Origin of the sequence: Faucicola mancuniensis, from assembly GCF_046523945.1 — a bacterium.
Lineage (GTDB): Bacteria > Pseudomonadota > Gammaproteobacteria > Pseudomonadales > Moraxellaceae > Faucicola > Faucicola mancuniensis.
The window spans coordinates 2,306,487-2,364,157 of sequence record NZ_CP171363.1; the positions used below are offsets into that span (position 1 = coordinate 2,306,487).

A 57,671-nucleotide genomic window follows, 5' to 3' on the forward strand; every position below is an offset into this window, starting at 1 on the left:
CCAAATTTGCCAATAAAGCAGGCAAGTTACGTTTGATGTACGAAGCCAATCCGATGAGTTTTATCATTGAGCAAGCAGGTGGGGAGAGTACCGATGCCGTTAATCGTATTTTGGATATTGAACCGACTAACATTCACCAACGTGTGCCTGTGGTGTTGGGTGCGAAAAATGAAGTGGAGTATGTAAAAAAGTTGCATGAAGAAATGCAGTGATTTCACGCCTTTTCAATGGGAACTTGCGATTACCGCTAGTCGTTTTGAGTTGGGTTTATTAAGTAAGGATGAAATAATCGCCTTTGCCCATAGGCTTATGGATAAAGGCTTTTATGATGATGTCATGATTGATATTATTGATGTTAAACCTTTTAATGAAATTAAAGATAACTTTAAAAACCTAATTAACAAATGAAATCTACCAAAAATCAATCATAATGACAGCCGTTATTTTAATACACTTTATTTGATTTATCCTTTTACAATCCACCCTTTAAATCTTAATTATTTTGATAAAGATAATTTATTTTATTGGGAATATTATTTATCAAAAGAATATGCTGATAATGCCGTTTTTGATTTTTTAATTGAATGCGAAAATTGGCTAAATCGTAACAAAAATAAAATCCTAGAAATTATGAACCAACTTTTTAACGGTAAAAAATGATAATTACTTCTAAAGACAACCCAACGATAAAAACCGCCCACGCCCTACTCACGCAATCACGCCAACGCAAAAAACTTGGGCAAACGGTACTAGAAGGCACACACTTAATTGATGCGTATCTTAACGCTAACCTTTTGCCAAAAAATATCATCGTTAGCGAAAGCGGTTTACAAAATGATGAAATTGTGGTGTTATTAAACCGTTTAGAAAAGTTAAACCGTTTAGAAAGCATAAAAACTTTAACCATTAGCGATAATTTGTACAAAGAAATCCGCACATTGGGCGAGAGTTTACCAATGATGGCGATTATTGACACGCCAAATTTACCGCTAAATCAAGTCATTAACACCGACTGCCTAATCATCAATGGCGTGCAGGACAACGGCAATCTTGGCACGCTACTGCGTACCGCATCGGCGATTGGCTTTAGCACAGTGATTTGCACCACAGGCACGGCACAGGCGTATAACCCAAAAACCCTGCGAGCAGGTATGGGGGCGAATTTTAGCTTAAATATTTATGAAAATGTATCGCTTGATGAGATTTTTGACTTTGTCAAAGTGCCAATGTTTGCCACCAGTAGTCACACCGACAAAATTATTTATGAACAAAATTTAACCAAACCTTTGGCACTTATTATGGGACACGAAGGGCAAGGCGTGCAGGCGGAACTGCTGGATAAATGCCAAAAAATCGCCCTACCACAGCCAAACGGACAAGAAAGCCTAAATGTTGGCGTGGCAGGGTCAGTGTGTTTATATGAAATTTTACGGCAACGAATGTATTTATAATTATCGTTAGCTTTATGAAAAACAATGAAATTTTTTAGGAGTGCATTGTATACGCCCTAATTATAACCTATTGAAATTTATTGAGTTAATTTTCATTCCAAAAACAACTTTCATATAAAGGCGTTAAACGTTCAATTTGCTCAATCGTCCAATTTTTTACATCCAAACTTGCCAAATCTTCATGCAAAATATGTTTACCAATACACACAAAATCCTTGTCTATTTTGGATTGATTAACAGCCAAAAAATCCGCCAAATCATCGCCCAACTCGCCAACGGTGCGATATTCCGCATATTCGCCTTCGCTGTCATACCAAATATCAAAATCGGCAAATTCGGCTGAATTGTCCATTAACACATCAAGCCATTGATGATAGTTTTTGAGTGAAGTGGTGGATTGATGAGCCTTGTAAGCGTGCCATTCTAAGCTAATGGTTAGGCGTTTTTGGTTTAAAATTAAAGATAAAATCGGTGCATCGGCTTGATACGTTTGATATTTAAAAAACGCAAAAAAATGCGCTCGCACTTGCCAACCGTTGCACCAACGTTCAATATGGGGCAAGTCGTATTTTAACGGCAATTCGCTAGAAATTTGCTCAACAAAATTTTTCCAATCTTGCCAAGCGGTACGATGATTTTGTTTAATTTGCGGTATTAACGCTGGGTATTCTCGTTTTAACACCGAAAATTGAAAGCTAGGAATATCAAAGATTTGACAATGGGTTTCGTTGAGCATTTTTTAGCCTTTTGTTAATCACCACCGACATTTAACACAGGCGACGCACTTTCTTCTGACAATAATACCGTCATCATGTTGGTGACGAGTTTGGCTTTTTCGGTTTCATTCATGGTGACGATTTGGCGTTTGGACAGTTCGTTTAGCGTACCTTCCACCATCAAAATCGCCCCTTTTACTAGGGTTTGCCGAGCCATGACGACCGATTGGGCTTGTTGCTTTCGTAGCATAACTTGGGCGATTTCTGGGGCATATGACATTCTGATGAAAAAAATTTATCCTAATGATAATTATTTTGGCAAAAACTGATAAATTTTTAACAAAATCAGGCTTTTAATACGGTAAAAACAGGCAAGCCCAAATCTTGGTGCAAATCCACCAAATCAATCAATACCAACGCACCCTCGACTTCATAACCTGCCGATTGACAAAGCTTTGCGGTGGCTTTTAGCGTACCACCTGTCGCCAAAATATCATCAACAATCAACACTTTTTTGATGATTGGGTCTTGGTTTTGGAGGATTTCTAGCGTGTCCGAACCGTATTCTAAGTCATACCTTTCACGCACCACAGGCGGTGGCAATTTTCCAGCCTTACGCACGACCGTCATGCCTTTGCCTGTGCGACCTGCCAACAAACTTGCAAACAAAAATCCACGAGATTCCACACCGACCAAACAGTCAATCTCATCAAACAAACCATCAGGCAAACAAGCCAATAATGCGTCCGTCACATTACTGACATGGTGTTGTAATAATGGTGTGATATCATAAAATTCAATGCCAGCTTTTGGAAAGTCGTTTACGGTGCGGATAATTTGCCAAAATGGGTGGTTTTTTTGTGTCATAACTGCCTACTTGTTTAAAAAATTAAGCCAATAGTATAAGCGATTCAAAAAAATTGGTCAAAATTTTGCCTAATTATTTGGCAAATTTTTGCAACAAATAATTCAAAGCAGACGTATAACCCATCGCCCCCAAACCACAAATCACCGCTTCCGCCTTATCGCTAAAATACGAATGATGGCGAAACGGCTCACGGCTATGCACATTGGACAAATGCACTTCCACAAAGGGCTTGTTGATAGCAAGCAGGGCATCACGCAGTACCACAGACGTATGGGTAAAACCTGCTGGATTGATGATCACCGCATCAATTTTTTCTTCGTCAATCCCTGTTAATAAGCCATGATGATGAATTTTGTCAATCAAGGCAGATTCACTATTTGATTGATAAAATGTGATATTGGTTGAATGTTTTTTGGCAATATTTGTCAAATCTTGTTCAATATCATACAAAGTTTGATAGCCATAAATCTCAGGTTCACGTTTGCCAAGCAAATTTAAATTTGCCCCATTTAAAACCAAAATATGTAAAGGTCGGGTTGCTGTCATGATTTCTCCAAATTTTTATGCTTATAAATTTAGTTTCATAGTATAGTGGATTTTTTGGCAAAAATATATTCACAAAAACAAACATTTTATCCAAAAAATTTGTTATAATCATCTGTTCAATTCAGTTATAAGGAAAATCACAATGCGATTTATTGATGAAGCAATTGTAACCGTAAAAGCAGGCGATGGCGGTAATGGCATTGTGAGCTTTCGCCGTGAAAAATATATCCCAAAAGGTGGACCCGATGGCGGTGATGGTGGCAAAGGCGGTAGCGTGTACGTGGTCGCTGACGACAATACCAACACGCTCGTGGACTACCGCTACACTCGCAGATATGAAGCCAAACGTGGCGAAAACGGACGTAGCAAAAACCGTTCAGGTCGCAAGTCTGACGATATCTTTTTGAGCGTCCCTGTTGGCACGACAATTATTGATGTGGATACCGACCAGGTGATTGGCGATTTGACCGAACGTGGACAAAAAATCATGGTCGCCAAAGGCGGTGATGGTGGGCTTGGCAATACCCATTTTAAAACATCAACCAACCAAGCCCCACGCAAGGCAACCAAAGGCTTTGAAGGCGAATTAAAACAACTCAAACTGGAGCTAAAAGTAGTTGCTGATGTGGGCTTAATCGGCTTGCCAAATGCAGGTAAATCCACCTTTATTCGCCAAGTGTCATCAGCTCGTCCTAAGGTCGCTAACTACCCATTTACCACACTTGTGCCAAATTTGGGCGTGGTGGACGTGGGGCTTGGGCGTTCGTTCGTGATGGCGGATATTCCAGGGTTGATTGAAGGTGCATCAGAAGGAGCAGGCTTGGGCATTCGCTTTTTAAAGCACGTGGCTCGTACTCGCAGACTGTTGCACATTTTGGACGTTCAGCCGATTGACGGCAGCGACCCTGTGAAAAATGCCGAAATTATTTTGAACGAATTACAAAAATTTTCGCCAGAATTGGCAAAACTACCGCAAGTGTTGATTTTAAACAAAATTGACCAAGTGCCAGAAGAAGAGCAAAACGCCCTGTGTACGCACATTGTCGCAGAGCTTGGCTGGACTGGGATTGTGTTTCGCACATCAACATTGACAGGCGATGGCGTGGGCGATGTGGTGTTTCATTTGATGAATGAAATTGACCTTGAAAAAGAGTTGGAAGAACAAAATCCAGACTTTGCCGAAGAGCAACGCCAACGTTTTGCACGATTAGAAGCCGAAGTGCGTGTCAATACCGAAGAGCAAAAAGAAGCCTATCGTGCCATGCGTAAAGCCCAACGTGAGGGCGTGTTACATGATGACGAAGACGATTTTGACGATGACGATGATTTTGATGTAGAAGTGGCTTATGCCCCTTAATCAAAATTAACAAACAATCATTGATAAATAATGCTTATCATAACCAATATCAACTAAGCCATTATCGCCACGAAAGCCTCTGAGTAAATAACCACTATATTTCTTGACGAAAGATATTATACCATCGGTTGATGGTATGGTGTTGCGATTTATCTCAAGTAAAATCGCTATTTTTGTAACATCTACATCAACACAAAAGAATTTTATGATTTTTTTGATTTTGTAGGTGCTTAACTTACTGTTATATTTCATGTTTCTAGTCTAGCATGGGTTGTGTTGTTAGTCTAGAGACTTACCTATTAGGATTTATAACCATGAATACAGACATTCAAACCGAATTAACCCAAGCCCTACTATCACACGAAAAAGTATGGGCAAACGAAGAAAAAACCATTTTAGCCAAAAACATTTTGTTGGATTTGGTAGAAAAAACCGACCCGACGATTATCGGTTTGTTATTGGGAAATGATGAGTTAAAACGCCATTTTTTTGTAGAAATGAATGGCGTTTTGGTATTTAAATTGCAGGATTTTCGTTTTTTCTTGGATAAACACAGCGTCAATAATTCCTACACAAAATATGCCAATCGCATTGGTTTGACCGATGGCAATCGCTTTTTGAAAGACAATTCGGATATTGTGTTGGATTTTCCGTTTAAAGATTGTGTATTGAATGGCGGACAAAGCACCGAAGAAGGCGAAGAGATTTATTTTAAACGCAATAATGACCAATCAGATAGTCAATTATACACTAAATTAACCCGAAAAAGACAAGAAATCTTTTTTAATCAAACGCTTGCTTTTGATGAAATTGATCGACTTTTTGACGCAAAAGCATTTTCAAAATTCTCTCGCTATACCGCAGATGGCAAACAAGCGGTTGGTGAAATCAAACGCCATGTTGACGGAACTCCGGCTGAAAATCTGATTATCAAAGGCAATAATCTGATTGCCCTGCATTCGCTTGCCAAACAGTTTAAAGACAAAGTAAAGCTGATTTACATTGACCCCCCTTATAATACTGGTAATGATGGTTTTAAATACAACGACAAATTTAATCATTCGTCATGGCTTGTGTTTATGAAAAATCGTTTAGAAGTCGCCAAAGAATTGTTAAGCGATGATGGGGTGATTTTTGTTCAAATTGATGATAATGAACAGGCTTATTTAAAAGTGCTGATGGACGAGATTTTTGGGCGTGAGAATTTTATTGGAACAATTCCTCGCTTAACCTCTGCACAACGCCCTTCACAAGAAAAATATTTCTCCATTAGTCATGATTATCTTATTTGTTATGCCTTTAATAAAAACTACACCTTTAATGCAATTATTGAAAGAGACTTTTCGCAAGAAATTTTTCAAGATGAAATTGGCAAATTTTTTAAAAATGATACAAGCCCCATTCTAGCATCGGCAACACAAGGTTATTCAAAAGGTGGGGATTATGATATTGAAGTAAATGGCAAAATCTATCAACCAGTTGATTCAAAAGGCAATAGACGTCGTTGGCTTTGGACAAAAGAACGAATGGAAAAAGCTATTGAATTAGGAATTGTAGTAGAAACAAAAACAACTTTAAGAGTAAGAAATTATATAGATAAAGAATTTGCAGTCAAAACAAACACAATGATTGATAAAAATCCAAATTTATCAATGACTACTTATGATTTAATGAATTCAAATTATGTCAATAATATTGGCACAAGCGAACTTACAAAATTAGAAATTAATGGTTTTAGTTTTCCAAAACCTGAAAAACTTATTAAACGAATTATTGAATTAACAACCAAACCAAACGACATAGTCCTAGACTTTCATCTAGGCTCTGGCACAACCGCCACCGTCGCCCACAAAATGAACCGCCAATATATCGGTATTGAACAAATGGATTATATTGAAACGCTTGCCGTTGAACGCCTGAAAAAAGTGATTGATGGCGAGCAAGGCGGTATTTCCAAAGCCGTAAATTGGCAAGGTGGTGGCGAGTTTGTCTATGCCGAGCTTGCTCCATTTAACGAAACCGCAAAACAACAAATTTTGGCGTGTGAAAGTGCAGGCTGTCTGAAAGCGTTGTTTGAAGATTTATGCGAACGCTATTTCCTAAAATATAACGTCAGCGTCAATGAATTTAGTCAAATTATTAACGAGCCTGAATTTCAATCCTTGCCATTAGACGAACAAAAACAAATGGTGCTTGAAATGTTGGATTTAAATCAAATGTATGTTTCATTATCCGAAATGGACGATGAACAATTTGCAGGTTGCTTGAATGATAATGATAAAGCGTTAAGCCGTGCGTTCTATCAAGCGGAGAAAAAAGATGGCGAATAATAAAACGTTGTTTGATTGGGTGGAAGACCGCAAATCAATGCTGGAAGAAATGGAACAGACGGATTTTTTTGCACTGCCTGAATTTGTTTCAAATAATTTGAAATATCCGTTTTTTGAATGGCAAAAATCCGCCCTTGAAAACTTTCTGATTTTTGACCGCACTTCAAAATTAAAGGATTTCCCCGACATTAAAAATCGCCCTACCCATTTGCTGTTTAATATGGCAACAGGTGCCGGCAAAACGATGATGATGGCGGCTTTGATTCTGTATTATTTTGAGAAAGGGTATCGGCATTTTTTGTTTTTTGTGAATCAAAACAATATCGTGGATAAAACAGAAAATAATTTTATTGACCCAACGCACGCAAAATTTTTATTTACCGAGAAGATTTTGCAGGGCGATACGCTAATTCCTATTCGCAAAGTGGAGACATTTAGCCAATATTCAGACGGCATTGAAATTAAATTTACCAGCATTCAAAAACTGTATAACGATATTCACACCGAGCGAGAAAATCAAACCACATTGGCGGATTTGCACAAATTGAATATTGTGATGCTGGGCGATGAAGCACACCATTTAAACGCTCAAACCAAAGGCAAAAAACAAGGCGAATTAGAGTTAGAAAAGGAAATTAACGACCGCACTAGCGATGCCGAAATTGAACGCAAAGGCTGGGAGCATATGGTTTTGGAATTGTTACTCAATAAAAAAGGCAATCCTAGCCAAAATGTGCTGTTGGAATTTACCGCCACGCTGCCTGAAAATGCTGAAGTGCAACAAAAATACGCTGATAAAATCATCACAAAATTTGGTTTAAAAGAATTTTTGCAAAAAGGTTATACCAAAGAAATCAATTTGGTATCCAGTACGCTGGGTAAGAAAGAGCGAGTGTTGCACGCTTTATTGTTTGCTTGGTATCGCCATCAAATTGCGTTGAACTACGGCATTGCCAATTTCAAGCCTGTGATGTTATTTAGAAGTAAGACGATTGATGAATCAAAAACGGATTATTTGGTATTTTTAAATTGGGTAGAAAATGTGCAAGCAGTTGATTTTTCGTTTTTAACGACATTTTCAACAAGCTTAAGCGATAGCGATAACGCCAACGAACAAGGTAAAACCCGCACTGAACAAGCCCTAAAATTCATGCAGGAAAATGGCTTTGAGTTTGTGCATTTAGCAAATTGGGTAAAACAAAATTATCAAAAACACAATGTCATTATTACCAACTCCGAAACCAACAAAACCAAAACTGAAAAAACCGACAGCGAAACCGAAAAATTGCTAAACAATCTGGAAGCAGCTGATAATCCAATCCGTGCCATTTTTACAGTGGATAGATTAACTGAGGGTTGGGATGTTCTGAATTTGTTTGATATTGTGCGTTTGTATGAAGGGCAAAATGGCGGCGGTTCAAATAAAAAATCAGGCAAAACGGCTGCCGCTACCGTATCGGAAAAGCAGTTGATTGGTCGTGGTGTGCGTTATTTCCCATTTGCGTTTGAAGATAAACAGCCGAATAGACGCAAATTTGACAACGATATGCAACACGAATTACGTATTTTGGAAGAATTGTTTTATTACACGCATGATGAGCAATCTCGCTATATTTCAGAGCTGAAAAACGAGTTGCGAAAAGACGGTTATTTACCTGAAAAAGACGATGATAAGGTATTGGCAACATTTAAACTCAAATCTGAATTTGCAGATAATAAGGATTTTAGAGAGTTGTTAATTTGGGCGAATAAAAGAATCCCTAATCCAAACGCAAAAAGCAATAATGCAGACAGCCTGAAAGCCAATCCGCAAATGCTTTCATTCCAAGTTCACGGCAATCAACTGTTGCAAGAAACGCAATTTACAGCCGATGCAAATGATGAAATAGCCAAGCAACTTGGCACACAAAATAATTTTACTCAAACCATAAAAATAAGTGAAATGGAGCGACACATTTTCAATAAAGCATTACATATCAAAGGAAAAAATAGTCAATCTTTATTCCATTTTGACCGCTTACAAAGCAAACTCAACATTCAAAATCGCAATGAATTACAAAATAACTTGTTGAAAGATTGGCAAATTGAATTTTTGGGATTAGAGCAAGATAAACAGATTAACCCAGATGATAAACTTGCAGGCTGCCTGAAAATTTTGGAAATGGTTGAAAAACATCTGAATGAAAGTGATATACCATTTATTGGTACAAAAGAATTTACGCCTAAAAAATTGTGGGAAATTTTTGGCACACCAAAACAAAAATGGGTCAAAAAAGATGATGTAAAAACAACTATTGCCACGCAAAATGATTGGTATGTGATGGATAATTTTGCTGGAACGAGTTTGGAAGAAGAGTTAATTCAATTTATTTCAGAGCGTTTGGGGGATTTAAAATCTAAATATGACGTTCATTTAATCCGCAATGAAGAAGTGTTTAAATTGAATAACTTTGCCGATGGTGAAGGGTTTATGCCAGACTTTATTTTATTGTTAAAAGATAAACAAACATCTTCTTCCAATGGCGTGAATGGCTTTTTGCATTACCAAATTTTCATTGAACCAAAAGGCGAGCATTTAGTGAAAAATGATTTGTGGAAAGAAGCTTTTTTAGAAGCAATTACAGTGGAATATGGGAAGGATAAGATTCTGCAAAAAGATACACCCCATTATCGTTTGATTGGTTTGCCGTTTTTTACTGATAATAAGAAAAATAGACAATTTACAGAGTCATTTCCTTTAAGAACAGTTTCGCTTGAAAAAATAGAGTAGTGCATTGTGGGCAGCCTGCACAATTGATTTTTAAATTAGGATGGCTCTAGACTATCAAGAACTAAAAAACTCACTTAATCAAATCCCATAAATGGCGTTGTAATTCATTCAAATCTTTATTCCAACGCCACCTTGCGAAACGGTGTTTCTCATCTTTTAAGTGAAGTTCAAAATTGGCAGTTACACCATTAAATTTGGCAAGTCGTCTTTTAGTAAAACTCCAAAAGCTCTCAATGCCATTGATATGACAATTGCCGTGTGCAAACTCATTTTTACCATTGGTTTGTGGTTTTAGCAACTTCACTCTAGCAAGTTTCAATACCTTATAGATTGTTGGTCTTGACACTTTGTATTCTTCAGCAAGTGAAGTTACGCTTTGTTTGCCTTGATGATAGGCTATCCAAATAGCTTCTCTTTCAAACGGCATTTTCAGTTTTTCAGGCAGCCCAAAACCCACGTCAAGCCACGGTTATCATCACCAAATCACTTCAACGGCTTCAAATACCGCCAATAAATCACCTTCTTGCCAGACGGATCTGGCACTGCCATCACCAGCGTGCCTTTTTTGACTACTGTGCCATCGGGCGCGGCTTTGTCTTCGGTATAAAAATACGAGAACCAATCATAACGCTCATACCCTGCATCATCGCTAATACGAATGCTATTATTGCCAACATATTGATACGTAAATGGTGTAGGCATCGTGCCTAGCACGCTACGAAGCTCTTTGGCGGTGTGCTTTTCGTATTCAGACGACATCATAGACGAAAGTTTGCCGTTTGGCTCAAAGCAAAACCACTGATACGGGGCAATCCACGGCTCAACGGGGTTTAGCTGTTTCATCAATTCAGGGGAGAAATTAATGCGTTCGTAGCACCCTACGATTTGTTTGGCACTGGTTACGGGGCGATTTTCGCCAGCTTGCACCACCATGGGCAAAGTCGCCAACACCGCCGCCGATACCACAGCTTTTAGCGTCATGTTCATCGTTTTTCCTTTAAAATAAATTAACGGTATGTGAGTCAAAATTAACTCAATACAGGCAAATTTTAGCAGTTGTGTCGGGGGATGTCAATTTTTTCCTACATATAGTCAAACTTAATTATACCAAGCAACTTTCAACTGTCACACGTTTGCAACCACCTTCAAAGGTAACAGGAGCGATGATGTTAAAATCATTTAACGGCATTGCTCCAATAAGATTTAAACGTTTGCCCTTGTTTGCATCAATTTTAGCATAACAAGGCTTGCCAATAGGCGACCAACTGCGAGTGTAATACTGTCTTTGATAATGTGTTTTACGCCCACTGATGCAAATTGTTTTGGTTTGGTTTTGTTGCCTGCCTTTTGCCAGTTGCTGATGGCTTTGTCTCGTAGGTCTTGATCGTATATTTTTGGCATGGCGATAACTTGAGTAAAATGCTTATTATATTACATAACCTGAATTCGACATAAGAAAAAACTAAAAAAAAGAAGCCCAATATGTTAAAGTAAATTCACCACAAACAACCCTAACAAGGACTTCTTACATGGACAACCTCGAAGCACTATACTGCCACATAGACGACTATTGCAAAACATACACAAACGAACAACAGAAGAAAATGCTAACCCAAAAGAGCAAAAGCAGTAAAAAAACACGAAACAAACCATGCCGTATTAGTTTATCAGAAATCATCACCATATTGGTAGTATTTCACCAAATAAAATACAGAGAATTTAAAGCCTTCTACTACAACTACCTCACCCAATGGCTAAAACCTGCCTTTCCAAACCTACCAAGCTACACAAGAATGGTAGAACTCATGGAAAAAGCAATAGTTCCCATGTGTGACTACCTACAATCTCTCATGCAAAACAACTGCACAGGCATAAACTACATTGACTCAACCAGTTTAGCCGTATGTGATAATCACCGTATCAACCGCAACAAAGTATTTGCAGAAACAGCACAGCGAGGTAAAAGCAGTATGGGGTGGTTTTTTGGCTTTAAACTACACGTCATTATCAATGATAAAGGTGAATTGGTCAATCTAACCGTAACCAAAGGCAATGTTGACGATAGGCAACCTGTGAAAAGACTTTGTGAATCTCATGTTTTTGGTAAACTCTTTGCTGATAAAGGTTATATTGATAAATCATTGACAGATTGGCTTGATGAGCATTTAGATATTGAGTTAATCACGAATGTTAAAAAGAATATGAAATCTAAAGATATTTCATGGTTAAATAGACGATTGCTTAAACGCCGTTTTTTGATTGAAACTGTGTTTGATGAGTTAAAGAATATGTGTCAAATTGAGCATTCAAGGCATCGTAGTTATGTTGGGTTTATGAGTAATTTGTTGGCAGGGTTGATTGCTTATTGTCATCAAACAAAGAAGCCTACATTAAAAAATGTCCTGTTGGGGTATTCTTTATTGTAGGTTTCTTATTTGTTTATATTTTTTCAATAAGTTAAATGATTTTTTATATCGAATTGAGGTTACATATAATTTCTCTCGTTTATTTTGTAAACATTTATGTTTAAAATCCCAAAACCCTAGCGACTGTCATCGTTAGGGTTTTTTAATTTTGGCTATACTGTTCAGCACGTTGCCAAGCACGGTCGTCATAGTCGCAACAATCACGGTTTGATGGGGTGTTGTGCGGACATTCGTGACAGTTGGGGGTCATGGGGTTTCCTGTTTGAGTTGTTGATTATCTAATCTTGTTGGGTGTTTAGGTAAAAACAATTCTGGGTGCTGTAATTTGTATTTCGCAGGTATTCCCCTTGTTGTCCAATTATGTACGGTTGTGTATTTCATCTTTAAATAACGAGCCAAAACCGCAGAACCACCCAATTTTTTAATAATATCTTTATCGGTCATGATTATCCCTTGAGTACAATTCATACTATTTTTGAGTAAAAACTATTTTATTACACTCATATTGAGAACAAAAAGCAAATATTTTATAAATTACTCTTTTTGTGGATTTTTTATTAAAAAATGAATATAATTGAAGGTGTTATTTAAACTATTGTTAAAAAGTGAAGCTATGAGTGATGATTTTTTTCAAAGACTGGTAAAAATCACAGGTACGGACAATCAAGCTGAAATCGCAAGAACATTAGAAATACCAAAAACTACCTTGTCCAACTGGTTAAAACGTGGTGTATCAAAAAGTGGGGCTTTGTTGATAGCAGAAAAATATCATGTAGGTATTGACTATGTTTTGACAGGAAAAGGCGGAATGATGGTCCCAACACTCAGTGCTATCCCCTTGGTCGCTGATGTTAATGAAAAAGACAACCGCATTGCCATTCCATTTTATGACGTAAAATTTAGTTGTGGCTCTGGCGAAAATGCCGAAGTAGAATTTGACACAGGCAAGGTGATTAAATTTGAACCCAGCTTTTTTACCAACCGACATCTCAATCCTGCCAACTGTCGCATGATACGAGCTTCTGGTAACAGTATGCAGTACTATATTTGCGACAACGATGCCGTTATGATAGACACATCAGCCACCCAACCACTAGAAAATGAAGTCTATGCTGTTTATTTTGAAAACGAACGCATGATAAGACGAATTATCAAACAAACAGGGGGTAAACTCTGCCTAAGAGCCGACAACCCTGCCTTTTCTGACAAGATTGTGGATATAGAAAATAGCGAAAACTTTAGCATTTCAGGGCGTGTCGTTTATAGAAGTGGTTAATAAACCCCATCACCCAACCAAAATATCCACTAAAAAACAACAAAAGGAAAAAATATGCTAATAGAACTTTCAGCAACCATAGAACACATCGTCAGCCAACAAGCCCAAAAACAAGGTATCACCGCCCAACAGTTTGTTGAACAGACCATATCAAAGCAATACATGACCGAAAATCCATTTAACTACGACATGGACAAAATGCAAACCGCCATTAACAGCGGATTTACCCCACCGGTGCCAAACCATGCACTCACAGACCTTGCAACTTTTGAAAACTGGCTAAAAGGGGTTTGACCGTGGAAGTTACCCTTAGCAACGACTTTAAAACCAAATTTGCCAACTTCCTAACAACCGACAAACAAAAAATCCTAGACCTAATCAACCACATCACCCAACACGGCTTTGACGGACTAACAGGGCGAAACAAATCATCAGACGAAGTCCCAACAGCACAATCTTTGACACTATCACATCAGCGAATATATCCTACACTACATCAAAACAGCCGATAGCATAAAAGTCGTCATGCTAGACTACCACCCACCTTTCACCCTACCAAGCGAACAGTACTTAATCTAATTTTTTTGTCTGTGAAAAATATTTCAGTATAAATCATACTTATAAAACAACCGTTTATCTTTTAATAAATACCTTTTATCATAAATGTACTCATTATGATTATTTTTACATTGCTTTTTATACTCATATTGAGCAATATAAACCCATCAAAACGAAATGCCGAATTTCATTTAACTCAATAACAACTTCTAGTTAGAAAACCGTGCGACATAATGGGCTCAACAGCAATTAGCTGAATTAAAGTGGACAACTGGTCAAACTCACAACAGGCGAAGTTTTAAAAGTTAGCAAACGTTGGGAAGGTATCTACCTAACCAACCCCACCACCAAACAAAAAATCTACATCTTAGCACGTCATAAAGACGAAATGGAGCGAGAAATTGATGAATGGATTGATAAAAACGTCGTTTAAAATCCACTCAAAATAACAGATGATAGTAATTAAGACAGTAATTTATTTAACAATATAAATTTATTTTTATTAAAATCAATAAATTATATCAAAAGTTAATTACCGACCACTGGTACCATATAAAAACCCTAAACAATATGTTTAGGGTTTTTGATTTTTATCTCCAGCCACTCGTTTCTTAAAAATTCCAATTTAGCACATCAAAAAATAACATACAAAAAATTATCAAATACTCTTAAATAATTTGGGTTTGATATGTTAAAATAAGCTATCTTTTTTATTTAACCAAACTGTATGAACGCAACTGTTTTCCCAAATACGAGCAATCCTATCATCGCAAACCCTGCATTTCGCCGTATCGGTATCATGGGACGAGCCAATAAAGCCACCATTTTAACCAGTATTTACCAACTGTGTGAATTTTTTCACAGTCAAAATTTACCAATTTTAATTGACCATCAGACTGCTCGCCTGCCATCGCTTAATTTAGAAAAATTGGGCGATGTCAAAATCGTTGAACGAAATTTGTTGGGTGGTGCGTGTGATTTGGTCGTGGTTGTTGGTGGTGATGGTTCATTGTTACAGGCAGCTCAAGTGTTGGCAAAATATCCTGTGCCTGTGGTTGGGGTCAATCGTGGGCGTTTGGGTTTTTTGGCGGATATCAGCCCTGATGATTTAGCAACACAGCTACGCAGTATTTTAAACGGTGCTTATCAATTAGACCATCGTTTTTTGTTAAAAATGGAAATTTGTCAAGGTAGCCACGTGATTTATGAAGATATGGCATTAAATGACATTGTCTTGCACGCTGGTAAATCGGTGCATATGCTTGATTTTAATTTAAAAATTGATGGGCTTGATGTTTATCGTCAGCACAGTGATGGTTTGATTGTGTCTACACCAACAGGTTCAACGGCGTATGCTTTATCAGGTGGTGGGGCGATTTTGCACCCAAATTTGGATGCAATCAGCCTTGTTCCCATGCACCCACACACTTTGTCAAGCCGTCCGATTGTGGTTAGTGGCAATAGCACCATCAAAATCCGTATTCACAAAGACAACCGCACGCAACCCATGGTAAGTGCTGATGGTAAATCATCTGTACCGCTTAACCAAAATCAACGTCTGGTTATCAAAAAACACCCTGATAGATTAACCTTGTTGCACCCATTGGGCGTGGACTTTTTTGAGGCGTGCCGTACCAAGTTGGGGTGGAATACTTATGCAGAAGAGTTTTCTTTGGATAATTAACAAACCATGAAAATTATGCAAAAAAAGAAAGTTGATTTAACTTTCTTTTTTTTGTTAAAGATTACCAAAATCAGTAAAAAGGCTCAATATTGGCTTGAGTCACATCATTTTTTGGATAATCAATTCTAAGTTTTACAGGTTTGATTTGTCCCGGCATCAGATAGCCATCATTATCGAGATATTGCGTGGGTGATATGACCAGTTGTGCCTTAATATCATTGCTATCACGCAGGCTAATTTTTAGATTTGGATAAATCATTTTTTTGTCGGTCGTATTGGTAATTGTAAAAGTCACGTCCGATTGCGCTGCTGTTGTACCTTTGGCAAGGTTTAAAGTTTCTGTCTTTAACATGCTGACGTTCGCTATTGGTAAATCGCATGAAACGATGGCACACAGGCTATGAATTTTCGCTGCTTTTTCAGGGTCTTTTAACAAACTATCCAAGTTAAAAATAACATATTGCAGTCCTAGCAACCCAATCAATAACAAACTACCTAAACCCCAAATCAACATCATACCCACAGGCAAATTTTTGGCGATTTTTTGTGAGGCAACTTGCTGACTAAAGCGTTCATCAACTTTTTTTCGGTAGTCTTCGTCTTCTAATGGTGCTTCTTCGGCAACATCCACCCCTAACTCATCAAGCATAGAGGTTACATCATTGTTTTTGCCAACTTTTGCCAATTTGTCATTGTCTGGCATATATTGCATGGCTTCTTCTTTGCGCTTTTCTTCTTCTAACAAATCGATAAGCCACGCTTCATCTGTTGGTTCATTTTTTGGTGTATTGGCAATTTTATTGGCAGGCAACACATCAAAATTATCAATGATATCAAAATTGGCTTCAGTTTTAGCCAAAGGTTCACTATCTTCTATGCCAATCCCTGCGTTATCGTCAAAAATCAAATCACCATCAGCGATTTTTTTGGGGGCTTTGGCTACTCTGAGCTTTTTTTCTACAGGATTACTAGCAACGACAGACGTTCTTTGTAGTGGTTCACGTTGTACAGAACTTAAAAGATTATCAATCGCTGAAAAAATCGTCTTACAATTACCACACCGAGCGTAGCCACTTTTAAGATTCAGTTGTTCATCGCTAATGCTAAATGTATGTTGGCAATTTGGGCATTTTGTTTCGTGCATTGACATATCAACCTACTTCTAAGATGTCTGTATTGTGAATTATTTTATAGATTTGTATTAAAACGTTAAAACAAAAAAAAGTCAACAATTTATCCATAAAAATAGAAAAAATTGTTAACTTTATATTTATTTACACAAAAATAATAAAATTATATTGATTTTTTACCCGATAAACGGTGCCAATGTTTGTCTTCTTGACTGCTAAAGGTAAAATCACCGTCCATCTCAAAAAATTGTTGATAAGTAGTTTTAACATCGTTTACTTGATTTTCAATCAAACCTGCCAACACAATTTGACCATTTGGTTTTAACAAAGTGGCAAAATAGGGAGCAAGGCTCATCAAAGGTTTTGCCAAAATATTGGCGGTAATCATATCTACTGGCAAAATGGCGTTGTCTTGGCAAAATTGTTCAAATTCTTGTGGTAAAAAGGCTTGTAATTGGGTGTGAACTTGATTACGTTCGGCATTTTGGTGCGTTGCTAATACCGCTTGTGGGTCAATATCCACTGCATACACGGCTTTTGCACCCAATTTTAACGCTACAATCCCCAAAATACCAGAACCACAGCCATAATCAATCACAATTTTGTCAGTCAAATCCTGCTCGGTCAGCCAATCAATGCACAAACGAGTGGTTGCATGGTAGCCTGTGCCAAAAGCAAGACCGGGGTCCATCATAATATTGACCGCAGTTGGATTCGGTGGTGTAAGCCATTTTGGCACAATCCATAGATTATTGGCACATTCAATCGGGTGATAATTTTTCATCCATTCTCGTTCCCAATCTTTATCATCAACTTTTGTTTGCCAAACACGAGTGGCAATGACCTGTTGGGCGACATCTTGGCTCAAATCTTCAAGATTGACCGATGTGTCAAACAAAGCAGTGATAATCACATCGTCCCACAAAGGCGATTCACCTGGCAGCGGTTCAAATAAAGGTTGGTCTCCTGCATCATCTAGGCTAATACTTAGTGCTTCGGCTTCTAACATTAACGTTTCTGCCAATTCGGCTTGAGATTTTTCACACTGGATATGGAGTTGTTGCCATGCCATAAAATTTTTCCTTAGGTTTAAAATGAGTTAAAAAAATGAGTTAATTTGTTTCGTTTTGCAAGCCGTCATTTGTCAAAGTGGTTACATCTGTTGGTGCTTGCTCTTGATTGGCGTTGTTAATATTGTCCAGACGTTGCTGTTCACTGTCCCAAAGCTCTTGGGCATCGGCTTGTTGTCGCTCGGCAAGTTGGGCTTCTTGTTGTTGTTGGCGAATTTGATTGGCACAACTGCTGGTGTGTTCTGGCGGATAGCGTACATCTGTCGGCACACGAATGGCATTGGCACAGTTAGGATTGGACAATTCGCCTGTGCCATTTTCTAGCCATTGCCACTGAATATCGGCAGGTTCTGACAAGGCATTGGGGGTCAAATGCAAGCGTTTCATAAAATTCACCCACATGGGTAATGCTCCATTACCACCGCTTAAGCCTGTTGATTGATTGTCGTCCAAACCGACCCACACCACGCTGACATAATTGCCACTAAATCCTGCAAACCACGCATCACGATAATCGTTGGTTGTGCCTGTTTTTCCGCCCAAATTTAAATTTTCGCCCAATGACAATGCCGATTTTGCCGTGCCGTTGGTGATGACTTTTTTCATGGCATAATTGGTCAAATATGCCGACGTTGGGTTAATCACTTGATGTTGTTGCAAATTTGAGCCTTGAATAATTCGCCCTTTACTGTCCACCACGCCACGAATGGTATGAATGTTGTTTTTCACGCCACCTGTTGCCAACACTTGATAAACGTTTAACATATCCATCGGCGACAAATCCACCGCCCCCAACAAAGTAGACGGATAGTTAGGAATATCTTTTGAAATCCCCATACGTCTAAGCTGTTGAATGACATTTGGCACGCCCACATCAATGCCAACACGCACCGCCGCTTGGTTATACGAGTTTGCCAAAGCCGTCATCAACGGCACAACGCCATGACTACCGCCGCCATAATTGGCAGGTTTCCAAGTATTTTTGCCAGTTTTTACCTCAACAGGACTGTCATCAACGCCACTGGCAAGGTTGTATTTGCCTTGCTCAAAGCCTGTCAAATAAATAATCGGTTTTAACAAAGAGCCGACTTGACGTTTGGCATCAACCGCACGGTTAAATCCTGTAAACTCAGAACTACTACCCACCACCGCCAACAGCTCACCTGTAATCGGATTGGCACTCACTAGAGCAGCTTGCAACGCACCCAATTTTTTGAGGTCAGATTTTTTTAGCGTTTTTAAACTTTCATTAACGGCTTTGTCCGCTGATAATTGCACATTGGGATTAAAACTGGTAAAAATGCGTAGCCCTTCATTTTTTAAATCATCAGATTCATAACTTTGGTTTAACTCTCTTTTTACAATATCCAAATAATCAGGAAAACGACTTTGTCCAATGCTGGGTTTTTTGACAACGTCTAAAGGCATTTCAATGGCATTTTGATACGTATCATTGTCAATTTTGCCCATCATCAGCATATTTTTTAACACCACATTACGGCGTTCTAGTGCCGTTTCTGGATAACGAATGGGGTTATATTGAGTCGGGCCTTTGGCAAGCCCCACCAACAATGCCATTTGGTCAAGGCGTAGCTCGTTTAGCGGACGGTTAAAATAAAATTGCGATGCCAAACCAAAACCGTTGATAGAATGATTACCATTTTGTGCAAGGGTGATTTCGTTGATATAAGTTTGTAAAATTTCTTGTTTGTTATAATGCCGTTCAAGTAGCAACGCCATCACCGCTTCATTGGCTTTGCGTTTGAGCGTTCTATCCGAATTTAAATAAAAATTTTTAATCAATTGTTGGGTAATGGTAGAACCGCCCTGTCTAGCACCACCTTTGATATTACTCAAAATCGCCCGAGTTGTGCCACGAACAGAAATACCATGATGTTCAAAAAAGCCCCTGTCTTCGGTTGCAATCAGTGCGTCAATCAACTGTGGCGGAATTTGGTCTAAATTCATCACCAAGCGGTCTTCATTGTTATCAGGATAAATACCGCCAATCAAAATCGGCTCAAGGCGAATTTTACCTGTTTCACTGCGTTCTGTACTTTGCAAATTGACAACTTCATTGTCTTTGATAACCACTTTGATAATCTGTTTTGGCTCAACATCATCGCTAGAAAAGTCAAAAGCACGTGTATGGATATAATATTCGTTCTTGTTTTTGTTAAATGTACCGACTGATTTATAATTACTCGCAGGTCTATAATTCAGCCAATTCAGCCAATTTTCCAATTCTTCGCCAGAAAGTTTTGCCCCTTGATACAATTCCAAAGGCTGAGAATAAACTTTTGTAGGCAAATTCCAACGTTTGCCTTCAAACTTTTGCGTAATAATGCGGTCTTGACGAATCAAATACATCGCAAGCACAATCAAAGACAACAAAATCACAATCACAAAAATAAAACTCAGTAAAAAACTACCCCTTTGTGAAGTCTGCGTCAAGCTGTGTGATTGGCTAGGCAAGCGATGATGTGCTGTTTTTTTTTGTGGATAATTTGGCTTCATGATAGGTTAATTTATTTTTTATCATTATAAAAAGGTGTTCTATAATGACTGAAATTTTAACAAAATTCAATGCCATTTCATGAAATTTTTATGGAAATCGCATAAATATTAAGCGGATTTTACGGCTTTGTAATTGGTGTGTTATCTATTGGCATTTTTGTGTTTTTTTTATCCAAATCCACACGCACAGGAATGGGGCTGTCATACCACTGCATAGCGGTACAACCTGTTAAAAAAATGATAGTACCAAAGATAATAAGAATTTTTTGCATTGTTATACTTAAAAGTAAAATTAGAGACAAACAAATAAAACCCTACAAATGTAAGGTTTTATTTAAAAATCAAAACAGTTCAATTAACCATTACAATTTGCTTGTCAATTCTGGCACAGCTTGGAACAAGTCCGCTTCTAGGAAATAATCCGCAACTTGGCTAATCGGTGCTTCTGGGTCATTGTTAATCGCAACGATGACTTTAGAATCTTTCATACCTGCCAAGTGCTGAATCGCACCAGAAATACCAACGGCAACGTACAAGTTTGGTGCAACGATTTTACCTGTTTGACCAACTTGCAAATCGTTTGGCACGTAGCCCGCATCAACGGCTGCACGAGATGCACCCATCGCCGCACCCAATTTGTCCGCCAATGGCTCAATATAAGTTGCGAAGTTTTCTGAACTACCAACCGCACGACCACCAGAAACGATGATTTCGGCTGATGTTAATTCTGGGCGTTCTGATTTTGCCAACTCTTCGCCAACAAATTTTGATTTACCCAAATCTTCTGCTGTCGCAACCGCTTCAACAGACGCTGAACCACCTTGTGCCGCCACATCAAACGCTGTACCACGCACGGTAATGACTTTTTTGCTTTCACCATTTTTAACCGTTGCAATCGCATTACCCGCATAAATAGGACGCTCAAACGTTTCGGCATCAACCACTACGGTAATATCAGATACCATATTCACATCTAACAAGGCTGCCACTCGTGGCATAAAGTTTTTACCTGTTGTGGTCGCAGGTGCTAGGATATGGCTGTAATCGCCCGCTAGACCGACCACCAATTTTGCCACATTTTCGGCTAATTGATTGGCATAAACAGCGTTATCCGCCAATAAAACTTTGCTCACGCCTGCAACTTGGCTTGCTTGGTCAGCGACTGCTTGACAGCCTGCACCTGCAACCAGAACCACCACATCACCGCCAATTTTTTGTGCAGCGGTAATGGTATTTAACGTGGCTTTTTTCAATTCTTTATTGTCATGTTCTGCATAAACTAAGATTGCCATAAAATTTTCCTTTTATTTCAATTTTTTAAAATATATTCAAATATTTTTTAATTAAATTACTTTTGCTTCATTTTTTAATTTGTCAATCAACGCATCAACCGAAGCCACTTTCACACCTGCTTGACGTTCTGCTGGTGGCGTTACTTTTACCACAGAAATGTTTGAAGCAGTTGCAACGCCATAGTCCGCTGGGGTTTTTGTGTCTAATGGTTTTTTCTTAGCTGCCATGATGTTTGGCAATTTTGCATAACGTGGCTCATTTAGGCGTAAATCTGTAGTAATCACCGCAGGCAATGGCAATTCAACCGTTTGTAAACCACCGTCAATCTCACGAGTTACCTTAACAGCGCCACCTTCAACGTTTACTTCAGAAGCGAACGTACCTTGACCGATACCCATCAACGCTGCCAACATTTGACCTGTTTGGTTGTTGTCATCGTCAATCGCTTGTTTACCCAAAATAATCAAGTCCGCACTTTCGGCTTCTGCGATACCTTTTAAGATTTTTGCCACTTGTAATGGACGCACAGTATCAGCTGTTTCAACCAAAATACCACGGTCAGCACCCAGCGCCATCGCACCACGAATCTGCTCTTGGGCTTCTTTTACACCCACAGACACGACAACAATCTCTGTTACCACGCCTTTTTCTTTTAAGCGAACCGCTTCCTCGACCGCAATCTCGTCAAATGGATTGACCGACATTTTTACATTGGCAATTTCCACGCCAGAATTATCCGCTTTCACACGAACTTTTACGTTATAATCAACAACACGCTTAACAGCGACTAATGCTTTCATATCTTCCTCGTTTGTTATGATGAATTAAATCTAAATTGAGATGAAAAATTATTTCGGTTTTGATAAAAAATCATGTTTTATCGTAAGTAAACATAGTAAAAATAAACCATCATCTACTTAATTTCTTATATTGCGATAAATTATTACATAAATCAAGTCAAGGGCGTGAATTTTCGGTCACAAATTTGTTATTTTTTTTTACAAAGCTGACTTGAAATTTGTGAAAACATCATTATAGCCATTTTTTGCCAAAAAAAAACAACCTAAAAAATAGATTGTTTTTTTATTTAATTTAAAAAAATTAAATCGCTTCAATTTGTTCAGCTTGTGGACCTTTTGCACCTTGAGAAAGTACAAAGCTTACATGTTGGTTTTCTTTTAAGGTTTTAAAGCCTGAACCTTGAATTGCACTATAATGTGCAAACACGTCTTGACCACCGTTGTCTTGAGCAATAAAGCCAAAACCTTTGCTTTCGTTGAACCATTTAACAGTTCCAGTTACTTTATCTGACATAATAAATTCCTAAAATAAAAGATTGATGTGATATTAATCAAGTTACAAAGGTTGCTAATAAAAATTAGCAAGGTTGTAAAAATTGTAACTTTTTCAGAAATTTTTGCCATATCAAAAGAAATAACGAGAAAAACTGAAAATAGAGCTAACTTGCTTTTACAAAATATTTATAAAAAATTATAAAATGTTTTTAAGAACAATTCAAAAACCCAACTGTTATTAAAAAGGGTTGTACTTAACTAACTCTTACAGTATAACTCAATTTGACAAATTAAGCCAATCATTTATGCACTTTTTTGTAAGTTATAAAACCGCAGAAATTACCAATAATTGTTGAGTATAAAGATAAAATAATGTTGCCCCAATCGCCACCGTAGACACCACGCCAAACGCCATAGAGTAATCAATATAAGGCTTTGGAATGATTAAATTTTCCAAGTCATCAAGGCTTGCTTCGTCAATTTCATCTTTTAAAAGATAAACACTATAGCCCCAACCAAACACATTATAAATAATAAAAATAGTAGGGATAATTTTTGCAAATGGGCTAAAATTGACATAATACAAGGCAACTGCCGATACAATTAGCCAAATAATGTCTAGTAATGTAACTGACTGCACCCAAGAATCTTCAGCAAGCTTGCCATTGGTTTTGTATAACATCAAGGCTTCATAAATCACCAACAAAGCCACACCAATGGAACATAACAAATAAGTTGCCTGCCAGTCCACTTTGGCAAAATCCAAAGTCAAAAGCGATAACACATCGGCTGACAGGGCAAATAACACAATATTCATAACATGATTTTCATTAATTTTGATAAAACACAAAAACCTTGTTAAACTTTTTAGAGTTTAACAAGGTTGTTTTGATTGATTTGTCAAAGAAAAATTAGTTTTTCTCTTTATCAATGATTTTGCTAGCAGTAATCCAAGGCATCATTGCACGCAGTTTTGCCCCAGTTTTTTCGATTTCATGCTCGGCAGTTTGACGGCGGCGAGCTGTCATTGATGGGTAGTTGAACTGACCTTCAGAGATGAACATTTTTGCATATTCGCCTGATTGGATACGTTTTAGGGCGTTACGCATGGCTTCACGAGATTGATCGTTGATAACTTCTAAACCAGTTACATATTCGCCGTATTCAGCATTGTTACTGATTGAGTAGTTCATATCAGAGATACCGCCTTGGTACATCAAATCAACGATAAGTTTTAATTCGTGTAAGCATTCAAAGTATGCCATTTCTGGGGCATAACCTGCTTCTACTAAGGTTTCAAAGCCCATTTTGACAAGCTCAACTGCACCACCGCAAAGAACGGCTTGTTCACCGAATAGGTCAGTTTCGGTTTCGTCTTTGAATGTGGTTTCAATGATACCAGAGCGACCACCGCCAACGCCTGATGCATAAGATAATGCTACTTGTTTTGCTTGACCTGATGCGTCTTGGTAAACAGCGATTAAGTCAGGAATACCGCCACCGTTTACAAATTCTGAACGCACAGTATGCCCCGGGGCTTTTGGTGCTACCATGATAACGTCAAGGTCGGCACGTGGTACAACTTGGTTGTAGTGAATGGCAAAACCGTGAGCAAATGCAAGGGTTGCACCTTCTTTGATGTTTGGTTCAATGGTTTGTGTGTAAAGTTGTTTTTGGAATTCGTCTGGGGTCAAAATCATGACCAAGTCCGCACCTTTGACCGCTTCGGCAGTTTCGGCAACTTTTAAGCCTGCGTTTTCCGCTTTTTTCCAAGATACAGAACCTGCACGCAAGCCAACGATTACATCAACGCCACTGTCTTTTAGGTTTAGTGCGTGGGCATGACCCTGCGAGCCGTAGCCGATGATGGCAACTTTTTTGCCTTGAATGATTGATAAATCACAATCTTTGTCGTAAAAAATATTTAAACTCATATGAGATTTTCCTTAAAGTTAATGCTAATCATTGATTAGCAAGGTTTGGTAAAGTTTTTAAATTACTAATCTAAACGATTTAAACTGGGTAATTCAAAAGGTGGATGATAACTTAATTCAACCAATTTTATTTTGTCTTCTAAACGAATATAATGCAAAATATACTCACTCACTTGTTCACCATTATTTGAATCGTTGGCAAATCAAAATTAAAAGGTTTTTCTTGTAACGTATTTTCTTGCACATAGTTAGCGACAATATTACCCACCAAAAATTCGGCAGTTACGCCTTGTTGTTTGGCAATTTGAACAATACTTGTTTCAACATTCATGGGTAAATCAATCGCTAACATTTAGATTCCTTTTTAATTTATTGAACAAAAAATGTTTTAAACCGCTAAAATCTTTTCACCACGAGCGATACCGATAACGCCAGACCGCACTACTTCCAAAATTTTATCACGACCGACCACATCAATAAAACCATCTAATTTTGCCGTATCACCGACAATCTGAATGGTATAAAGATTGGCACTAACATCAACGATTTGTGCTCTAAAAATATCCGCATTGCGATAAATTTCTTCACGATTGTTGGCAGTTGCACGCACTTTAATCAACATCAGTTCACGTTCAAGATGCACACTGTCCGATAGCTCAATTACTTTAACAATTTCAATCAGTTTATGCAATTGTTTGGTAATTTGTTCAATTTTATCAATATCGGCATTGGTCGTCAAAGTCAAACGAGAAAGCGTTGGGTCGTCCGTTGGAGCAACGTTCAGCGTTTCAATATTATAACCACGTTGTGAAAATAAACCAACCACCCGTGATAATGCCCCTGACTCATTTTCCATCAAAACAGAAATTAAATGTCTCATTATGAACGCTCCCCTTTTGCTAACCACATATCTCGCATTGATTGCCCTGCAATTTGCATTGGATAAACGTGTTCATTTTTATCCACCAACACATCAATAAATACCAATTTGTCTTTGAGTGATAAGGCATACGCCAACTGCTCGTCCAGTTTGGCAGGGTCGGTAATTTTGATACCAACATGTCCATACGCCTCGGCAAGTTTAACAAAATCAGGCAAAGAATTCATATATGATTGTGAATGACGACCTTCATAAATCATATCTTGCCATTGTTTTACCATGCCAAGTTGAGCGTTATTTAAATTCAAAATTTTCACAGGCAAATTGTATTGTAAACAAGTTGAAAGTTCTTGAATATTCATCTGAATTGAGCCTTCGCCTGTGATACAGACGACATCACGTTCGGGTTTTGCCAATTTCGCTGCCATCGCATACGGCAAGCCAACGCCCATCGTGCCTAGACCGCCAGAATTTAACCATTGGTGTGGCTCATCATATTTGTAATATAAAGCAGCGAACATTTGATGTTGTCCCACGTCTGACGTGATAATGGCTTTGCCATTGGTCAATTCGTACAAACGCTCAACAACGTGTTGTGGTTTCATGCCCTGACTGTCGTCTTTGTCATAACGCAAGCCATGACGTTTACGCCATTCGTTAATTTGCGACCACCAATCATGTAAGGCAGGTTGGTCAAGGGTCTTATCCGTTTCTTTTAAAATGACTAACATTTCTGTTAAGACATTTTTCACATCGCCCACAATCGGAATATTAACGCTAATGGTTTTTGAAATAGACGTTGGGTCAATATCAATATGAATAATTTTGGCATTTGGACAAAATTTTTGCACATTATTGGTAACACGGTCGTCAAATCTTGCACCCACCGCCAAAATCACATCGGCATTGTGCATGGTTAAGTTGGCTTCATACGTGCCGTGCATACCAAGCATACCGATAAATTGGCGGTCAGCCCCTGAAAATGCACCCAAACCCATCAATGTATTGGTAACAGGTAAATTTAAACGGTGTGCCAACTCACGCAACTCTTCGCTGGCATTACTGGCAATGACACCACCGCCAGCGTAAAGGACAGGACGCTTTGCAGATAACAACAATTCAACAGCTTTACGGATTTGCCCTGCATGACCTTTGATTGATGGTTGATATGAACGCAAACTGACCGACTCTGGAAAATGGTATTCAAATTTTTCGTTCGGTGCTGTTTTGTCTTTTGGAATATCAATCACGACAGGGCCTGGGCGACCAGAGCTTGCAATATAAAAGGCTTTGCGGATAATGGTTGGGATTTCGCTGGCATGACGCACTTGAAAACTGTGTTTGACAATCGGACGAGAAACGCCGACCATGTCCGTTTCTTGGAACGCATCATCACCGATTAGACTTGCAGGGACTTGACCTGACAATACCACCATCGGAATTGAGTCCATAAAGGCGGTAGCAATTGCTGTTACCGTATTGGTTGCCCCTGGACCTGATGTGGCAAGCACCACGCCTGTTTTACCTGTTACACGGCTATAAGCATCTGCCATGTGTCCTGCGGCTTGCTCATGACGGACTAAAATATGTTCAATTTTATCTTGTTTAAATAAGGCATCATAAATATGTAAAACCGCCCCACCCGGATAACCAAAAATATATTCAACACCTTCGTCAATCAAGGCTTGAACCAACATTTCAGCACCTGACATCATCACAGGCGCGCCTTCACTGGCAATTTGGGTTTTTTTATCAAAATTAGGGGCAGCATCGGCAGACTGATTTTCGCCTGTCACATTTGGGGATTGAGTTGTCTGTACCACTATCTTCACCTTTTTTATCTGTTTTAGATAGATTGTTTGATTAAAAAATCATTACATAATAAGGTTAGCAGAACAGATAAGTTGTTGATTTGTTTATCAATATAAAAACTATCAATAAATAAAAAGAAACTTACTTAATTGTCATTGCTAACCGATAAGTCAAACATTAATAACATAAATTATTAATAACAAGGGTGATATTATTTTGATAACTGAATAAATCACCCAATAACAAAAAACGGTAATTTTTTGTTATTGACTAAGTAGTGCCATTATCATCGTGCTTTTTTGCTTGAAAGTCAAGAAAAAAATAACTAGACTACAGATAACTTTTTTTTATTAATAATTTTTAAAAATTTTAACGACTTTCAAAATCAATTCTTGGGTCAATCAAATGATAGCTAATATCACTGATTAATTGCAACACCAATCCCACAAGCGTAAACATAAACAACGTGCCAAAAATCACAGGATAATCTCGCTGTTGTGTCGCTTCAAAACCAAGCCTGCCAAGACCGTCAAGATTAAAAATAATCTCAATCAAAAAATTCCCCGCAAAAAATATCCCCACCACCGCAGACGGAATCCCTGCGATGATAATCAGCATGGCGTTACGAAACACATGACCGTACAACACACGATTTTCACTTAAACCCTTGCTACGAGCGGTCAAAACGTATTGTTTGTTTAATTCTTCCAAAAAGCTAAATTTGGTTAAATACGCAAGCCCTGCAAAACCGCCAATTGTACTCGCTGTTAAAGGCAACGCCAAATGCCAAAAATAATCTTTGATTTTGCCAAAAGTAGAAAGTTCATCAAAATTTTCACTTACCAAACCTTGTAGCGGAAAAATCTGCCAATAACCTCCCCCTGCAAACAGCACCAACAGCAAAATCGCCAAAATAAACACAGGCACAGCATAAGTAATCGCAAGAATAAAAGCAGTGGTTTTATCAGCAAAAGAATTGTGATGAATGGCTTTATAAATGCCGAGCGGAATGGCTATTAGATAAATCAGTAAAGTACTCCACAGCCCAAGCGAGATAGACACAGGCATTTTTTCCAAAATTAAATCGGTAACTTTTTTGCCTTTAAAAAACGACTCGCCAAAGTCCAATTTGGCATAATTGGTGAGCATCAGCCAAAAACGCTCTGGAGCGGATTTGTCAAAGCCGTATTGTTTTTTAATCGCTTCCACCATGTCAGGCGACAAGCCACGACTACCTTGATAATTCTGCGTTGGCGTAACTTTGGATTCCATTGCACCTTGTTTTTGCTCTTGTTCAATTTGGGCGATTTTTTGTTCCACAGGCCCACCGGGGGCGGATTGAATAATGGCAAAATTTGTTAATAAAATCAAAAACAAAGTTGGAATAATTAACAAAAGTCGTTTAATAATATATTTATACATACATTTTCTCTATTGAGCAAAAATATCCGCCACACTCACCGAAAACTCTGGAAACAAACTTGACGTAACCGTATCATCTTCCAACAGCGGACGACCTGTTACCAACTTGCCGTCTTGTAGCGTGTATAACAACACCATTTGGCGTAATGGGTCAATTATCCAATATTCCTGCACACCTGCTTCTTGGTAAAGCTGAAATTTAATATCCATTTCTCGCTTGCTATTACCTTTAGATAAAATCTCCACAATCAGCTCTGGCGTACCGTTACACCCTGCGTCATCAAGTTTTGACAAATCACAAATCACGCACAAATCTGGCTGAACCACCGTATCTGATTTGCCTTTACTCGCCACAGGTAGTCGCACATCAAACGGTGCAGTATAGACTTTGCAGGGGTGATTGTTTAAAAAATCATACCATTTTGCTGTCATTTTAACCGCAATATCTTGATGAAAACGGGTCGGAGCAGGTGACATAGCAAGGATTTTGCCTTTTATCAATTCCACTTTTTCTTGAAATTGCCATTTTAAATAGTCGTCATAAGTGTATTCTTTTGTTAGGTCTAATTGGTCAAAACTGGTGATTAATGTCATTGTGTGTTCCTTTTGTTAAAATATAAAAATTGTATTTAATTTAATAACTTAGACGTATGCAATACGCCCCTATATTTTAGTGAAATTAAAAACTATTTTTCAATTCTCTTAATTTAGCAAATACGGTTAATTTATCATAATTTGCCAAATCAATTCTACTTTTAACTTGTTCAATCATTTCATCGCTTGGTTCAATCACCGCTCGTAAAAATGGATTGATTAAACGTTCATCGGCTAAAGTCGTTGGTAAAGTTGGTAAATTATTTGCTCGTAATTGCTCGCACGTTTGGATTTTTTGGCGAATGTTTTCGTTATTTGGTTCAATCACTTGAGCGAATTTTAGATTAGATAATGTATATTCATGAGCAGGGTAAAATAAAGTTTGTTCATTAAGCGTATTAAAACGTGAAAAACTATCAAACAATTGCTCAATCGTACCTGTAAATACTCGCCCACAACCACCGCTAAATAGCGTATCACCACAAAAAACGTGAATTTTTTTATCAACATTTAACAAAAAACTCAAATGGCTGTCAGTATGTCCAAAAGTTTGCCAAACTTTTGCCGAATATTGCCAAGCGGTTAAATTATCATTTTCATCAATTAACGTTAAATTTTTAGCAAGATGATTTAAACCATGATTTTGATGAGCAAAAACTTGCACGTTTGGAAAATGTTTTACCAATTCATCAACACCGCCAATATGGTCGTTGTGGTGGTGCGTTATCCAAACGTTGATTAATTCTAAGTTATTGTTTTTTAAAAAGTTTAATACAGGTTCGCTGTCGCCTGTGTCTATGGCAATGGCTTGTTTTTTGTCGTTATTGATAATTAACCAAATGTAATTATCGCTAAAAGCAGAAATCTGCTGAATGTGGATTGACATAAGTTTCTCTTTGCGTTATTTAAGGTTGTTTTATCAGTCATTTTAGCACATTGCCATGAATTTTGTTAAATTTAACCACTTTATTTTATAACCATTTATTTTGATTTTTTATTTTTATCATATAATTTTTTTATAAATTGTAATGGCTGTTTACCATGATTTGGGTTAAAATAATTTTTGAAAAAAATACGATATTTTGTTGATTTTTTAGTCAAATTTTGGCAAAATCTTTGATGAAATTAATACGGATATATTTCACTCAACAAAGGTACTTTACTATGAAAAACCCAATTTTGGTTTTAAACTGTGGCTCATCATCAATTAAATATGCGTTGCTTGGTGATGATAGCGAAGGGCGTGTGCAAGGACTTGCCGAAAACTTAGGTCTAGATACCGCTCGTATCAAGCACCAAGACATCAATGGCGAAAAAGTGGAAATTTCGCTTGCAGGTGCAACCCATCAATGGGCGTTACAAAAGATTTTAAACTTGTTGTCAGAATACAAACCAAGGGCGGTTGGACATCGTGTGGTGCATGGGGGTCGTCAATTTTCTGAAGCGGTGTTGGTTGATGACAATGTATTAACAGAAGTTAAACGTTTAAAAATTTTAGCTCCACTGCACAACCCTGCCAATGCCTTAGGTATTGAAGCGGTCAAAAATATGTATCCAGATTTGCCAAATGTGGTGGTTTTTGATACCGCATTTCACCAAACTATGCCTGAAAAAGCTTATCGTTATGCCATTCCAAAAGAATTTTACGAAGAGCACCGTATCCGTCGTTATGGTTTTCACGGTGCTAGCCATAATTATGTCAGCAACCGTGCGACAAACCTTGCCAATACAGGCTCACAAGATGGTTGGGTAACAGCTCACTTAGGCAATGGTAGCTCATTAACTGCGGTTTTTGATGGCAAAAGTTTAGATACCACGATGGGCTTGACCCCGCTTGAAGGCGTGCCAATGGGAACTCGTAGCGGTGATGTCGACCCAAGTTTGCACATTCATTTGCACCGTACATTGGGCTATTCTTTAGATGAGATTGATACAATTTTAAATAAAAGAAGTGGTCTATTGGGCATTTCTGGAATTTCTAGCGATATGCGTACCATTGACCAAGCCAGCAGTGAAGGCAATGCAGACGCAAAACTTGCCATTGAGATTTTCTGCTACAAAGTCGCTCGTTACATCGCATCACTCAGCTGTGCATTGCCAACCTTTACAGGCATTGTGTTCACAGGCGGTATCGGTGAAAACAGTTCATCTGTGCGTGAAAAAATCTTGGCAAATTTGCCACACTTTGGCATTGAAATTGATGATAACGAAAACCAACGTTTGGTACGCGGTGCAGAAGGTGCAATTCATACCAAATCTAGCCGTTTGCAAGTTTGGGTCATTCCAACCGATGAAGAATTCCAAATTGCCAAAGAAACCAAACAAGTTTTAGGTCTATAATTTAACCAAAACCGTTTGATTTTGTGCAAACGGTTTTGTCTTTTTTTAAAATCATATTTTTTGTAATAATTGAATTTTTTAAGGAAAAACAATGACAACCATTTTACTTGTACCTGTTAGCCAATCTTCTGATATTGACAAAGTTGCCAATCAAACAGGCAAAATCACATTTTCTCCATTTGACGTTTTTGGACAAGTCCAATTTGAGAACGCCCTTGCCAAAGACAAACTTGATGATTTGCTAGAGTTGATTTTTGCCAAAAACCAAGAAAATACTGATGACATCAAAGTAGTAAAAGGTATCTCAACCACGCACAGCTACGCCGATAAAGTTAATCAAGCATTGGCAAATGCCTTAGATGCAGACGTAATTTTGATTGATGATAACAACAACGAAAGTTTATTTAATATTGCTAAACAAACCTTTGGTAATAGGGTGATTGCCACCATCGCTAGTCATGATGACGTGAGCGGTTTTGTTAAAGCTAACGACCGACCAAAACGCCTATCGCCATCGGCATTTCGTGATACTTTGGTTAAAAAAGCTCAACAAGCCAAAAAACGTATCGTACTACCTGAAGGGGCTGAACCTCGCACCGTACAAGCCGCCGTTATTTGTCAAACTCGTGGCATTGCCGATTGTATCTTGCTTGCCCCAAAAGCTGACGTTCAAAAAGTGGCTGATGAAAAAGGTTTGACGTTACCTACCGATTTACAAATCATTGACCCTGCCACATTACAAGAAAAATATGTTGCTCCAATGGTGGAACGCCGTAAAGGTAAAATTGACGAAGACAAAGCCCGTGAAGAACTACAAGACTCCGTTGTACTAGGCACGATGATGTTGTACATGGGTGATGTGGACGGCTTGGTATCAGGTGCAGTACACACCACAGCGAACACCATTCGCCCAGCATTTCAATTGATTAAAACCGCTCCACAATACTCACTGGTATCGTCTATTTTCTTTATGTTGTTGCCAGAGCAAGTGGTCGTTTATGGAGACTGTGCGGTCAATCCAAACCCAACGGCTGAACAACTTGCCGAAATTGCCATTCAATCCGCCCAATCTGCCAAAGCCTTTGGTATTGAGCCAAAAGTTGCCATGATTAGCTACTCTACAGGCACATCAGGGGCTGGCATGGACGTGGATTTGGTCACAGAGGCAACCCGTTTGGTAAAAGAAAAAGCACCAGAATTGGCGGTTGATGGTCCATTACAGTACGATGCGGCGACCGTTGAGAGTGTGGCAAAATCCAAAGCACCAAACTCGCCTGTCGCAGGTCAAGCCAATGTGTTTATTTTCCCAGATTTAAATACAGGCAACACGACTTATAAAGCGGTACAGCGTAATGCCAATGTGTTGTCGGTAGGCCCAATGCTACAAGGCTTGAATAAGCCTGTGAATGATTTGTCAAGAGGCTGTCTAACTGATGATATCGTTTATACCATTGCTTTGACGGCGGTACAAGCGATTAGCGATGCGATTTAATCATTCAATCAAAATTGTAAAAAAAATCCCTAATGTAAAATTGGGGATTTTTTATGTTTAGCAGCTCTGCACACGACAGAAACTACTAAAACAAAGTTGATTTTATTTTAAAACTGAGAAAATCAACCAACCTATTAAAAAAAGCAAAATCACCACACATAATAAACCGTCTAAATCCATCAATCAGAAAATCTAACCCCAAAGCAAAAACACTTGACTGAGGACGACCATTAGACTTAAGGCAACGTTTATAATGACTAGGCTTATCATCAATGACCGTCAAGCCAGTCAAATAAGCCCAACAAAAGGCTAACGCATTTACCGCAACCAATTTACTCACTCTGTCTTGTTTAGTCAAATGCGTATCCTCAAGATTAAAACCACGCCCCTTTAAACAAGAAAACAGCGTTTCAATCTGCCAACGCATCGCATAAGTTGCCATAGGGTCAATATCATCAAAATCATTGGTAGCCACAATCACATAATCATTATCACTATCAAGCTTTGCCGATACCTTGACAGGACACTTATCAACAAAGAGTGTTCTAGCATGGTGATAAGTATCTTGCTGGTTTAAATTATGAAATAGTGTTTTAATTTGTACGCTTTGTCCTTGTGTATTGGTCACTTTACTGTCTTTTTTAATGCGTATGGCAAATTTAATATTTTGTTTTGTTAGCCAGTCAAACCATGCAGAACCCACAAATTCTCTATCGGCTAATACTTTTTGTATTTTATCTTTACCAAAGGTGTGAATGAATTTTTCAATGAGTTGTGTTCTCTCTAGTGTTTTTGAGTTGCCTTGTTTGTCTAGCATTGTCCAGTATAAGGGTATGGCAATGCCTTTGTGTACAACAGCTAACATGAAGATGTTGATGTTGCTTTTTCCCCATTTCCAGTTGGTACGGTCAATGGTGAGTGTGACTTTGTTTAGTCCAAATAGTTGAAAGATAAGGCGTGCTATTTGGTGTTCATTTAGGGGTGTTTGGGCGAAAAAGCGTTGTATTCTTCGGTAGTTGCTGTCATTTGTTGTGCTGTTGGTAAAGTGTCTGGCTATCTTTTTTAGGTTACTGCTTTGGGCGGTAATGATGGCTATTATCATTAGACTTAAGCAGTTGATTTTTGCCTTGTGTATTGTTAGGTTTTGCGATAAAATTCTTTCTAGTCTGATAAGGTTTGGCATGGTTTTAATTCGTCGGAAAAATTACTATTATGCCATTGTTTTATCAGACTTTTTTGTTTTTTTGTCGTGTGCAGAGGTTTAGCAGATATTTTTTTTAAAAATTATTAAACTATCTGTTTTGAAATATTTGTTATTTTGTTTGGCTTGAGCATTGGTTTGTTTTTACTTTTCTTATAATGATTTTAACAAATAAAAAACCCTACAAAACAAAGTAAGTCTTAGGTTAAAGGATAAAATAAAATCTATTTTTTAGGGACTTATTGCATAAGACAATTACATGCATTATGATCATTTAAATCCAAAATAAAAAAGGCAAAATCATTTGAAATTGCCTTTTTTATCACTTAATCAAGCATTTATCAAGCAAACATTATTTTGCCATTTCTTGTGCTTGCGTTACCGCAACCGCCGTCATATTCACGATACGGCGAGCCGTTGCAGACGCTGTCAAAATGTGAACAGGTTTGTCCGCACCGAGTAAGATTGGGCTAACGGTCGCGCTGTTAGTTGCTGTTTTTAACAGGTTATAAGCAATATTTGCCGAATCAAGGTCTGGCATGATAAGCAGATTTGCAGAGCCTGTTAAGTTGCTAAAGCCAAAGTCATTGTTGCGAATGCGGTCATCAAGTGCTGCATCGCCGTGCATTTCACCATCAAACTCAAAATCCACATTCATGTTGGTCAAAATCTCATGGGCTTTACGCATTTTTTTGGCACTGACAGAATCTGATGAACCAAAATTAGAATGTGATAACAAAGCGACGCGTGGTTCAAGCCCAAAACGGCGAACTTCTTTGGCAGACAATACGGTCATTTCCGCCAGCTGTTCTGCCGTTGGGTCTTCATTCACATAAGTATCTGCGATAAATAGATTGCGGTCTTGCAGTAACAAGGCGTTCATCGCATAAAAACTGCTGACATCAGGACGCACATCAATGATACGGCGAACATAGCTCAAGTGCAGATGATACGAACCAAACGTACCACAAATCATACCGTCAGCGTGTCCAAGCTCTACCAATAGCGAGCCGATTAATGACGTTTTACGGCGAACATCACGGCGAGCCAATTCAATGGTTACGCCATTGCGTTGATTTTCTTTGTAATGATGTTGCCAAAACTCTTCGTAATGTGGGTTTTCTTCTGGGGCAATCAGTTCAAAATGTTCGTTTTTGTTAATGCGAAGTCCCAAACGTTTGATTTGCTCTTCTACCACAGCAGGGCGACCAACCAAAATTGGCTGTGCCAAACCTTCATCAACCACGACTTGTACCGCACGCAGTACGTTTGCATCTTCTGCTTCACAAAAGACAATGCGTTTTGGATTTTCTTGGGCTTTGGCAAAAATTGGTTTCATTAAGAAAGTAGAATTATAAACAAATGCCGATAATTTATCACGATACGCTTTCATATCTTCAACCGGCAACGTCGCCACGCCAGAATCCATCGCAGCCTTGGCAACGGCTGGGGCAATTTCCAAAATCAAATTTGGCTCAAGCGGTCCTGGGATTAAATATTCGCGTCCAAAACGTTTTGATTCGTCAATGTGCTTTTGCCCTGCCAATGGTGTCGCTTCAACGTGAGCCATCGCCGCAATTGCTTTTACACAAGCGATTTTCATTTCTTCATTGATTGTTGTCGCACCCACGTCCAACGCCCCACGGAAAATATATGGGAAACAAAGTGCGTTGTTCACTTGGTTTGGATAATCCGAACGACCTGTCGCAATAATCGCATCTGGGCGAACAGCTTTGGCGTGTTCGGGTAAAATCTCTGGATTTGGGTTTGCCAACGCAAAGATAATTGGATTGGCAGACATTTGTTTAACCATATCTTGGGTTAGCATACCTGCTGCCGACAAGCCTAAGAACATATCCACGCCTGTCATGACTTCTGACAAGACTTTGGCTGATGTGTCTGTGGCGTAGCGTTGTTTTGATTCATCAAGGTTTTCACGGCTGGTTGAGATGATACCTTTTGAGTCAGCGACAATGATGTTTTCTTTTTTTGCACCCAACGCACAAATCAAATCTAGACAAGAAATCGCCGCAGCCCCTGCACCTGAACAGACGATTTTAATTTCGTCAATTTTTTTCTCGGTAATTTGTAGTGCATTTAACAATGCCGCCGCCGTAATAATCGCTGTGCCATGCTGGTCATCGTGGAATACAGGAATATTCATGCGTTTACGCAGTTCACGTTCAATATAAAAACATTCTGGGGCTTTGATGTCTTCAAGGTTAATCCCACCAAAAGTCGGCTCAAGTGAGGCAATGGCTTCAATAAACTTGTCAGGGTCATTTTGGGCAACTTCAAGGTCAAACACATCAATGCCTGCAAATTTTTTGAACAATACGCCTTTACCTTCCATCACAGGTTTTGATGCCAACGCTCCAATATTACCAAGCCCTAGCACGGCTGTACCATTGGTAACAACGCCGACTAAGTTATTGCGAGCGGTATAAAGTGCTGCTTTTTTTGGGTCTTTTTCAATCTCAAGACAAGGCACAGCAACTCCCGGTGAGTAAGCAAGTGCCAAATCACGTTGATTGGCGATGGCTTTTGTTGGTGTTACCGAAATTTTACCGGGAACAGGCGTAGCATGATAGTGCAATGCCGCCTGTTCAAATTGCTGTTGGTCGTTGCTTTTTTGGGGTGTAAGTTTGTCCATTTGTATCACCACTTTTTTGGTTGTTAAAAAAAATAAGTTATCAATTTACGATTTATTGCAAACTTTTAGCAATGGGGTTAATTTGCCAGTTTGTTAAAAGAATGTCAATCTTTATTTTCGCCTTATGCGTGCAAAACTGTGCGTAAAAACTGCACAATAATTACATAGCAAAATCACGCTAAAAACGCTGTCGTCCATGATAACATATTTTTTGGCAAATAAACATGACAAAACATTGGAACAAAATAATAACAGCTTTTTACTTTTCATTTTTGACAAAAACAAGTAATCTAATGGCAATTTTTTTACAAAAGGTTATTTTTATGTCAAAACTACATTTACATCATTTACAAAGTTCTCGCTCTTTTCGTATCATTTGGCTACTAGAAGAATTAAATTTAACTTATCAATTAACCACGTATGAGCGTGTCAATGGTCTTGCTCCTAAAGCCCTGCAACAGGTTCACCCAATGGGAAAAGCCCCCATTTTACAAGATGGTGATAAGACATTGATTGAATCTGCCATCATGATTGAATATTTGATTGATAATTATGATGCCAAAGGTGAGCAAAATCCTGAACTCATCGCCCAAATGGTGCTAAATAAACAATTTCGCCCAGATTATGGCACGCCTGCTTATGAAGATTATCGCTATTGGTTGCATTTTACCGAAAGTTCGCTCATGCCTTTGTTAATTATTCGTCTTTTGTTTGGTAAAATGATTAAAAAATCACCGATTGGTATCAAACAAATTGCCAAATTGCTCAAAAAAGGCGTGGACGAATCGTATGTAAATAAAACCCTTGAAGCAGAACTCAATATGTTAGACAAACATTTGTCAAGCAATGATTGGTTGGCAGGTTCGCAGTTTACAGGGGCGGATATTCAGCTTGAATTTGCGATTAATGCAATGAAAACCACACGCCAACTTGAGCCACGTTTTGCCAATATTCATAATTGGTTAAAACGCTGTCATGCTCGTCCCGCTTACCAAAAAGCCATCGCAAAAGCAGGTGAAAATCGGTTTTGATGATGAAGTTTAAAAAAAGCAATCTTGTTAGGATTGCTTTTCTTGTATTATCATCATTTTATTCAACTTTTGCGTGATAATTGCCCATATCATCTTTTGATACATGGACATTGGCAATAAAGTGAGTTGGGTTATCTTCTGTTGCTTCACCCATTACAGCACTTTTGGTCAAAACAACGCCTTGTTTATTGGTGGCGATTTGGACTGTGGCGGTACGTCCATCAGCTCGGTTATAGTTTGCAAGTTTAATTGTATAAGTACCTTCTTGGAGTTTGGTTTTATCGCAACTTGCAAAATAATGTTCTGGACCAAAACCGTGCGTATTATCCACATCAAGATAGCCTGATTTACCTTGCATATTACGATAGAATACTTGCATATTGGGTTCAAATGTGTGTAAATCTACATCACCAGTACCATTCCATGTTAATGTTGTTGTGAAAAAGCCAGAAGATGCTTGAGCCACAGGTTTTTGTAACGTATTAAAAGAAGTATTTACATAATCGGCTATTTTGACAGAGGTTGTTAAACTTTTATTTAAATAAATTTCCAATAGTCCATGTCCTAAAAAATCTTTTTTCCCATTCAATCCTGCAGGTCTCAGTAAGAATGTCGGAATTACATCAGTAACTGGTGGAACAAAGCCTACCAATCTTAAACCATTAATCACGTAGTCTTTATCAGCCAACACATGATTTCCATTGAGTGTTGGCGATGCAGGAGCAACATGTATGATATGTACGGAAGATGCGTCCATTTTTGTTCTTGCATATTGATAGGCAGAATTGGCAAATAAATTTCCTTGAGAATGGGCAAAAAATAACACTTTATAACCCTCTAATGCCCATGTGTCAATTCTAGATTGATGTTCCTTATAGTCTTCTAATGTTGGTGGATTACCGAATAGCGTTGTAAGTTGTTGAGCCATCCATGCTTTTTGTCTGTCTTTAAAGGCAATAAAAATATCTGTTAGATTTGGTACAGCTTTTTTAATTTTATCTAAAAAAGTACCTTCATCACGTAGAGCTTCAAAAAATAATTCAAATCTACCCTTTAAGGCAATATCTTGCTCAAGTAATCTTTGTTCAAATACTTCTACAAAATCTGAAAAACCGTTTGTTTGATTGTAAAGTAGCTCGTATCTGATAGCTTCACCTTTTGGTGTTGTATTACCATATAAGTATTTCATATGATTTAAATTGATACGAGCTTGACGTGATGTGGTTTGAACGCCATTTAAAAACCCAAATATTATCCCTTGTGATTGGCAAATATTATTTTCTGGTGATATAGTTTCTGCATATACCACAGGTGTAAACAAATAAGTATTGATAAAAAATACTAAACCAAATGTTGCTGTTCTTTTATTCATAACAATCTCCTTTTGGGTCGGTTAGAGCGTGAACTGTGCCATCTAATGCTTTATCATACGCTAGATAGGCAAGTAATCTCTCTTTTGTGTTTGTTGTGAGAGATTCTATTTGATCAAGAATATCAAGATCAAAACTTGGGTTAATGCTATTCATGTAAAAAGCACAGTCTATGCCTTTTCCTATTTCTAAAGAAAGTTTTTTTGCTTCAAGCCGTCTTGTTTCTTCATCAGCTATCATACCGACAGTCAGCGATTTTTGCATGGCTTTTGCCATATTTTCTACTGCTTTTTTTTGTGCAGGGTCTGTATATTTTTTTGCGATATACGCATCAATATCATCACGAATGCCATTATTATTGCTATCTGTGCCTAACAATGTATTGGTTCGGTCAAGATGGTCTTGATTATCCACTTTGTCTTTCTCCTTATCATTGTTTGGTAAGTCCATTGTTGGTGGATTTGGTTTTGTCTGCGGTGGGGATGGATGGTTAGAATTGCTTTGCGTACAGGCTGTGAGCAAACTAATACTAAGCAAAATAATCACAAAACTTCTCATAAAAACTCCTTTATTATATATTTAGATAAATAAAAATAATTTCTTGAATATATCGTGATATTTTACATTTGTCTATAGTATTAGAAAAACTATTGACTATTTATTTAGAAAATGCAAAACAAAACCAATAGAAAATACAAAAATGGTAAACTTCCTAAGTTTACGGTAAAATTAGTAGAAATTTATTTGATAAGAATTTTACTTTTTCACATAACTTAAGGAAATTGCCCATGCAATATTATAATGACCCTGACAACCAAGAAACCCAAGAATGGCTTGATGCCTTTGAATCGGTGATTAAAAATGCCGACAAAGAGCGAGCGACTTTTTTGTTAAAAGCGTTGTATAACAAGGCAGTACAAGAAGGCGTATTATTTAACCGTCTAGATACCGCTTATATCAATACCATTCCTGTGGAAGACCAACCGTCTTACCCAGGTGATTTGACCTTAGAGCGAAAAATCCGTGCGTTAATCCGTTATAACGCCATTGCGATGGTCATGCGTGCCAACAAGTCTGGCGATGATTTGGGTGGACATTTGGCGACTTTTGCGTCCAGTGCTACCTTGTATGAAACAGGGTTTAACCATTTTTGGCGTGCGGCAAGCGAGCATTTTGGTGGCGATATGATTTATTATCAAGGTCATGGCTCACCAGGGATGTATGCTCGCTCGTTTTTGGAAGGGCGTTTAAGCGAAGAGCAGTTAGTAAACTTTCGCCGAGAGGTTGGCGGTAAAGGTCTATCAAGCTATCCGCACCCTTATTTGATGCCTGATTATTGGCAATTCCCAACCGTGTCAATGGGGCTTGGGCCTTTGATGTCAATTTATCAAGCCCATGTGCAAAATTATATGGAAAATCGTGGCTTGTTACCAAAAGAAGGTCGTAAAATTTGGGCGTTTTTGGGCGATGGCGAAACGGACGAGCCTGAGAGCTTGGGGGCGATTTCGTTGGCAGGTCGTGAAAATTTAGAAAACTTAATTTGGGTCATTAACTGTAATTTACAACGCCTTGACGGTCCTGTGCGTGGTAACGGTAAAATTATCCAAGAGCTTGAGTCCGTATTTCGTGGGGCTGGCTGGCGAGTGATTAAAGTCATTTGGGGCGGAAAATGGGATACTTTACTTGACAAAGACCATTCAGGTGCGTTAAAACAACGCATGGGAGAAGTAGTTGATGGCGAATATCAAATTTATAAAGCACGTGATGGCAAATACGTGCGTGAGCATTTCTTTGGCAAATATCCAGAACTTGCGGAACTTGTCAAAGACTGGACGGACGATGAAATTCAACACCTTGACCGTGGCGGTCATGACCCAATCAAAGTCTATGCTGCCTTTAGTGAAGCGATGAAAACCAAAGGTCAGCCAACTGTCATTTTGGTAAAAACAGTCAAAGGTTACGGTTTGTCAGAGCAAGCCCAAGCCGTCAATAAAACCCACCAAATCAAAAAGTTGGATTTACAAGGGCTAAAATATTTCCGTGACCGTTTTGATTTGCCATTTACGGACGCTCAGCTTGAAGAGTTGCCATTTTATCGTCCAGATGAAAACTCTATGGAATACAAATACTTAAAAGGTCGCCGTGAAGCGTTGGGCGGACATTTGCCAAATCGACGTAGCGGTCATATTCCGCTTGAAATTCCTGATTTGAGCGTGTTTGACAAAGTATTAGAAGGCAGTGGCGGTAAAGAGCAATCTACGACCATGGTATTTGTGCGTATTTTGTCTACCTTGTTAAAAAACAAAGCGTTGCAAGAGCGTGTTGTGCCGATTGTGCCTGATGAAGCCCGTACTTTTGGTTTGGAAGGTTTGTTCCGTCAGTTGGGTATTTATTCTGCTGCAGGTCAAAAATATATCCCAGAAGACAATGATGCGTTGATGGGTTATAAAGAAAAAATCGACGGACATATGCTTGAAGAAGGCATTAATGAAGCGGGGGCAATGAGTGCGTGGATTGCGTTGGCAACCAGTTATTCAGTCAATGCGTTGCCGATGATTCCTTTTTATATTTATTATTCGATGTTTGGTTTTCAACGTATTGGCGACTTGGCATGGGCGGCAGGCGATTGTCAAGCACAAGGCTTTTTATTGGGGGCGACCGCAGGGCGTACTACCTTAAATGGCGAAGGCTTGCAACACCAAGACGGTCATCAGTTAATTTTGTTTAACAGCGTGCCAAACTGTGTCAGCTATGACCCTTGCTATGGCTATGAATTGGCGGTTATCGTGCATGACGGCTTAAAACGTATGTACGGCGATGGCGAGCGTGTTTACTATTACATTACCTTGATGAATGAAAATTATAACCAACCTGCCATGCCAAAAGGCGTAGAAACAGGTATCAAAAAAGGTATGTATTTGTTAAAAGACAATGGCTCAAAACAAGTGCAATTGCTCGGTTCTGGCGTGATTTTGCGTGAAGTGGAAAAAGCCGCTACTATTTTGGCAGAAGAATTTAACATCAAAGCCAACGTATGGAGCGTGACCAGTTTTAACGAATTGACCCGTGAAGCGATGGCGTGCGATGAATACAACCGCCTACACCCACTGGACGAACCACAAGTACCTTGGGTAACAGAACAACTTGCCAACCATGAAGGTATTGTCGTGGCTGCCACCGATTATATGCGTAATTATTCAGAACAAATCCGTGCATGGCTACCTGACAACCGCCCTTACACCACGCTGGGTACAGACGGTTTTGGACGCTCGGACAGCCGTGAACAATTGCGTAGTTTCTTTAAAGTCGATGCTGCACATATCGTTGTCGCCACGCTCAAACGCCTTGCCGATGAAGGCGAAGTGGATGTTCGCTTGGTCAAAGATGCGATTAACAGCCTAAACATTGACCCAGACGCAAGCCCTGCATGGTATCCACAGCACCAAATGGACTCATCGCCTGATGCACCTGCACCACAAGCGACCAATCCAAACCCTGTGCCAGAGTTTGTGGAAGAAGATGACGAAACCATCTCAACCGAAGACAAGGCAGACGCACCGATTTTGGATGACAAATAATTTTCACAATATAAAGGTAAGTTGCAATTGTTCAACAGATTGTTAAAAACAGTGATATCAATTGCAACAATCCAAAAAAAATTTAAAAGGATAATCTTATGCAAATTACAGTGCCAGATTTGGGCGTGGACAGTGCCGAAGTCAGCGAAATTATGGTAAAAGTCGGCGACACCATTGCCGTTGATGACATCATTTTTTTATTGGAATCGGACAAAGCGTCTGTTGAAATGCCAAGCCCATACGCAGGCGTGGTAAGCGAAATTTTGGTAAAATTGGGCGACAAAGTTCAGCAAGACGATGCGTTAATGGTCATTGAAACCGCAGACGCAACAACGGACAAAGCAACTGACAGCAAAGCTGGTGAAAGCAAGCCTGCCAAACCAAAAGCTGAACAAACAACAAACCAATCAACAGAACAACCAAGCGAACAACCTAAAAACACCGAAAATACGCCAAAAACCACAGGCGAAAGCCGTTTTGCCTTGCCTGATTTGGGCGTGGATTCGGCACAAGTGAGCGAATGGCTTGTTGCTGTTGGCGATACTGTTAGCGAAAATCAATCCATCGTATTGGTAGAATCGGACAAGGCTTCCGTAGAAGTCCCTGCCCCAATTGGCGGAAAAATTGTGGAATTATTGGTAAATGCGGGCGACACCATCAATAACGGTCAAGACTTTGTTGTCATTAGTGGAGAAGTTGCGGATAACAATGTCAGCGAACCGACAACTGCTCCAGTTGCTCAGCCTAGAGAACCAACGCCAACAAAAGCAACCGAAGCAAAAACCGAAAACAAAACTCAAGAAAATCAACCATCGGTTGCCAATGTAGCAAACACATTAACCGAAAGCCAAGCCAACGCCAAATTAAGCGATGCTTATGCCGGCCCTGCGGTGCGTAAAATTACCCGTCAGCTTGGCGTGGATATTACCCAAGTCAAAGGCTCGGGCACAAATGGTCGTATTGTCAAAGAAGATGTGTTTGCCTATGTGAAAAACCGTTTGCAAAACGCACCAACGCAAACCGCTCAAAACGTTGCCAATACAAGCGTGCGTTCGGGCTTGCCACCATTGCCAGACATGAGCAAAACTGACATTTGGGGCGAAATTGAAACCCAAGACTTAAGCCGTTTGCAAAAAGTGTCTATTCCACAGCTCAACTACAACACCTATTTGCCACAGGTTACGCAGTTTGATTTATCAGACATTACCGATACCGAAAATCTGCGTAATGAACTGAAAGAAGACATGAAAAAACAAGGAGTTAGCTTAACCATTCTTGCTTTTATCATGAAAGCGACCACCTATGCGTTAATGCAATTTCCAAAATTTAACAGCCATTTGTCTGATGACAATAGCCAAATTATCGTGCGTAAAACGGTGAATATGGGCTTTGCGGTGGCGACCGATGACGGTTTGACCGTACCTGTCATTCAAAATGTACAAGACAAAGGCATTAAACAATTGGCGATTGAAATTGGTGAACTTGCTAAAAAAGCCCGTGATAAAAAATTGTCCGCCAAAGAATTGCAAGGTGCATCATTTACCATCTCAAGCCAAGGCAACTTGGGTGGTACATACTTTACGCCATTGGTAAATTGACCACAAGTCGGTATTTTGGGCGTATCAGAATCCACCATGCAACCACGCTGGAATGACAAAACCCAAAGTTTTGAGCCACGTTTGATGTTGCCATTGTCATTGTCGTATGACCACCGAGTGATTAATGGGGCAGACGCAGCCGTATTTACCCGCTATATTGCAAAACTACTACAAGACCCACGCAAAATTTTGTTGTAAAGGCGAGCCTTGTAAAATTGCAATAATAAGTCATCAAAAACCCCCATTTATCCAAATGGGGGTTTTGTTATGATGTATCATATTTATCGTAAATACATATTATTGATTCAACGTTTTTTCGTGGTGTTCACGTTGCAATTTTTTGGCGGTTTGATAGCATTGTTCAATATGCTCATTGGCAATTTTTTTGAACATCATATAGCCAATCGTACCTGCGACAATCTGACCGCCAAATGGGATAAACTTGGTAACTTGTTTGGCAATAATGCGACTACCAAAACCTTGAAACGTTTTTTTGGCGATACTACGAGTAGCAACCAAACCTGCGAATGCCACCACACGGTCTTTATACTCATTAAAGTTTGATTGGTTGTTTAGATTGACGGTTTTGGCATCATCAACCAAACCAAAACGCTCAGAAATCTCTGGTAATAATTTGGTTAAAAGACCTGCATCCACCGCTACATCAAGCATTGGCATAGGGATAATCGCAGCACCTGCTGAGATTTTTGCCTGGTTGGATACCAAGGCTTCACACTCTACCTTTACTTTTTCTAGGTTAAGATTTGGGTCTATGCTTTTTGGCAATTGTTCGGCTTTTGTTGAGTTTGACATGATAGTTTCCTTAAAAAAGTTCGATATAAAATTAAACAGTCAATATTACATAAATTTTAAGATAATTTATGATAACTTGACTAATTTAGGCATAGTTTACTAAATAAAATAAAATTTGTATAAGTGATTTTTGAAACAAATTGCTAATGTTTTGTATTTTTTTTACCAAAATGATAACAATTTTTCACATTTATTATTATAAAACATCACAAATTGTTTTGATTAAACCATTAATCGCCAAACGACAAACAACATAGCGATAATATAAAACAAGGGTGCAAGCCAACTACCGACCTGCCAAATGGTAAAAGTCGCCACTTGTTGAGCAATAAATAACGACCCCACAAACCCAAGCAACGCCACCCAATCTTGCTGACGGCTTTTTAACATATCGGCTCGGATTTGTTGGATTTCTCGCAAATGTTGGTCTTGATGTCCGTCCAAATGTGCCAAACTTTGTAAACTATTATCCAATAGTTTTGGCAAGTCGTTTAAACTTAATAGCAATTCTGGCAATTGTTGGCGGATTTCTTGCATTTTTTGTAAAGGGTCAAGCTGTTGTTTGACCCATTCGGTCAAAATCGGTTTGGCAAGCGACCAAATGTCCAATGCTGGATACAAATCTCGCCCAAGCCCTTCCACATGAACCAAGGTTTTTAACAGCAACATCAACTGCGGTGGAATGTCCAGATGATACCGCCTTGCGATATCAAGCACCGACACCAACACGCCTGCAAAGTCAATTTCATTAATCGGCTTACTAATCATCGGCGATACGGTGCGTTTCATATCTCGCATGAGTGCGTAACGGTCAGTGGCGGGAGGTATCCAGCCTGCACGAGCGATAATATCCACAAGCCCTGTAAAATTATTATTCATTACCGACAACAACAGCCGAGCGACAAGCAGTTGGTCGTCTTTTGATAATTCGCCCACAATGGAACAATCTAGGGCGATGTAGCGTGGATTGGGATTTGGCGTGCCACTTGGTAGCGTTTCTACAAATACATTACCGGGGTGCATATCGGCATGAAAAAAGTTATCCCGAAATACCTGGGTAAAAAAAATGGTTAAGCCTTTTTCGGCAAGACTTGCCCTATCGTAGCCCAATTCATCAAAAACAGCTGTTTGTGAAATCGGTACGCCCTCAATGCGTTCCATTATCATCACGTTTTTTTGAGCCTCGTATACCTCTGGCACATACATCAGACGAGAACCCAAAAAGTTGTTCCGCATTTGGGTGGTGTTGCTAGCTTCAAGGGTCAAATCCAACTCCTTTAACATCACCTGTCGGTAGTCTTCCACCACATCAATGATATGCACCGCACGAGCGGACTCAATACGAGCCGAAGCCCAATTTGCCACATCTCGGAGCAACTCAAAATCAGCGATAATCTGCTTACGGATAGTCGGACGCACCACCTTGACAACCACTTCTCGCCCATCGTGTAGCCGTGCGGTATGTACTTGGGCAATGGAAGCCGCCGCCAAAGGCATTTCATCAAAACGGCTAAAAAGCGTGTCAATCGCTGTGCCAAGTCCGCCTTCTTTAACAGGTTCTTCAATTTGTTGTTTTAAAATTTTGACATCAAAAGGTCTAACTTTGTCTTGCAAATGTACCAGTTGAGCGATGATTTCAGGTGGGACTAAGTCTCGTCTGGTGGAGAGCAGTTGTCCCAGTTTTAAAAACAGCGTCCCCATTTCTTCTAAGGCGAGTTTGACACCGTTGTCAGTCGGTTTGGCAAAATATGCCGTCGGATGAAGGGCGATAGCTCTGACGATAGGCTGTAGTTGTGGCATTTCGTCAATGTTGAGATGTACGTCAAGGCGATGTTTGGCGGCGATGTGCCAAAGTTCAAATAGGCGTTTTCGGTGAGTGATTAACATAAGTTGGCTTTTTAGTATTTAAACAGTAAAGGAATAGTTATTGTAGCAATTTTTGGAATTTTTGTAAAAATTGGTATAAAAATAAAAAACGCAAATAATCCACGATTATTTACGTTTTTAGAATAATTAGCTAAATAATGTTCGCTATTTATTGAGTAACACTTGCTGTTGTAACAGTCGGATGGCTATTTGGATACCATTTTTGATAAATTTTATCGTATGTACCATCAGCTTTGATGGTATCAATACCCTTATCCAAAATCGCTTTTAATTGAGTATTGCCTTTTTTCAACACAAAACCAAATGGAATCGTGCCCGAGTTTTTATCAATAACCGTATAAAGTTTGTTATCGGATTTGATATAAGTATTTAGTACACTATCTACATCATATACACCAATCACTTTGTCTTGAGCGATGCTTGTGAGTCCTAAAAATACCGTTTTTACAGGTACAATATTAGATGTAATGCCTGATTCGGTTAGTTGTTTTTGTGATAAGCTAGACTCTTGTACAGCAATAGCCTTTTCTTTTAATTGTGCAATATCAGTCACTTTTTCACCTTTTGCACCGTCCAGCATTACAGCCCAGTTACCTTCCATATAAGGTTTTGAAAAATCATAAATTTGTTGGCGTTCTGGAGTAATATTAACACCTGTTGCAACAATATCAGCATCCCCTTTATTGAGTGTTTCTAACAAACCTTCCATATTATGAGCAATAAAATCAAAATGAATGTTTTCTTTTTCTGCAATGGCACTTAAAATATCGATATCTAGACCAACTGCATTACCTGTATGATCCCGAGATGCAAATGGCGGATAAGATGGCTGACTAACAACAACATAACTTGCTTTTGCTTTATCAACTGGCGGAATAACACCAAAAGTATATGAAGCCGTTGGTGCAGTCGCTGTTGTTGATGTCGCAGCAGTTGCAGGCGTTGCTGTTTCTGCTTTCACTGGGTCAGTGTTATTTGAACACGCTGACAAACCAATGGCTAATGAAGTTAAAATAAAACAAAATGAAATTTTAGACATAAAATACCCTTTAAATAAAGTGAGTTGATAAAATAATACGTTTATCACATAAAATACATTAAAAATAGATTAAATGATATTTTTAATGTATGACTGGTATAAGTAATAATTTTAGTCAAGTAAAAAAATGTTTTAAAATTGTTGGTGGTGCTTCAAAAAGTATGCTCAAAGAAAATCGTTCGCTCTGAGCCTGTCAAAGGTGAGAAGCATTGCTTCGCAAGATGACCATAGTGAATGATTTTCCTATAGCTTGACAAGCTCACCAAGAACGAAAAATCGCATCAGCATACTTTTTAGAGCAGTACCAAATTATTTAACTGTTTTAAAACAAATTACGCCCCAAGCAAACTTTGCCCACAGACACGCACCACTTGACCATTGACACCGCCAGACGCAGGGCTTGCCAGCCAAGCAATCGTTTCTGCCACATCAACAGGCAAACCGCCTTGGCTCATAGAATTCATACGGCGACCCGCTTCACGAATGGCAAATGGAATGACCGCTGTCATCTGCGTTTCAATAAACCCAGGGGCGACCGCATTGATGGTAATGCCGTTTTGCAGTTGTTTTGCCATCGCTTGCACTGCACCAATCACGCCAGCTTTACTTAACGCATAATTGGTCTGTCCCAAATTACCCGCAATCCCACTAATAGACGCAACGCCCACGATACGAGCATTGGCGTTTAACGCATTGTTGGCAAGTAAATATTTGTTGATTTGTTCTTCGGCATTGAGATTGATGTTCATAACCAAATCCCACATTTTTTCATCCATTTTGGCAAGGGTCTTATCACGAGTCACCCCAGCATTATGGATAATCGCATCAAGTCCGCCACGCTTTTTGGCAATTTCGGCAATTTTTTCGCCAGCATTGTCGGCTGTAATATCAAGTGTCAAGGTCGCACCGCCGATTTCACCTGCGACTTTTTGTAAGTCGGCTTGTTGTTGAGCCACGTCAAGGCAAATCACAAATGCCCCATCACGAGCCAATACTTTGGCAATCGCTTCGCCAATGCCACGGCTTGCCCCTGTTACGAGCATGGTTTTGCCTGCCAACGGTTTTTGCCAGTTTACATCAACCAATTCGCCTTTGCCAACTCGCACCACCTGTCCAGACACATACGCCGAACGTGGCGATGCAAAAAAGCGTAAGGTGGATTCCAAATTTGCCAAGCCGTCTTTATCAACATAAACCAATTGAGCGGTAATGCCACGTTTGAACTCTTTGCCAACTGATTTGACAAAGCCTTCAAGCCCACGTTGCACGGCAGATTGCTCAACGCTGTCGCATTTTTCAGGGGGTAAACCGACTACGATGACACGACCTGATTTTTCAATAGAACGGGCGATTGGGTGAAAAAAGTTGTAAACTTGTTTTAATTCTGCGACATTGCCAATGCCAGTTGCGTCAAAAATCGCCACTTTATAAAGAGCGTCCGCCACAAAGTTTTTGGCGGTGATATGATTGGCAGTGATGGCAGTTTGGGCGGTTTTTTCGCTATCAAGGTAAACATCGGCTTTGACATTGCTCAAAAATTCGGCGATTGCACCGCTTGCGATGGCGTTTTGGCTCGCCCCAAACAGTACCGAACCTGTAATCGGTGCTTGACCGTCTTTGTAACGTTCAAGGGCGACAGGCATTGGCAAGCCTAAGTTCTGGGCGACTTTTTTACCCATCGGTGATTGCACAAAATCAGAATAACGGTCAGACATGGTTGTTTCCTTTTTTAAAAAATGAAAATAAGAAATCATTATACGTTAATTTTTGCCAAAATTGCCACAAAAAAACGGTTAAAATATTGTATAACAACAAAAAATTATGTATTTTATAAAAATATATAAAATTTTGTTATATTTTGGCGTAATTGATAAAATTTTCTCAAAATTTGTGTTAAACTTAGTTTTACGTTAATTTCAACACATTTTTAACACAAACTATTTTTCACACAAATAAGGATAAAATAATGAACCAACAAACCCTACGCAAAGTCGCCATTTTGGGCGGAAATCGTATTCCATTCGCACGTTCAAACGGTGTATACGCCAATGCAAGCAACTCTGATATGCTGACTGCAAGTTTAAACGGCTTGGTAGAACGCTACGATTTGCAAGGCGAACGTATCGGTGAAGTAGTCGCAGGTGCAGTGATTAAATTAAGCCGTGATATCAATCTAACTCGTGAATGTGTGCTAGGCACTGCCCTACACCCAACCACGCCAGCGTATGACATCTCGCAAGCGTGCGGTACAGGCTTACAAGCCACCTTTGCGGTGAGTAACAAAATCGCCTTAGGCTTAATTGATTCTGCGATTGCTGGCGGTGTGGACACCACATCTGACGCACCGCTTGGCATTGGTGATGGCTTGCGTAAGGCTTTGTTAAAATTAAACAACGCCAAAACCAATAAACAACGCCTACAAGCCTTGTTAAGCATTAATCCAAAAGATTTGATTGACGCACCGCAAAATGGCGAGCCACGCACACATTTGTCTATGGGTGAACACCAAGCGATTACCGCACTTGAGTGGGGAGTTACTCGTGAAGAACAGGACGAATTGGCATTTAACAGCCATAAAAATTTGGCTCGTGCCTATGATGAAGGATTTTTTGACGATTTAATCACGCCGTTTAAAGGCTTAACTCGTGATAATAACTTGCGTGCTGACATTTCTATGGAAAAATTGGCAAGCCTAAAACCTGTCTTTGGCAAAAAAAATGCCAACCCAACCATGACCGCAGGTAACTCAACGCCATTGACAGACGGTGCGTCATGCGTGCTATTGTCAAGCGAAGACTGGGCAAAAGCTCATAATTTGACACCACTTGCCTACATCACCCACCAAGAAACTGCCGCCGTTGATTTTGTTGGCAAAAACGGTGTGAAAGAAGGTTTATTGATGGCGCCTGCCTATGCTGTGCCAAGAATGTTGGCTCGTGCAGGCTTGACATTGCAAGACTTTGATTTTTATGAAATTCATGAAGCTTTTGCCAGCCAAGTATTATCCACCTTAAAAGCGTGGGAAGACGAAACATTCTGCAAAGAGCGTTTAGGATTAGATAAAGCCTTAGGGTCAATTGACCGTAGCAAACTAAACGTAAACGGTTCGTCTTTGGCGGCAGGTCACCCATTTGCGGCGACTGGCGGACGCATTTTGGCAACTACCGCAAAATTGCTAGACAAAAAAGGCGGTGGTCGTGCGTTGGTATCCATCTGTGCCGCAGGTGGACAAGGCGTTGTGGCGATTTTGGAAAGATAATCGTTTAAAATGATAATAAAAAAGCCTTAGATTGTTGTAAGGCTTTTTTATTTTGATGTTTCTTTGCTTATAAAATTTGATTATACTAAAATGTCAAAATAAACCTTTAAAATAGATGATTTCTCATGCTCAGCTTTAACAACCTAAGCCTTATTTTACCCAATCAAAAAACCGCCATTTATCCGACCACAGGGCAGATTTTACCCAATCAGTTTATCGTTTTGACAGGCTCATCTGGCAGTGGTAAGTCATTGTTGCTTAGGCTATTTTCATCATTATTAGCATCGACCACTGGCACAATCACTTGGCAAAATCAAACTTTGGATAACTTAACACCAAGCATTTGGCGGTCGCACATTGGTTTTGTACAACAGCACAGCGAACTGATTGATGATACTGTACAAAACAATTTAGCCCTGCCCTATCATTTTAATTTTTATAAAAATCAAACATTTAACCCAAAATTTCACCTTGATTATTTAACACAACTGAACAAACCTGCCGATTTTTTACAAAAAAATAGCCAAGAATTATCAGGTGGCGAACGTCAAATCGTCAATCTGTTGCGGTGTTTGCAACTTAATCCACAACTTTTGTTGTTAGATGAACCGACTTCGGCACTTGACCCTGTCAGTGCGGTGTTGGTAGAAAATTTGTTGTTAAAATGGCAACACAGTAATCCAACGACCATGCCAAGAAGTGTGTTGTGGATTAGCCACGACCCCATGCAGTTACAGCGATTGCGTGAGCAAGGGGCGAGCCATTGGACGATGGATAATGGGGTGTTGTTATGTTAATATTGGGCGTGGTTTTTTTAAGTATTTGGCAAGTATTGCTTGCGTGCAGTTTGATTATACTATTAATTATTGTTTCATATTTTTTTAAATTAAATTTAATCAAAGTGATTGTTATCGCCAGTTTTCGCACGGTGTTGCAGTTAAGTTTGATTGGCTTGGTGTTGGCATGGATTTTTGCACGAGAGCAATGGTACGAAGTATTGGCGATTTTAACTGTGATGACCTTGGTAGCGTGTTTTTCTGCCAAAGACCGTGTCAAAAAACCGTACAAAGGTTTGTTATTTGACACATTGATTGCCATCGGTGTGAGTGGTTGGGCAGTGGCGTTGTTTGGTGTGGTGGTGGTGTTACAAGATAGCACTTGGTATCGTCCGCAACTGATTATTCCGATTTTGGGGCTGATTTTGGGCAATGCTTTGACAGGCGTGTCGCTATCTATGAGCCAGTTGGTAGAGAGTTTGCACAAAGAGCGTGGACAGATTGAGGCCATGTTGTCACTTTCGGCGACGCCGTTTGAAGCGTGTCGTGAGCTGATTATTCGTGCCATTCATCAAGGTTTAATGCCGACCATTAACAGCATGATGGTGGTGGGATTGGTGAGCCTGCCTGGTATGATGACAGGGCAGATTTTGGCGGGGGCAGACCCACAGCAAGCCGTTCGCTATCAGATTGTTACCATGTTTTTGATTGCCACAGGCAGTACGATGGGCTGTATGATGGCGTGTTTGCTGGTTTATCGGCGGTTTTTTGACAAAAGTTGGCGTTTTGTCATTCCAAAATAAGCCAACAATGTGTAAAACTGTCATTTTTTGGCGATGAAATGTGATGACTTTTGACAGTTTTTTATTTTTTTTAATCAGCACTTTGTTAATTTCGGCTGCGCCCGGTCCAAATATGCTGTTGGCATTTCAATTTGGACTAAATTATGGATTTAAAAAAACTTTATGGACATTGGCAGGGTTAAGCGTTGGTTTGTTTTTGTTGCTTGCGGTATCGTTGTTGGGTTTGGGATTTATTAGTGAAAAAGCACCTTTTTTATTGACAATTATCAAAGTATTGGGGGCGTTATATTTGACATATTTGGGGGTAAAATCGTGGATTCATGCCAATCAAGATTTCACAACCAATGATGTTAAAGTTGTGCCAACGCCCAGCGAATTGTTCAAAACAGGCATTTGGGTGTCATTGTCAAATCCCAAAGCGATTTTATTTTTTGCCGCATTTTTTCCAAAATTTATCAAATTTAAAGCACCTTTGATGAGCCAATATGTGATTTTGACGGTGGGGTTTTTTGCGATTGAAACACTTTGGCAAATCATTTATACCGTGAGTGGCAAACAATTGGCAAATTGGCTCAAAACAGGACATCGCCTAATGTGGCTAAATCGCTTGTGCGGTGTGGTGTTTGTGTTAATTGCACTGATGTTATTAAGCGATGTGATTTTGCAAAAATAATTTGTTAAAATTTTTAAACAATTATAACCAACCTGCCTTTCTAAAACGATAATACAAGGTCGCACAAATCATAAAAATCACCGCCAACAGCACGTGATAGCCATATTGCCATGACAATTCTGGCATGTTTTGAAAATTCATGCCATAAATCCCTGCCATCGCTGTCGGTACTGCCAAAATACCCGCCCAAGCGGCCAGTTTTCGCACGACTTCATTCTGTCCCATCGTTACCACCGCCATATAGGTATCCATCGCAACGCTTAACATCTCATTTAGACCGTTGACCGCATCCAATGCTCTTAACAAATGGTCATTAACATCTCGGAAATACGGTTTTGCTTGGCTTGGAAAACTGGGCATTAAGTCATTTTTTTTGTGATTGATAAAAAAGTTACAAATATCTTGCACGGGCAAAATCACCGCACGCATATGCACCAGTTGCGATTTTAATTCGTACAGATTACGCAAAGTTTGTTTGTCAAAATTTTCTGAAAAAATTTCACGTTCTTGTTCACGCAAATAACGCCCCAATTTTTCGGTAATCGGCAAATAGTTGTCCACCACAAAGTCCAAAATGGCGTGCAACACAAAAATCGTCCCTAAACGTAAGCGTTCTGGTCTGCGATGGCAATAATCTCGCACGCTTTCATAACTGTGCGAAGCCCCTTGGCGAATGGTGATAATATATTGTTTGCCCATAAAAATGGCGGTCGTACCGTAACGAATGTTGTTATCGGTCAATTTTGCGGTACGCACCACCACGAACACGCTGTCATTGCCATAGCTTTCTACTTTGGCTCGTTGATGTTCGGCAAATGCGTCTTCTAGGGCAAGTTCGTGCAAATCAAAGGCTTCTTTCACTTCGTGAATGGTTTCGGCACTGGGGTCATGCAGTCCAACCCAAACAAACACATTGTTGTTGGTCAGCTCTCTACGCACATCGTCAAGCTCAATTTCATCAATTTTTTCGCCTGTTTTGCGTGAATACACAAAGCAATTTGCCACTTCATTTTGACCGATAAAACGGCTGTCATCAAGCTCGGCTTCTGGATTGTATTCAGGTGGCAAGCTGGTGTCCATTTCTATCGGCTCACCGTCCTCGTCCTCTTCGTAATCCTCGCCATAAATATAGCTATCTTCACCATGCAGGTCTAATTCGTCATCTTCATCATCTTTGACAACGGTTTCTATTTCGTCAATTTTGTAAGTATCAATTTGCAAATTTTCATCATGATTGGCATGATGATTTGTGTGGTTTGATGGCGTGTCGTTGGGTGGGTTTTGGCGGTTTGTGAAATCTGAATTTTGGGTTGTCATAGCCAAAACCTCGCAATAAAAAAAAAGAACTATTTTAACAAAATTTTGCACATTTGTCATAGTTACAAAAAAATAAAAAATCGCATAATCTTTTGCCAATGTGATTTTGCTATGTTACAATAAAAAGGAAAAGTTTCAAATTTTATTCTTTACTTTTGGAATCCATTGTGAATAACCCAACCCCTAACAGCCCGACAAATGCCCTAAATTTACAAAATTTTAGCCATTTTTTTAGCCTTTCTGACCACAATCTTAGTCCACAAACTTCCGACACTTGGCTACTGCCTGACGGTGTGATGGATTTATTACCCACCGAAGCTTTTAAACAAGAAAATTTACGCCATGAGTTATTAAACGTTTTGATGACGCATGGCTATGAGCCAATCAGTCCGCCACTCATTGAATATACCGAGAGTCTGCTCGGACACGCCACCGAAGATTTAAAACGCCAAACCTTTAAAATCATTGACCAATTGACAGGGCGTATGATGGGCGTGCGTGCCGATATGACCCCACAAATTGCCCGTATCGATGCCAATATGACACAAAAATTTGGCACGAATGTTGGGCGTTATTGTTATACAGGTCATGTGGTTTATACCTTACCAAAGGGTTTGTTTGGCTCTCGCATTCCCTTGCAGTTAGGGGCGGAGATTTTTGGCGAAAGTGGCTTAAATGCGGATTTAGAGCTGTTAAACGTGCTGTTAAATCTGTTAAAAACTGGCAAAATTATTGACAATTGTCATATTGATATCGGTCATGTGGCAATTTTTGAAACCTTGTGTCAGCTTGCCAATTTACCACTTGCGTTAAAAGAAAAATTCGTTACCTTATATGCCAACAAAGCCTTGCCAGAATTACAAGCCTTGTGTCAAGATTTGGCAAATGTTGACAATGAAGCTATCAAAACTTATGCCCACGATTTTTATATTTTGGGGCAATATGCCAATAATTTACAACAATTGTTCGATAATTTTTCACCAAATGCCAAGCAAAATTTGACAATTAAACAAGCGATTGATGATTTGACCCAATTGGTTGATTTTTTAGCCACGTCAAAGATGGGTATTAGCATTGATGTATCGGCGGTGCAAGGTTATCATTATCATACAGGCGTGGTGTTTAATGTGTATGTGGCAAATGAGTCGTTGCCGATTGTGCGTGGCGGTCGCTTTGTCAATCAATATGTGAGCGAAACTCGCCATGCGACAGGCTTTAGCTGTGATTTGACCCGTTGGCAAAATCATATTGAATCGGTCAAAAAATCGTTGGTGGTTGTGCCGTTTGAGTTTAGCAGTATGTTAGCGGATAAAAATCATCAATCTTATCAATCGCTTAACCAAACCATTCAAAACTTGCGAGAGCAAGGCGTTGCGGTTGTTGTGGCATTGTCTGAACAAGACCAACCCAAAGCCACGCACCAGTTACAATGGCTTAATCATTCATGGCAACAAGTGGCGATTGATTGTTAATTTTTAAATATTTATTAAAAACCTGTAAAATTTTACTGCGTAATGTTGTGAATACAGGCTCTTGATTTTTTCTTTACTTTTTTAAGGCAAATGAGGTGTCCAATGGGAAAGAATGTTGTGGTTTTAGGTAGCCAATGGGGTGATGAGGGCAAAGGCAAAATCGTTGATTTGCTGACCGAAAAAGCCAGTGCGGTAGCTCGTTATCAAGGCGGTCATAATGCAGGTCATACGCTGGTGGTTGGCGGTAAAAAAACCGTGCTGCACTTGATTCCGTCAGGGATTTTGCGTGAAGGCGTAACTTGCTATATCGGCAATGGCGTGGTGCTTGCCCCTGATGCTCTGCTAAAAGAAATGCAAGAATTGATTGATGCTGGCGTGCCTGTGCGTGAGCGTTTGCGGATTTCGCCAAACTGTCCGCTTATCATGCCACAGCACGTTGC

Annotated in this window: 51 protein-coding genes and 5 pseudogenes (2 of these 56 cut by a window edge); 22 read left to right on the forward strand and 34 right to left on the reverse strand. The window is 39.2% G+C overall.

Annotation, left to right across the window (positions count from 1 at the left end; translation table 11 throughout):
* The 3 genes from ACGTJS_RS11375 to ACGTJS_RS11385 form a co-directional block, all read left to right on the forward strand.
* A protein-coding gene (locus ACGTJS_RS11375) for a class 1 fructose-bisphosphatase (protein WP_410472158.1) crosses the window boundary here: on the forward strand, nucleotides 1-212 show its final stretch. The gene continues 778 nt to the left of window position 1, outside the view; 212 of the gene's 990 nt are visible here — the last part of the coding sequence; its start codon lies beyond the left edge, outside the window; it ends in the stop codon at nucleotides 210-212.
* Complete coding sequence (locus tag ACGTJS_RS11380; protein WP_315043873.1) at nucleotides 196-408, forward strand: hypothetical protein; 213 nt, start codon at nucleotides 196-198, stop codon at nucleotides 406-408. The genes ACGTJS_RS11375 and ACGTJS_RS11380 overlap by 17 nt, the downstream gene beginning before the upstream one ends.
* Before the next feature lie 248 nt (nucleotides 409-656).
* Nucleotides 657-1,451, forward strand: coding sequence for a TrmH family RNA methyltransferase (locus tag ACGTJS_RS11385; protein WP_410472159.1), 795 nt, complete (start codon nucleotides 657-659; stop codon nucleotides 1,449-1,451).
* A gap of 85 nt (nucleotides 1,452-1,536) precedes the next feature.
* Here ACGTJS_RS11385 and ACGTJS_RS11390 read toward each other — a convergent pair whose 3' ends face one another.
* From ACGTJS_RS11390 to aroQ, 4 genes are all read right to left on the reverse strand, one after another.
* Nucleotides 1,537-2,187, reverse strand: coding sequence for an HI_0552 family protein (locus ACGTJS_RS11390; RefSeq protein ID WP_410472160.1), 651 nt, complete (start codon nucleotides 2,185-2,187; stop codon nucleotides 1,537-1,539).
* A gap of 14 nt (nucleotides 2,188-2,201) precedes the next feature.
* Nucleotides 2,202-2,447 (reverse strand): hypothetical protein, encoded by a 246-nt coding sequence (locus ACGTJS_RS11395; RefSeq protein WP_315043865.1) that lies wholly within the window; start codon nucleotides 2,445-2,447, stop codon nucleotides 2,202-2,204.
* Nucleotides 2,448-2,512: 65 nt separating this feature from the next.
* Nucleotides 2,513-3,034, reverse strand: coding sequence for an adenine phosphoribosyltransferase (locus ACGTJS_RS11400; RefSeq protein ID WP_410472161.1), 522 nt, complete (start codon nucleotides 3,032-3,034; stop codon nucleotides 2,513-2,515).
* 73 nt (nucleotides 3,035-3,107) lie between these two features.
* Entirely contained in the window at nucleotides 3,108-3,581 is a 474-nt protein-coding gene (gene aroQ, locus ACGTJS_RS11405; protein WP_410472162.1) for a type II 3-dehydroquinate dehydratase, read from the reverse strand.
* Nucleotides 3,582-3,723: 142 nt separating this feature from the next.
* Between aroQ and obgE the strand changes: the two genes are divergently transcribed.
* Entirely contained in the window at nucleotides 3,724-4,938 is a 1,215-nt protein-coding gene (gene obgE, locus ACGTJS_RS11410; RefSeq protein WP_410472163.1) for a GTPase ObgE, read from the forward strand.
* A gap of 97 nt (nucleotides 4,939-5,035) precedes the next feature.
* On the opposite strand, the pseudogene ACGTJS_RS11415 reads toward obgE, so the two are convergent.
* Nucleotides 5,036-5,190: pseudogene (locus ACGTJS_RS11415) on the reverse strand (transposase); the annotation flags it as partial.
* Between the two features lie 62 nt (nucleotides 5,191-5,252).
* Here ACGTJS_RS11415 and ACGTJS_RS11420 point away from each other — a divergent pair.
* Both ACGTJS_RS11420 and ACGTJS_RS11425 read left to right on the forward strand, forming a co-directional pair.
* On the forward strand, nucleotides 5,253-7,268 hold the full coding sequence (locus ACGTJS_RS11420) for a DNA methyltransferase (RefSeq protein WP_410472164.1): 2,016 nt from the start codon (nucleotides 5,253-5,255) through the stop codon (nucleotides 7,266-7,268).
* The gene (locus ACGTJS_RS11425) at nucleotides 7,258-10,038 is read left to right on the forward strand and encodes a DEAD/DEAH box helicase family protein (RefSeq protein ID WP_410472165.1); all 2,781 of its coding nucleotides are present in this window, start codon (nucleotides 7,258-7,260) and stop codon (nucleotides 10,036-10,038) included. Before ACGTJS_RS11420 ends, ACGTJS_RS11425 begins: the two co-directional genes overlap by 11 nt.
* A 70-nt stretch (nucleotides 10,039-10,108) precedes the next feature.
* On the opposite strand, the pseudogene ACGTJS_RS11430 reads toward ACGTJS_RS11425, so the two are convergent.
* The 4 genes and pseudogenes from ACGTJS_RS11430 to ACGTJS_RS11445 form a co-directional block, all read right to left on the reverse strand.
* A pseudogene (locus ACGTJS_RS11430) lies at nucleotides 10,109-10,318 on the reverse strand (IS1595 family transposase); the annotation flags it as partial.
* A gap of 45 nt (nucleotides 10,319-10,363) precedes the next feature.
* Nucleotides 10,364-10,465 (reverse strand): annotated as a pseudogene (locus tag ACGTJS_RS11435) (hypothetical protein); the annotation flags it as partial.
* A gap of 56 nt (nucleotides 10,466-10,521) precedes the next feature.
* On the reverse strand, nucleotides 10,522-11,025 hold the full coding sequence (locus ACGTJS_RS11440) for a hypothetical protein (RefSeq protein WP_410472166.1): 504 nt from the start codon (nucleotides 11,023-11,025) through the stop codon (nucleotides 10,522-10,524).
* A gap of 216 nt (nucleotides 11,026-11,241) precedes the next feature.
* On the reverse strand, nucleotides 11,242-11,439 hold the full coding sequence (locus ACGTJS_RS11445) for a hypothetical protein (protein WP_410472167.1): 198 nt from the start codon (nucleotides 11,437-11,439) through the stop codon (nucleotides 11,242-11,244).
* A gap of 128 nt (nucleotides 11,440-11,567) precedes the next feature.
* Here ACGTJS_RS11445 and ACGTJS_RS11450 point away from each other — a divergent pair, with 128 nt between their 5' ends.
* Nucleotides 11,568-12,464 carry an IS982 family transposase gene (locus tag ACGTJS_RS11450; protein WP_410471537.1) on the forward strand — a complete coding sequence of 299 codons (897 nt, stop codon included), beginning with the start codon at nucleotides 11,568-11,570 and terminating at the stop codon, nucleotides 12,462-12,464.
* Between the two features lie 246 nt (nucleotides 12,465-12,710).
* Here the strand turns inward: ACGTJS_RS11450 and ACGTJS_RS11455 are convergent, their stop codons facing one another.
* The gene (locus ACGTJS_RS11455) at nucleotides 12,711-12,908 is read right to left on the reverse strand and encodes a hypothetical protein (RefSeq protein ID WP_315043858.1); all 198 of its coding nucleotides are present in this window, start codon (nucleotides 12,906-12,908) and stop codon (nucleotides 12,711-12,713) included.
* A 169-nt stretch (nucleotides 12,909-13,077) separates the two neighbouring features.
* On the opposite strand from ACGTJS_RS11455, the gene ACGTJS_RS11460 reads away from it, so the two are divergent.
* The 4 genes from ACGTJS_RS11460 to ACGTJS_RS11475 all read left to right on the forward strand — a co-directional run bounded on the left by ACGTJS_RS11460 (nucleotide 13,078) and on the right by ACGTJS_RS11475 (nucleotide 15,982).
* Nucleotides 13,078-13,740, forward strand: coding sequence for a S24 family peptidase (locus tag ACGTJS_RS11460; protein WP_410472168.1), 663 nt, complete (start codon nucleotides 13,078-13,080; stop codon nucleotides 13,738-13,740).
* 54 nt (nucleotides 13,741-13,794) lie between these two features.
* The gene (locus ACGTJS_RS11465; protein WP_315043852.1) at nucleotides 13,795-14,034 is read left to right on the forward strand and encodes a hypothetical protein; all 240 of its coding nucleotides are present in this window, start codon (nucleotides 13,795-13,797) and stop codon (nucleotides 14,032-14,034) included.
* A gap of 2 nt (nucleotides 14,035-14,036) precedes the next feature.
* Nucleotides 14,037-14,252, forward strand: a complete 216-nt coding sequence (locus tag ACGTJS_RS11470; protein WP_315043850.1) for a hypothetical protein — start codon at nucleotides 14,037-14,039, stop codon at nucleotides 14,250-14,252.
* 773 nt (nucleotides 14,253-15,025) lie between these two features.
* Nucleotides 15,026-15,982 carry an NAD(+) kinase gene (locus tag ACGTJS_RS11475; protein ID WP_315043848.1) on the forward strand — a complete coding sequence of 319 codons (957 nt, stop codon included), beginning with the start codon at nucleotides 15,026-15,028 and terminating at the stop codon, nucleotides 15,980-15,982.
* Nucleotides 15,983-16,052: 70 nt separating this feature from the next.
* Here the strand turns inward: ACGTJS_RS11475 and ACGTJS_RS11480 are convergent, their stop codons facing one another.
* From ACGTJS_RS11480 to gloB, 15 genes are all read right to left on the reverse strand, one after another.
* The gene (locus ACGTJS_RS11480) at nucleotides 16,053-17,126 is read right to left on the reverse strand and encodes a DUF3426 domain-containing protein (RefSeq protein ID WP_410472169.1); all 1,074 of its coding nucleotides are present in this window, start codon (nucleotides 17,124-17,126) and stop codon (nucleotides 16,053-16,055) included.
* Nucleotides 17,127-17,275: 149 nt separating this feature from the next.
* Complete coding sequence (prmA, locus tag ACGTJS_RS11485) at nucleotides 17,276-18,184, reverse strand: 50S ribosomal protein L11 methyltransferase (protein WP_315043843.1); 909 nt, start codon at nucleotides 18,182-18,184, stop codon at nucleotides 17,276-17,278.
* A gap of 40 nt (nucleotides 18,185-18,224) precedes the next feature.
* Nucleotides 18,225-20,699 carry a penicillin-binding protein 1B gene (mrcB, locus tag ACGTJS_RS11490; protein WP_410472170.1) on the reverse strand — a complete coding sequence of 825 codons (2,475 nt, stop codon included), beginning with the start codon at nucleotides 20,697-20,699 and terminating at the stop codon, nucleotides 18,225-18,227.
* Nucleotides 20,700-20,818: 119 nt separating this feature from the next.
* The gene (locus ACGTJS_RS11495) at nucleotides 20,819-20,971 is read right to left on the reverse strand and encodes a lipoprotein (protein ID WP_315042984.1); all 153 of its coding nucleotides are present in this window, start codon (nucleotides 20,969-20,971) and stop codon (nucleotides 20,819-20,821) included.
* A gap of 90 nt (nucleotides 20,972-21,061) precedes the next feature.
* A complete protein-coding gene (locus ACGTJS_RS11500; protein WP_315042982.1) occupies nucleotides 21,062-21,991 on the reverse strand; it encodes an electron transfer flavoprotein subunit alpha/FixB family protein in 930 nt (309 codons plus the stop codon).
* A gap of 51 nt (nucleotides 21,992-22,042) precedes the next feature.
* A complete protein-coding gene (locus ACGTJS_RS11505) occupies nucleotides 22,043-22,792 on the reverse strand; it encodes an electron transfer flavoprotein subunit beta/FixA family protein (RefSeq protein WP_315042980.1) in 750 nt (249 codons plus the stop codon).
* Between the two features lie 301 nt (nucleotides 22,793-23,093).
* A complete protein-coding gene (locus tag ACGTJS_RS11510; protein ID WP_410472171.1) occupies nucleotides 23,094-23,306 on the reverse strand; it encodes a cold-shock protein in 213 nt (70 codons plus the stop codon).
* 303 nt (nucleotides 23,307-23,609) lie between these two features.
* The gene (locus ACGTJS_RS11515; protein WP_410472172.1) at nucleotides 23,610-24,104 is read right to left on the reverse strand and encodes a hypothetical protein; all 495 of its coding nucleotides are present in this window, start codon (nucleotides 24,102-24,104) and stop codon (nucleotides 23,610-23,612) included.
* Between the two features lie 94 nt (nucleotides 24,105-24,198).
* On the reverse strand, nucleotides 24,199-25,221 hold the full coding sequence (ilvC, locus tag ACGTJS_RS11520) for a ketol-acid reductoisomerase (protein ID WP_410472173.1): 1,023 nt from the start codon (nucleotides 25,219-25,221) through the stop codon (nucleotides 24,199-24,201).
* A 169-nt stretch (nucleotides 25,222-25,390) separates the two neighbouring features.
* Nucleotides 25,391-25,573, reverse strand: a complete 183-nt coding sequence (locus tag ACGTJS_RS11525; RefSeq protein WP_315042976.1) for a hypothetical protein — start codon at nucleotides 25,571-25,573, stop codon at nucleotides 25,391-25,393.
* A 36-nt stretch (nucleotides 25,574-25,609) separates the two neighbouring features.
* The gene (ilvN, locus tag ACGTJS_RS11530) at nucleotides 25,610-26,101 is read right to left on the reverse strand and encodes an acetolactate synthase small subunit (protein WP_315042974.1); all 492 of its coding nucleotides are present in this window, start codon (nucleotides 26,099-26,101) and stop codon (nucleotides 25,610-25,612) included.
* Entirely contained in the window at nucleotides 26,101-27,816 is a 1,716-nt protein-coding gene (locus ACGTJS_RS11535) for an acetolactate synthase 3 large subunit (protein ID WP_410473268.1), read from the reverse strand. Before ACGTJS_RS11535 ends, ilvN begins: the two co-directional genes overlap by 1 nt.
* Before the next feature lie 466 nt (nucleotides 27,817-28,282).
* Nucleotides 28,283-29,335 (reverse strand): microcin C ABC transporter permease YejB, encoded by a 1,053-nt coding sequence (locus tag ACGTJS_RS11540; RefSeq protein ID WP_410472174.1) that lies wholly within the window; start codon nucleotides 29,333-29,335, stop codon nucleotides 28,283-28,285.
* A gap of 9 nt (nucleotides 29,336-29,344) precedes the next feature.
* Nucleotides 29,345-29,929 (reverse strand): Uma2 family endonuclease, encoded by a 585-nt coding sequence (locus ACGTJS_RS11545; protein ID WP_315042970.1) that lies wholly within the window; start codon nucleotides 29,927-29,929, stop codon nucleotides 29,345-29,347.
* Nucleotides 29,930-30,014: 85 nt separating this feature from the next.
* Entirely contained in the window at nucleotides 30,015-30,815 is an 801-nt protein-coding gene (gene gloB, locus ACGTJS_RS11550) for a hydroxyacylglutathione hydrolase (RefSeq protein WP_410472175.1), read from the reverse strand.
* A 278-nt stretch (nucleotides 30,816-31,093) separates the two neighbouring features.
* Between gloB and ACGTJS_RS11555 the strand changes: the two genes are divergently transcribed.
* Together ACGTJS_RS11555 and pta are read left to right on the forward strand one after the other, a co-directional pair.
* Entirely contained in the window at nucleotides 31,094-32,269 is a 1,176-nt protein-coding gene (locus tag ACGTJS_RS11555) for an acetate kinase (RefSeq protein ID WP_315042967.1), read from the forward strand.
* A 289-nt stretch (nucleotides 32,270-32,558) separates the two neighbouring features.
* Nucleotides 32,559-33,761, forward strand: a pseudogene (pta, locus tag ACGTJS_RS11560) (phosphate acetyltransferase); the annotation flags it as partial.
* Between the two features lie 85 nt (nucleotides 33,762-33,846).
* Here the strand turns inward: pta and ACGTJS_RS11565 are convergent.
* On the reverse strand, nucleotides 33,847-34,944 hold the full coding sequence (locus tag ACGTJS_RS11565; protein ID WP_410472176.1) for an IS4 family transposase: 1,098 nt from the start codon (nucleotides 34,942-34,944) through the stop codon (nucleotides 33,847-33,849).
* A gap of 370 nt (nucleotides 34,945-35,314) precedes the next feature.
* Nucleotides 35,315-37,615, reverse strand: a complete 2,301-nt coding sequence (locus ACGTJS_RS11570) for an NADP-dependent malic enzyme (protein ID WP_410472177.1) — start codon at nucleotides 37,613-37,615, stop codon at nucleotides 35,315-35,317.
* 323 nt (nucleotides 37,616-37,938) lie between these two features.
* Here ACGTJS_RS11570 and ACGTJS_RS11575 point away from each other — a divergent pair, with 323 nt between their 5' ends.
* Entirely contained in the window at nucleotides 37,939-38,646 is a 708-nt protein-coding gene (locus ACGTJS_RS11575; RefSeq protein WP_315043431.1) for a glutathione S-transferase, read from the forward strand.
* 58 nt (nucleotides 38,647-38,704) lie between these two features.
* Here the strand turns inward: ACGTJS_RS11575 and ACGTJS_RS11580 are convergent, their stop codons facing one another.
* Nucleotides 38,705-40,018, reverse strand: coding sequence for a hypothetical protein (locus ACGTJS_RS11580; protein WP_410472178.1), 1,314 nt, complete (start codon nucleotides 40,016-40,018; stop codon nucleotides 38,705-38,707).
* A complete protein-coding gene (locus ACGTJS_RS11585; protein ID WP_410472179.1) occupies nucleotides 40,011-40,574 on the reverse strand; it encodes a hypothetical protein in 564 nt (187 codons plus the stop codon). The genes ACGTJS_RS11580 and ACGTJS_RS11585 overlap by 8 nt, the downstream gene beginning before the upstream one ends.
* A 230-nt stretch (nucleotides 40,575-40,804) precedes the next feature.
* Here ACGTJS_RS11585 and aceE point away from each other — a divergent pair, with 230 nt between their 5' ends.
* Complete coding sequence (aceE, locus tag ACGTJS_RS11590; protein ID WP_410472180.1) at nucleotides 40,805-43,594, forward strand: pyruvate dehydrogenase (acetyl-transferring), homodimeric type; 2,790 nt, start codon at nucleotides 40,805-40,807, stop codon at nucleotides 43,592-43,594.
* Between the two features lie 98 nt (nucleotides 43,595-43,692).
* Nucleotides 43,693-45,390: pseudogene (locus ACGTJS_RS11595) on the forward strand (dihydrolipoyllysine-residue acetyltransferase).
* 99 nt (nucleotides 45,391-45,489) lie between these two features.
* Here ACGTJS_RS11595 and ACGTJS_RS11600 read toward each other — a convergent pair.
* The 4 genes from ACGTJS_RS11600 to ACGTJS_RS11615 form a co-directional block, all read right to left on the reverse strand.
* Nucleotides 45,490-46,005: a hypothetical protein gene (locus ACGTJS_RS11600; RefSeq protein WP_410472181.1), complete on the reverse strand. Its 516-nt coding sequence runs from the start codon at nucleotides 46,003-46,005 to the stop codon at nucleotides 45,490-45,492.
* A 222-nt stretch (nucleotides 46,006-46,227) separates the two neighbouring features.
* Nucleotides 46,228-47,892: an ABC1 kinase family protein gene (locus tag ACGTJS_RS11605; RefSeq protein WP_410472182.1), complete on the reverse strand. Its 1,665-nt coding sequence runs from the start codon at nucleotides 47,890-47,892 to the stop codon at nucleotides 46,228-46,230.
* 148 nt (nucleotides 47,893-48,040) lie between these two features.
* Nucleotides 48,041-48,931 (reverse strand): transporter substrate-binding domain-containing protein, encoded by an 891-nt coding sequence (locus tag ACGTJS_RS11610; RefSeq protein ID WP_315042918.1) that lies wholly within the window; start codon nucleotides 48,929-48,931, stop codon nucleotides 48,041-48,043.
* A gap of 332 nt (nucleotides 48,932-49,263) precedes the next feature.
* Nucleotides 49,264-50,646 carry a 3-oxoacyl-ACP reductase gene (locus ACGTJS_RS11615; protein WP_315042919.1) on the reverse strand — a complete coding sequence of 461 codons (1,383 nt, stop codon included), beginning with the start codon at nucleotides 50,644-50,646 and terminating at the stop codon, nucleotides 49,264-49,266.
* A 251-nt stretch (nucleotides 50,647-50,897) separates the two neighbouring features.
* Here ACGTJS_RS11615 and ACGTJS_RS11620 point away from each other — a divergent pair, with 251 nt between their 5' ends.
* The 4 genes from ACGTJS_RS11620 (at nucleotide 50,898) to ACGTJS_RS11635 (ending at nucleotide 54,442) form a co-directional block, all read left to right on the forward strand.
* Nucleotides 50,898-52,190 (forward strand): acetyl-CoA C-acetyltransferase, encoded by a 1,293-nt coding sequence (locus tag ACGTJS_RS11620; RefSeq protein WP_410472183.1) that lies wholly within the window; start codon nucleotides 50,898-50,900, stop codon nucleotides 52,188-52,190.
* A gap of 125 nt (nucleotides 52,191-52,315) precedes the next feature.
* On the forward strand, nucleotides 52,316-52,987 hold the full coding sequence (locus tag ACGTJS_RS11625) for an ATP-binding cassette domain-containing protein (protein WP_410472184.1): 672 nt from the start codon (nucleotides 52,316-52,318) through the stop codon (nucleotides 52,985-52,987).
* Nucleotides 52,981-53,769 (forward strand): ABC transporter permease, encoded by a 789-nt coding sequence (locus tag ACGTJS_RS11630; protein WP_410472185.1) that lies wholly within the window; start codon nucleotides 52,981-52,983, stop codon nucleotides 53,767-53,769. The genes ACGTJS_RS11625 and ACGTJS_RS11630 overlap by 7 nt, the downstream gene beginning before the upstream one ends.
* Nucleotides 53,770-53,812: 43 nt before the next feature.
* The gene (locus ACGTJS_RS11635) at nucleotides 53,813-54,442 is read left to right on the forward strand and encodes a LysE family translocator (RefSeq protein ID WP_410472186.1); all 630 of its coding nucleotides are present in this window, start codon (nucleotides 53,813-53,815) and stop codon (nucleotides 54,440-54,442) included.
* A 21-nt stretch (nucleotides 54,443-54,463) separates the two neighbouring features.
* Here the strand turns inward: ACGTJS_RS11635 and corA are convergent, their stop codons facing one another.
* On the reverse strand, nucleotides 54,464-55,759 hold the full coding sequence (gene corA, locus ACGTJS_RS11640) for a magnesium/cobalt transporter CorA (protein ID WP_410472187.1): 1,296 nt from the start codon (nucleotides 55,757-55,759) through the stop codon (nucleotides 54,464-54,466).
* Between the two features lie 167 nt (nucleotides 55,760-55,926).
* Between corA and ACGTJS_RS11645 the strand changes: the two genes are divergently transcribed.
* Both ACGTJS_RS11645 and ACGTJS_RS11650 read left to right on the forward strand, forming a co-directional pair.
* The gene (locus ACGTJS_RS11645; RefSeq protein WP_410472188.1) at nucleotides 55,927-57,231 is read left to right on the forward strand and encodes an ATP phosphoribosyltransferase regulatory subunit; all 1,305 of its coding nucleotides are present in this window, start codon (nucleotides 55,927-55,929) and stop codon (nucleotides 57,229-57,231) included.
* 102 nt (nucleotides 57,232-57,333) lie between these two features.
* A protein-coding gene (locus ACGTJS_RS11650) for an adenylosuccinate synthase (RefSeq protein ID WP_410472189.1) crosses the window boundary here: on the forward strand, nucleotides 57,334-57,671 show its start. It continues 952 nt past the right edge of the window; 338 of the gene's 1,290 nt are visible here — the first part of the coding sequence; it begins with the start codon at nucleotides 57,334-57,336; the stop codon falls past the right edge of the window.

Coding starts and splice junctions, on each gene's coding strand:
- ACGTJS_RS11380 (WP_315043873.1), top strand. CDS start 196: ATGAAGAAATGCAGTGATTTCACGCCTTTTCAATGGGAACTTGCGATT.
- ACGTJS_RS11385 (WP_410472159.1), top strand. CDS start 657: ATGATAATTACTTCTAAAGACAACCCAACGATAAAAACCGCCCACGCC.
- ACGTJS_RS11390 (WP_410472160.1), bottom strand. CDS start 2,187: ATGCTCAACGAAACCCATTGTCAAATCTTTGATATTCCTAGCTTTCAA.
- ACGTJS_RS11395 (WP_315043865.1), bottom strand. CDS start 2,447: ATGTCATATGCCCCAGAAATCGCCCAAGTTATGCTACGAAAGCAACAA.
- ACGTJS_RS11400 (WP_410472161.1), bottom strand. CDS start 3,034: ATGACACAAAAAAACCACCCATTTTGGCAAATTATCCGCACCGTAAAC.
- aroQ (WP_410472162.1), bottom strand. CDS start 3,581: ATGACAGCAACCCGACCTTTACATATTTTGGTTTTAAATGGGGCAAAT.
- obgE (WP_410472163.1), top strand. CDS start 3,724: ATGCGATTTATTGATGAAGCAATTGTAACCGTAAAAGCAGGCGATGGC.
- ACGTJS_RS11420 (WP_410472164.1), top strand. CDS start 5,253: ATGAATACAGACATTCAAACCGAATTAACCCAAGCCCTACTATCACAC.
- ACGTJS_RS11425 (WP_410472165.1), top strand. CDS start 7,258: ATGGCGAATAATAAAACGTTGTTTGATTGGGTGGAAGACCGCAAATCA.
- ACGTJS_RS11440 (WP_410472166.1), bottom strand. CDS start 11,025: ATGAACATGACGCTAAAAGCTGTGGTATCGGCGGCGGTGTTGGCGACT.
- ACGTJS_RS11445 (WP_410472167.1), bottom strand. CDS start 11,439: ATGCCAAAAATATACGATCAAGACCTACGAGACAAAGCCATCAGCAAC.
- ACGTJS_RS11450 (WP_410471537.1), top strand. CDS start 11,568: ATGGACAACCTCGAAGCACTATACTGCCACATAGACGACTATTGCAAA.
- ACGTJS_RS11455 (WP_315043858.1), bottom strand. CDS start 12,908: ATGACCGATAAAGATATTATTAAAAAATTGGGTGGTTCTGCGGTTTTG.
- ACGTJS_RS11460 (WP_410472168.1), top strand. CDS start 13,078: ATGAGTGATGATTTTTTTCAAAGACTGGTAAAAATCACAGGTACGGAC.
- ACGTJS_RS11465 (WP_315043852.1), top strand. CDS start 13,795: ATGCTAATAGAACTTTCAGCAACCATAGAACACATCGTCAGCCAACAA.
- ACGTJS_RS11475 (WP_315043848.1), top strand. CDS start 15,026: ATGAACGCAACTGTTTTCCCAAATACGAGCAATCCTATCATCGCAAAC.
- ACGTJS_RS11480 (WP_410472169.1), bottom strand. CDS start 17,126: ATGCACGAAACAAAATGCCCAAATTGCCAACATACATTTAGCATTAGC.
- prmA (WP_315043843.1), bottom strand. CDS start 18,184: ATGGCATGGCAACAACTCCATATCCAGTGTGAAAAATCTCAAGCCGAA.
- mrcB (WP_410472170.1), bottom strand. CDS start 20,699: ATGAAGCCAAATTATCCACAAAAAAAAACAGCACATCATCGCTTGCCT.
- ACGTJS_RS11495 (WP_315042984.1), bottom strand. CDS start 20,971: ATGCAAAAAATTCTTATTATCTTTGGTACTATCATTTTTTTAACAGGT.
- ACGTJS_RS11500 (WP_315042982.1), bottom strand. CDS start 21,991: ATGGCAATCTTAGTTTATGCAGAACATGACAATAAAGAATTGAAAAAA.
- ACGTJS_RS11505 (WP_315042980.1), bottom strand. CDS start 22,792: ATGAAAGCATTAGTCGCTGTTAAGCGTGTTGTTGATTATAACGTAAAA.
- ACGTJS_RS11510 (WP_410472171.1), bottom strand. CDS start 23,306: ATGTCAGATAAAGTAACTGGAACTGTTAAATGGTTCAACGAAAGCAAA.
- ACGTJS_RS11515 (WP_410472172.1), bottom strand. CDS start 24,104: ATGAATATTGTGTTATTTGCCCTGTCAGCCGATGTGTTATCGCTTTTG.
- ilvC (WP_410472173.1), bottom strand. CDS start 25,221: ATGAGTTTAAATATTTTTTACGACAAAGATTGTGATTTATCAATCATT.
- ACGTJS_RS11525 (WP_315042976.1), bottom strand. CDS start 25,573: ATGTTAGCGATTGATTTACCCATGAATGTTGAAACAAGTATTGTTCAA.
- ilvN (WP_315042974.1), bottom strand. CDS start 26,101: ATGAGACATTTAATTTCTGTTTTGATGGAAAATGAGTCAGGGGCATTA.
- ACGTJS_RS11535 (WP_410473268.1), bottom strand. CDS start 27,816: ATGATGTCAGGTGCTGAAATGTTGGTTCAAGCCTTGATTGACGAAGGT.
- ACGTJS_RS11540 (WP_410472174.1), bottom strand. CDS start 29,335: ATGTATAAATATATTATTAAACGACTTTTGTTAATTATTCCAACTTTG.
- ACGTJS_RS11545 (WP_315042970.1), bottom strand. CDS start 29,929: ATGACATTAATCACCAGTTTTGACCAATTAGACCTAACAAAAGAATAC.
- gloB (WP_410472175.1), bottom strand. CDS start 30,815: ATGTCAATCCACATTCAGCAGATTTCTGCTTTTAGCGATAATTACATT.
- ACGTJS_RS11555 (WP_315042967.1), top strand. CDS start 31,094: ATGAAAAACCCAATTTTGGTTTTAAACTGTGGCTCATCATCAATTAAA.
- ACGTJS_RS11565 (WP_410472176.1), bottom strand. CDS start 34,944: ATGCCAAACCTTATCAGACTAGAAAGAATTTTATCGCAAAACCTAACA.
- ACGTJS_RS11570 (WP_410472177.1), bottom strand. CDS start 37,615: ATGGACAAACTTACACCCCAAAAAAGCAACGACCAACAGCAATTTGAA.
- ACGTJS_RS11575 (WP_315043431.1), top strand. CDS start 37,939: ATGTCAAAACTACATTTACATCATTTACAAAGTTCTCGCTCTTTTCGT.
- ACGTJS_RS11580 (WP_410472178.1), bottom strand. CDS start 40,018: ATGAATAAAAGAACAGCAACATTTGGTTTAGTATTTTTTATCAATACT.
- ACGTJS_RS11585 (WP_410472179.1), bottom strand. CDS start 40,574: ATGAGAAGTTTTGTGATTATTTTGCTTAGTATTAGTTTGCTCACAGCC.
- aceE (WP_410472180.1), top strand. CDS start 40,805: ATGCAATATTATAATGACCCTGACAACCAAGAAACCCAAGAATGGCTT.
- ACGTJS_RS11600 (WP_410472181.1), bottom strand. CDS start 46,005: ATGTCAAACTCAACAAAAGCCGAACAATTGCCAAAAAGCATAGACCCA.
- ACGTJS_RS11605 (WP_410472182.1), bottom strand. CDS start 47,892: ATGTTAATCACTCACCGAAAACGCCTATTTGAACTTTGGCACATCGCC.
- ACGTJS_RS11610 (WP_315042918.1), bottom strand. CDS start 48,931: ATGTCTAAAATTTCATTTTGTTTTATTTTAACTTCATTAGCCATTGGT.
- ACGTJS_RS11615 (WP_315042919.1), bottom strand. CDS start 50,646: ATGTCTGACCGTTATTCTGATTTTGTGCAATCACCGATGGGTAAAAAA.
- ACGTJS_RS11620 (WP_410472183.1), top strand. CDS start 50,898: ATGAACCAACAAACCCTACGCAAAGTCGCCATTTTGGGCGGAAATCGT.
- ACGTJS_RS11625 (WP_410472184.1), top strand. CDS start 52,316: ATGCTCAGCTTTAACAACCTAAGCCTTATTTTACCCAATCAAAAAACC.
- ACGTJS_RS11630 (WP_410472185.1), top strand. CDS start 52,981: ATGTTAATATTGGGCGTGGTTTTTTTAAGTATTTGGCAAGTATTGCTT.
- ACGTJS_RS11635 (WP_410472186.1), top strand. CDS start 53,813: ATGACTTTTGACAGTTTTTTATTTTTTTTAATCAGCACTTTGTTAATT.
- corA (WP_410472187.1), bottom strand. CDS start 55,759: ATGACAACCCAAAATTCAGATTTCACAAACCGCCAAAACCCACCCAAC.